This window comes from Acetobacter pomorum (assembly GCF_002738225.1).
In the GTDB taxonomy this organism is placed as follows: domain Bacteria; phylum Pseudomonadota; class Alphaproteobacteria; order Acetobacterales; family Acetobacteraceae; genus Acetobacter; species Acetobacter pomorum.
On record NZ_PEBQ01000184.1, the window covers coordinates 1 to 57671 of the forward strand.

The 57671-nt window shown below is 45.3% G+C and carries 57 protein-coding genes and 1 tRNA gene (1 of these 58 running past the window's edge); 21 read left to right on the forward strand and 37 right to left on the reverse strand.

All coding sequences use genetic code 11. The features are described 5' to 3' along the window. The 10 genes from CSR02_RS14495 to CSR02_RS14540 form a co-directional block, all read right to left on the reverse strand. Positions 1–788: autotransporter-associated beta strand repeat-containing protein (locus CSR02_RS14495; RefSeq protein ID WP_167384160.1), on the reverse strand; the 788-nt coding region annotated here is incomplete at its 3' end. A gap of 472 nt (positions 789–1260) precedes the next feature. Next, positions 1261–1956: a glycosyltransferase family protein gene (locus tag CSR02_RS14500; RefSeq protein WP_099542133.1), complete on the reverse strand. Its 696-nt coding sequence runs from the start codon at positions 1954–1956 to the stop codon at positions 1261–1263. Then, a complete protein-coding gene (locus tag CSR02_RS14505; RefSeq protein WP_099542197.1) occupies positions 1953–2666 on the reverse strand; it encodes an HAD family hydrolase in 714 nt (237 codons plus the stop codon). The genes CSR02_RS14500 and CSR02_RS14505 overlap by 4 nt, the downstream gene beginning before the upstream one ends. Positions 2667–2714: 48 nt before the next feature. Continuing rightward, the gene (locus tag CSR02_RS14510) at positions 2715–3428 is read right to left on the reverse strand and encodes a PI-PLC domain-containing protein (RefSeq protein WP_099542134.1); all 714 of its coding nucleotides are present in this window, start codon (positions 3426–3428) and stop codon (positions 2715–2717) included. Beyond that, positions 3428–4201 carry a glycosyltransferase family 2 protein gene (locus CSR02_RS14515; RefSeq protein ID WP_099542135.1) on the reverse strand — a complete coding sequence of 258 codons (774 nt, stop codon included), beginning with the start codon at positions 4199–4201 and terminating at the stop codon, positions 3428–3430. The genes CSR02_RS14510 and CSR02_RS14515 overlap by 1 nt, the downstream gene beginning before the upstream one ends. Positions 4202–4281: 80 nt before the next feature. Further along, a complete protein-coding gene (locus tag CSR02_RS14520) occupies positions 4282–4716 on the reverse strand; it encodes a hypothetical protein (protein ID WP_099542136.1) in 435 nt (144 codons plus the stop codon). A gap of 175 nt (positions 4717–4891) precedes the next feature. Further along, positions 4892–5497: a hypothetical protein gene (locus CSR02_RS14525; RefSeq protein WP_124296575.1), complete on the reverse strand. Its 606-nt coding sequence runs from the start codon at positions 5495–5497 to the stop codon at positions 4892–4894. 8 nt (positions 5498–5505) lie between these two features. Further along, positions 5506–6000, reverse strand: a complete 495-nt coding sequence (locus CSR02_RS14530; RefSeq protein ID WP_124296576.1) for a LolA-like protein — start codon at positions 5998–6000, stop codon at positions 5506–5508. Between the two features lie 266 nt (positions 6001–6266). Further along, positions 6267–6761 (reverse strand): hypothetical protein, encoded by a 495-nt coding sequence (locus CSR02_RS14535; protein ID WP_143225614.1) that lies wholly within the window; start codon positions 6759–6761, stop codon positions 6267–6269. Between the two features lie 35 nt (positions 6762–6796). After that, complete coding sequence (locus CSR02_RS14540) at positions 6797–7720, reverse strand: hypothetical protein (protein WP_099542140.1); 924 nt, start codon at positions 7718–7720, stop codon at positions 6797–6799. A gap of 141 nt (positions 7721–7861) precedes the next feature. Here CSR02_RS14540 and CSR02_RS14545 point away from each other — a divergent pair. Next, a tRNA-Thr gene (locus CSR02_RS14545) sits at positions 7862–7936 on the forward strand. Between the two features lie 148 nt (positions 7937–8084). Beyond that, positions 8085–8483, forward strand: coding sequence for a hypothetical protein (locus CSR02_RS14550; RefSeq protein WP_143225615.1), 399 nt, complete (start codon positions 8085–8087; stop codon positions 8481–8483). A gap of 89 nt (positions 8484–8572) precedes the next feature. Here the strand turns inward: CSR02_RS14550 and CSR02_RS14555 are convergent, their stop codons facing one another. From CSR02_RS14555 to CSR02_RS14565, 3 genes are all read right to left on the reverse strand, one after another. After that, entirely contained in the window at positions 8573–8908 is a 336-nt protein-coding gene (locus tag CSR02_RS14555) for a helix-turn-helix domain-containing protein (RefSeq protein WP_099542142.1), read from the reverse strand. 178 nt (positions 8909–9086) lie between these two features. After that, complete coding sequence (locus tag CSR02_RS14560) at positions 9087–9974, reverse strand: hypothetical protein (protein ID WP_099542143.1); 888 nt, start codon at positions 9972–9974, stop codon at positions 9087–9089. A 56-nt stretch (positions 9975–10030) separates the two neighbouring features. After that, positions 10031–12529 (reverse strand): hypothetical protein, encoded by a 2499-nt coding sequence (locus CSR02_RS14565; RefSeq protein WP_099542144.1) that lies wholly within the window; start codon positions 12527–12529, stop codon positions 10031–10033. 222 nt (positions 12530–12751) lie between these two features. Here CSR02_RS14565 and CSR02_RS14570 point away from each other — a divergent pair, with 222 nt between their 5' ends. The 10 genes from CSR02_RS14570 to CSR02_RS14620 all read left to right on the forward strand — a co-directional run bounded on the left by CSR02_RS14570 (position 12752) and on the right by CSR02_RS14620 (position 23825). Then, entirely contained in the window at positions 12752–13447 is a 696-nt protein-coding gene (locus CSR02_RS14570) for a DotI/IcmL/TraM family protein (protein WP_099542145.1), read from the forward strand. 301 nt (positions 13448–13748) lie between these two features. Further along, positions 13749–15110 carry a DotH/IcmK family type IV secretion protein gene (locus CSR02_RS14575; RefSeq protein ID WP_099542146.1) on the forward strand — a complete coding sequence of 454 codons (1362 nt, stop codon included), beginning with the start codon at positions 13749–13751 and terminating at the stop codon, positions 15108–15110. A 10-nt stretch (positions 15111–15120) separates the two neighbouring features. Then, positions 15121–16506, forward strand: a complete 1386-nt coding sequence (locus CSR02_RS14580) for a DotG/IcmE/VirB10 family protein (protein ID WP_099542147.1) — start codon at positions 15121–15123, stop codon at positions 16504–16506. A 1-nt stretch (position 16507) separates the two neighbouring features. Further along, entirely contained in the window at positions 16508–17797 is a 1290-nt protein-coding gene (locus CSR02_RS14585; protein WP_143225616.1) for a hypothetical protein, read from the forward strand. An 82-nt stretch (positions 17798–17879) separates the two neighbouring features. After that, the gene (locus tag CSR02_RS14590) at positions 17880–18662 is read left to right on the forward strand and encodes an HNH endonuclease (RefSeq protein WP_099542149.1); all 783 of its coding nucleotides are present in this window, start codon (positions 17880–17882) and stop codon (positions 18660–18662) included. Between the two features lie 87 nt (positions 18663–18749). Next, positions 18750–20162: a hypothetical protein gene (locus tag CSR02_RS14595; RefSeq protein ID WP_143225617.1), complete on the forward strand. Its 1413-nt coding sequence runs from the start codon at positions 18750–18752 to the stop codon at positions 20160–20162. Between the two features lie 161 nt (positions 20163–20323). Further along, entirely contained in the window at positions 20324–21355 is a 1032-nt protein-coding gene (locus CSR02_RS14600) for a hypothetical protein (protein ID WP_099542151.1), read from the forward strand. An 88-nt stretch (positions 21356–21443) separates the two neighbouring features. Further along, positions 21444–22178 carry a hypothetical protein gene (locus CSR02_RS14605; protein ID WP_143225618.1) on the forward strand — a complete coding sequence of 245 codons (735 nt, stop codon included), beginning with the start codon at positions 21444–21446 and terminating at the stop codon, positions 22176–22178. A 710-nt stretch (positions 22179–22888) separates the two neighbouring features. Further along, entirely contained in the window at positions 22889–23401 is a 513-nt protein-coding gene (locus CSR02_RS14615; RefSeq protein ID WP_143225619.1) for a hypothetical protein, read from the forward strand. A 133-nt stretch (positions 23402–23534) separates the two neighbouring features. Then, the gene (locus CSR02_RS14620; RefSeq protein ID WP_099542155.1) at positions 23535–23825 is read left to right on the forward strand and encodes an HU family DNA-binding protein; all 291 of its coding nucleotides are present in this window, start codon (positions 23535–23537) and stop codon (positions 23823–23825) included. Positions 23826–23915: 90 nt separating this feature from the next. Here CSR02_RS14620 and CSR02_RS14625 read toward each other — a convergent pair whose 3' ends face one another. From CSR02_RS14625 to CSR02_RS14665, 9 genes are all read right to left on the reverse strand, one after another. Beyond that, complete coding sequence (locus tag CSR02_RS14625) at positions 23916–24323, reverse strand: flagellar biosynthesis regulator FlaF (protein ID WP_099542156.1); 408 nt, start codon at positions 24321–24323, stop codon at positions 23916–23918. Between the two features lie 75 nt (positions 24324–24398). Beyond that, a complete protein-coding gene (locus tag CSR02_RS14630; protein ID WP_099542157.1) occupies positions 24399–25148 on the reverse strand; it encodes a flagellar hook assembly protein FlgD in 750 nt (249 codons plus the stop codon). Between the two features lie 48 nt (positions 25149–25196). Next, positions 25197–27404, reverse strand: a complete 2208-nt coding sequence (locus CSR02_RS14635; RefSeq protein WP_099542158.1) for a flagellar hook-length control protein FliK — start codon at positions 27402–27404, stop codon at positions 25197–25199. A gap of 39 nt (positions 27405–27443) precedes the next feature. Then, entirely contained in the window at positions 27444–28313 is an 870-nt protein-coding gene (gene motA / locus CSR02_RS14640) for a flagellar motor stator protein MotA (RefSeq protein ID WP_099542159.1), read from the reverse strand. Next, a complete protein-coding gene (locus CSR02_RS14645) occupies positions 28313–29437 on the reverse strand; it encodes a flagellar motor protein MotB (RefSeq protein WP_099542160.1) in 1125 nt (374 codons plus the stop codon). The genes motA and CSR02_RS14645 overlap by 1 nt, the downstream gene beginning before the upstream one ends. A 78-nt stretch (positions 29438–29515) precedes the next feature. Further along, positions 29516–30331, reverse strand: coding sequence for a hypothetical protein (locus CSR02_RS14650; RefSeq protein ID WP_244177035.1), 816 nt, complete (start codon positions 30329–30331; stop codon positions 29516–29518). Between the two features lie 206 nt (positions 30332–30537). Further along, positions 30538–31005 (reverse strand): flagellar FliJ family protein, encoded by a 468-nt coding sequence (locus CSR02_RS14655; protein ID WP_099542161.1) that lies wholly within the window; start codon positions 31003–31005, stop codon positions 30538–30540. Next, positions 30998–32326 (reverse strand): flagellar protein export ATPase FliI, encoded by a 1329-nt coding sequence (fliI, locus tag CSR02_RS14660; protein WP_099542199.1) that lies wholly within the window; start codon positions 32324–32326, stop codon positions 30998–31000. The genes CSR02_RS14655 and fliI overlap by 8 nt, the downstream gene beginning before the upstream one ends. 273 nt (positions 32327–32599) lie before the next feature. Continuing rightward, entirely contained in the window at positions 32600–33448 is an 849-nt protein-coding gene (locus CSR02_RS14665; protein WP_099542162.1) for a DUF1217 domain-containing protein, read from the reverse strand. A 171-nt stretch (positions 33449–33619) separates the two neighbouring features. Between CSR02_RS14665 and CSR02_RS14670 the strand changes: the two genes are divergently transcribed. Together CSR02_RS14670 and CSR02_RS14675 are read left to right on the forward strand one after the other, a co-directional pair. Then, positions 33620–34345 carry a glycosyltransferase family 25 protein gene (locus CSR02_RS14670; protein ID WP_099542163.1) on the forward strand — a complete coding sequence of 242 codons (726 nt, stop codon included), beginning with the start codon at positions 33620–33622 and terminating at the stop codon, positions 34343–34345. Between the two features lie 18 nt (positions 34346–34363). Beyond that, complete coding sequence (locus tag CSR02_RS14675; protein ID WP_143225620.1) at positions 34364–34825, forward strand: hypothetical protein; 462 nt, start codon at positions 34364–34366, stop codon at positions 34823–34825. A 139-nt stretch (positions 34826–34964) separates the two neighbouring features. Here the strand turns inward: CSR02_RS14675 and CSR02_RS14680 are convergent, their stop codons facing one another. The 3 genes from CSR02_RS14680 to CSR02_RS14690 are packed head-to-tail and all read right to left on the reverse strand — an operon-like array spanning position 34965 to position 36941. Next, positions 34965–35471, reverse strand: a complete 507-nt coding sequence (locus CSR02_RS14680; RefSeq protein WP_099542165.1) for a hypothetical protein — start codon at positions 35469–35471, stop codon at positions 34965–34967. A 2-nt stretch (positions 35472–35473) separates the two neighbouring features. Then, positions 35474–35809 (reverse strand): rod-binding protein, encoded by a 336-nt coding sequence (locus CSR02_RS14685; RefSeq protein ID WP_099542166.1) that lies wholly within the window; start codon positions 35807–35809, stop codon positions 35474–35476. Between the two features lie 40 nt (positions 35810–35849). Next, a complete protein-coding gene (locus tag CSR02_RS14690) occupies positions 35850–36941 on the reverse strand; it encodes a flagellar basal body P-ring protein FlgI (RefSeq protein ID WP_236661167.1) in 1092 nt (363 codons plus the stop codon). A 319-nt stretch (positions 36942–37260) separates the two neighbouring features. On the opposite strand from CSR02_RS14690, the gene CSR02_RS14695 reads away from it, so the two are divergent. After that, a complete protein-coding gene (locus CSR02_RS14695) occupies positions 37261–38109 on the forward strand; it encodes a lytic transglycosylase domain-containing protein (protein WP_167384162.1) in 849 nt (282 codons plus the stop codon). Positions 38110–38248: 139 nt separating this feature from the next. Here CSR02_RS14695 and CSR02_RS14700 read toward each other — a convergent pair whose 3' ends face one another. After that, on the reverse strand, positions 38249–39883 hold the full coding sequence (locus tag CSR02_RS14700) for a tetratricopeptide repeat protein (protein WP_183172624.1): 1635 nt from the start codon (positions 39881–39883) through the stop codon (positions 38249–38251). A gap of 299 nt (positions 39884–40182) precedes the next feature. Between CSR02_RS14700 and flhA the strand changes: the two genes are divergently transcribed. Together flhA and CSR02_RS14710 are read left to right on the forward strand one after the other, a co-directional pair. Continuing rightward, positions 40183–42378 (forward strand): flagellar biosynthesis protein FlhA, encoded by a 2196-nt coding sequence (flhA, locus tag CSR02_RS14705; protein ID WP_306417309.1) that lies wholly within the window; start codon positions 40183–40185, stop codon positions 42376–42378. Between the two features lie 74 nt (positions 42379–42452). Further along, entirely contained in the window at positions 42453–43388 is a 936-nt protein-coding gene (locus CSR02_RS14710; RefSeq protein WP_143225622.1) for a P-loop NTPase family protein, read from the forward strand. A gap of 109 nt (positions 43389–43497) precedes the next feature. Here CSR02_RS14710 and fliP read toward each other — a convergent pair whose 3' ends face one another. The 11 genes from fliP to flgG form a co-directional block, all read right to left on the reverse strand. Beyond that, entirely contained in the window at positions 43498–44286 is a 789-nt protein-coding gene (gene fliP, locus CSR02_RS14715; RefSeq protein WP_099542171.1) for a flagellar type III secretion system pore protein FliP, read from the reverse strand. A gap of 53 nt (positions 44287–44339) precedes the next feature. Continuing rightward, the gene (locus CSR02_RS14720) at positions 44340–44813 is read right to left on the reverse strand and encodes a hypothetical protein (RefSeq protein WP_099542172.1); all 474 of its coding nucleotides are present in this window, start codon (positions 44811–44813) and stop codon (positions 44340–44342) included. Further along, positions 44813–45202, reverse strand: a complete 390-nt coding sequence (fliN, locus tag CSR02_RS14725) for a flagellar motor switch protein FliN (RefSeq protein WP_099542173.1) — start codon at positions 45200–45202, stop codon at positions 44813–44815. The genes CSR02_RS14720 and fliN overlap by 1 nt, the downstream gene beginning before the upstream one ends. Positions 45203–45236: 34 nt before the next feature. Next, positions 45237–45950, reverse strand: a complete 714-nt coding sequence (locus CSR02_RS14730; protein ID WP_099542174.1) for a FliH/SctL family protein — start codon at positions 45948–45950, stop codon at positions 45237–45239. Positions 45951–45952: 2 nt separating this feature from the next. Then, positions 45953–47074, reverse strand: coding sequence for a flagellar motor switch protein FliG (locus tag CSR02_RS14735; RefSeq protein ID WP_244177037.1), 1122 nt, complete (start codon positions 47072–47074; stop codon positions 45953–45955). A gap of 11 nt (positions 47075–47085) precedes the next feature. Beyond that, the gene (fliF, locus tag CSR02_RS14740) at positions 47086–48720 is read right to left on the reverse strand and encodes a flagellar basal-body MS-ring/collar protein FliF (protein ID WP_099542175.1); all 1635 of its coding nucleotides are present in this window, start codon (positions 48718–48720) and stop codon (positions 47086–47088) included. Between the two features lie 593 nt (positions 48721–49313). After that, positions 49314–49859 (reverse strand): MotE family protein, encoded by a 546-nt coding sequence (locus tag CSR02_RS16395; protein ID WP_143225623.1) that lies wholly within the window; start codon positions 49857–49859, stop codon positions 49314–49316. A gap of 284 nt (positions 49860–50143) precedes the next feature. Further along, positions 50144–50695: a bactofilin family protein gene (locus tag CSR02_RS14750; RefSeq protein ID WP_099542177.1), complete on the reverse strand. Its 552-nt coding sequence runs from the start codon at positions 50693–50695 to the stop codon at positions 50144–50146. 200 nt (positions 50696–50895) lie between these two features. After that, on the reverse strand, positions 50896–51627 hold the full coding sequence (gene flgH / locus CSR02_RS14755) for a flagellar basal body L-ring protein FlgH (RefSeq protein WP_099542178.1): 732 nt from the start codon (positions 51625–51627) through the stop codon (positions 50896–50898). A gap of 1 nt (position 51628) precedes the next feature. After that, positions 51629–52723 carry a flagellar basal body P-ring formation chaperone FlgA gene (gene flgA / locus CSR02_RS14760; RefSeq protein ID WP_143225624.1) on the reverse strand — a complete coding sequence of 365 codons (1095 nt, stop codon included), beginning with the start codon at positions 52721–52723 and terminating at the stop codon, positions 51629–51631. Between the two features lie 12 nt (positions 52724–52735). Continuing rightward, positions 52736–53524, reverse strand: coding sequence for a flagellar basal-body rod protein FlgG (gene flgG / locus CSR02_RS14765; RefSeq protein WP_099542180.1), 789 nt, complete (start codon positions 53522–53524; stop codon positions 52736–52738). A gap of 260 nt (positions 53525–53784) precedes the next feature. Between flgG and flgF the strand changes: the two genes are divergently transcribed. The 4 genes from flgF to CSR02_RS14785 all read left to right on the forward strand — a co-directional run. Further along, positions 53785–54609: a flagellar basal-body rod protein FlgF gene (gene flgF, locus CSR02_RS14770; RefSeq protein ID WP_244177039.1), complete on the forward strand. Its 825-nt coding sequence runs from the start codon at positions 53785–53787 to the stop codon at positions 54607–54609. A gap of 159 nt (positions 54610–54768) precedes the next feature. Then, entirely contained in the window at positions 54769–56328 is a 1560-nt protein-coding gene (gene flgK, locus CSR02_RS14775) for a flagellar hook-associated protein FlgK (protein ID WP_099542181.1), read from the forward strand. 25 nt (positions 56329–56353) lie between these two features. Continuing rightward, positions 56354–57439, forward strand: coding sequence for a flagellin (locus CSR02_RS14780; RefSeq protein WP_099542182.1), 1086 nt, complete (start codon positions 56354–56356; stop codon positions 57437–57439). Between the two features lie 186 nt (positions 57440–57625). Further along, positions 57626–57671 carry the start of a flagellar basal body-associated FliL family protein gene (locus CSR02_RS14785; RefSeq protein WP_099542183.1) on the forward strand. Its footprint extends 500 nt past the window's final position, so only the first 46 of its 546 coding nucleotides appear in the window; its start codon is at positions 57626–57628; its stop codon lies off the right edge, out of view.

Sequence of the window (57671 nt, forward strand, 5' to 3'; positions counted from 1 at the left end):
CCTCCGACCTTAATCAGATCGTTCTGAGCACCGCCTTCTGTGCCGGCCTGGCCAAGGTCAAAGTCCGTGGTCGAGCCACTTTCCAGAGTCAAACCACCATCAATCGTCAGTGTACCGACCTGGCCGGCATCCCCGGCCGCAAGCGTCGCACCTCCAGCAATATCAACACTACCACCTATCGTGCCAGTACCGCCCAAGGCCGCGCTACTTTCAACACTAACCTGACCGGTAGATGCGCTGCTATCTCCATCTATTTGTAACTCACCACCTGCAACCTCCGTTGTTCCTGTGTAACTATCCTTCCCGTATAACGTGAGGCTGCCTGAGCCAGTTTTGGTAATATTCCCTGATGTTGATCCATTAGAGATTTCTGAATAGATGTAGCCATAATTTTCTGAATCAAATAAAACTGATCCAGATACTTTAATATTACCATCATCTATTCTGCTGTCATCGAATGCTAAAGTTGAGCCATCAAGCATATCTAAATTAGTTATATCAAACCCTGGCATACCTCCATCAACCTCTTGACGACCAGGCGGGGTCACATTGAGGATCAATGTGCCTCGGTTCTCAATATCATCTAATGTAACACCAAAGGCCTTACCGGTAATCGTCAATTCAGCAGATGGGTCAATAATAGTCTCGCCACTGCTAACATCATAAACTGGCTCACTTTCATCCCCAGTAACCTCAACTGTAGAAGACTCAGCTTGAGAGAATGGGCACAGGAATGCCCCTACTGATGTCAACACAGTGAACAGTTCCAAGTGGCGACGAAAGCTCATATTCTCAACCAAGCTCCAGTTGTAAGGAATACCGCAATAAATAACGGTAGTGGTGGTATGAAATTTATGGCTTAGCCTTATTATTGAAATATGCTCAAAAAAGCTTTCTCAATGATTAACGTATACCCATTACAATTAGAAAAATCCATCTCATAAGGCCATGTAATAAACTAAAATTCAGCCCTCTATAAAATCCTTTTTTATCAGGGTATTACATTAGAAATGGGACGTGATAGGATTTTCTTGACACGTCAATTCAAGGCCAATTTGACAGTCAATGATCAATTAGGCCTTGCCAAATAATGCCATTTTCTGCGGTGAAGAACAAATGCGGATAGTGCGTTGTTAAATTCAACGCCTACTGTACGGTTCCCCAGATGCACTCTATGGTGCTGATCTAGAGCGAATAATCATCAATTAGTTTTTGATTACAAACAAGATGGCAGTCAAATTAAATCAGGGAAAAATTTCATCATCTTGAAGATACAGAATATGCCGGGCTCAAACCATCGAAAGATGGACCACGCATATTAGCTTGAGCTCTTACACCTAACACACCATCCATAGACAAGATAATTTCATTAAAAGCTGCGCCAATTTTAAATTCGCCGAATTCAGAGGCCCCTTTTCGCACTATCTGCTTGATGTGACAAATAGCTTCCTCTCCCGAATTGAACCAATACACGCCTGCTACAAAATATTTACTAATAATCTTTGACGAAACCTCACCAACAATACACTTTCCATTAGAAAAATATAATCTTTCTTTATCTGTATACATCTCATTTGAGATACTGGAATATATAATGCCCCCTTTTATTTTAAGACCTTGATCCTCTTCATGATGGGGTCGGGATGCGGCTTTTCTAAATACCTTCAGCGCCTCAATAATACTGCATTCTTCAAAGTCTTCTGCATCTACAATCAACAACTCTCCAGGGTTTTGGAGAATCCAGTCATTCATAAGTAAAGTGGCACAAGCGGTTCCCGCCGTAACCGATCTTGAATGGACATGATCAATGCTGCAGTTTGTATCTAGTATTTCATAGTCTGATTCACCTGAAGTAATGCACACTATCCTGCCATTCTCATTCAATGGTAAGAGTGAGATTATTATTGACAAGGTTGCTTCAAGATCCGGCTTTAGAGCTAGTATTATAATATTCATTGGAATTTCTGACATCCATTATTGAGATTGATTATTTTATTTCCATTTCTAAGGACATTATATTTTTGGCGTCCCCCTTGATCAATGGATGTGATCTTCTCCAGCACGTTCGGCCAGCTTACATCGCTAGGATCATTTACCGCCATGACATGAGCACCTGAAGCAAGTGCCGCCTTAATCCCATTCTCGTTATCTTCGATAATGAGGGTATTTTGAGGATGAACCCCCAACATCCTCATCGCCAGCATATATATATCTGGTGCGGGTTTAGGATTGCTCACATCTTCATTGGATAACATAACATCGAGAAACCCAGACAATCCTGCGAGGTTCATCATAGTTTCTACCGTATTGCGGATAGAGTTTGATGCTACAGCCATTTTGTATCCTGAGGCATGCAGCTTAGCCAGCAAGTACTCTTGCTTGAATACGGGTCTACATTTTGTATAAACAATTTCAGCAGTATATCGCTGCTTCATTTCAGCAATAAAAGGATAAAGACCTCTTGGAACTAATGAGGCAATTCCTTCGTCCTCACTGAGTATCTCCAGCTTTCTTTTCGTAGGAAGACCATCGTATCGCGCCAAATGATCAGCCATACTAATTTTTACGCCGAATAATCCAAGAGCCCTGTTCATTGCTTGATAATGCCAATCTCTGGCATCTATGAGCACACCGTCCATATCAAACACAACTGCCTCAATCGACATGCTCTGCCTCATCAACACCTGAATGCGTCTTTGCCCAAAATTAGGAAACTATCTCATAAATTGACGGCATTTCTCCGGCCAATCTGTGCAGATCATCAATCGTGAATGTCGAAACAATCCACTATCATAAATAGATCGCCAAACAGATTCTACTTTTTCAGCCGAGTGACCATGCAGTTCAGGCGAGACAACGCAGACATACTTCCCATATGCCAGATGCTCTTTGATGTCCTTATTGTCATACCATACTGGCCAACTAAATGAATCAAGCCACACCCCATGAGCCTGATCGTATAACACAGGGAACTTTTCTATATCGCTATGCCGGGTAAATACCGGGATATTTAATTTAATATACGAAACCATTTCAGGCACTGACATATCGAATGCGAACCATGGGAATTTTCCAATATCAATGTTCTCCAGCGCCTTAATAATCATGGAGCCGATACCATCACTTTTAATATTTATTGCCAATGGAATTTTCAAATTAGGTTTTTTTGCCCATTCCGCCTGATCACCTATTAAGGCATGAGAAATTGCCTTTCTCAGCACCCACTCAACATCAACGGGAGAAGATGCATGCTTCATTTTGACACCATAATCAGATGGTGATGGATCATGCGAGATAACGACATCACCTTGATGATCACGCACATCTGTTTCTAAACCATATCCATGACTAAAGGCACGCGAGATCGCAGCCAAAGAGTTTTTATCTTCTAAGGATTTCCACATGCCTCGGTGGGCCAATATCATCATTAGATTACACCCCTTACGAGGCCATTTTGGGATAATTTTTTCTGAATCTCTAGATGATTTTGAAAGCAAGCAAGATCTTCTGGTATTCCCAGGCCGAACATTCCATGCCCTTCCATGCCTATATTATAGGTTCCTACCATTTTACCTTCTGAAATGAGATAATTATAAACAGGCGCAACGTAAAATTCACCATTTGACTTATCATCTAGTGAAATCATCATATCGGCGCAGGAGACAAAATCTTTTCCTGACTTGAAATTGTACACTCCAACTGTCGCTTGATGTGAAATAACCTGCTTTTCGGCTACACGTTTAACCAAATCCTTCTCATCTAGAGCAACATAAGACCATTTAGGGTCACATGCTATCATCGTCATAATAAGCCCATCTACATGCTCAGATGCACAAAGGTAATCGTCTACATCAAAGTCGATGTATTGATCACTGTTAACGATCATAAGAGGGTTATTAGAATCAATCACCTCTCGCGCTTTTAGGACAGTGCAAGCAGCTCCTTCTGTGATGCCGTCTATGAAAACCACCTCACATCCAGGTGCCCACTCTTTTAACTTTCGATTTAGATCGTAAACTGTGTCATGCTCACGCTGGCATACGAAAATAAATCTATGAGATGAAGTGGGGCGCATATTGTCGATGACCAGCTTGATCATCGGAACCCCTTCAAAGACAGGGATCAGTGGCTTGGGGATTGTGTAACCGGCTTTTTGAAAGCGGCTGCCTCTCCCCGCCATGGGCACAACAATATTGAGCATATTATCCTAGCCTTGAATGTTTATCACCCTCAAGGCTAAGGATCACGATAAAAAGGTTCAAATAGATAATTCGTATTTCCCTAAAGACCTATGAGTTCCCTCATTCTATTAAGGTGGTCCTTGCGCAATTTTTTCAAGCTATCTAGATATTTATCCTGCAATCTATTTATTTTTCGCTCCATTTGATCTACCTCCTTCCTCTCTAATGAGGCGAGAATGACAGACGGGAAGCCAATTTCTCTAGGATTTATTGTAGATGATCTATTGGGCTTCAGAATAACATGTGTCTTGGTTATCTCAATCACACGCCTGACAATAAATTTCTGCAGAATTAGGCTTTCGAATAAAACGTAACCTCCGATGGCCAGACCTTTTGGTTTAGGAGGAGGCGGTGGTGATGTTTTTCTAGGTTTGGACACCTTTCCAGCCATGGCTAATTTTGCCAGAATTTCCATATCATCAATCTTTACGCAATGTTCGGCCTTAGCCTTAGCGCCAGTCTCAATCTCTGACATCACTAATAATCCTATTAAACATCATGATTTTTGTTGTGTCGTGAACTTAAAGGAGAACTACGATATCAGATGTCCTGTTCCGTGAATATTAAAAGTGGCGAAAGTTAAACACACACTTCATCTCATTAAATTTTATTATTCATATCGGTTCACATAGATCATCTGATTTGCAATCTCACAGTCTATACCTTCTATCGCGACCACTAACGATATTAAGACCTGTTGGAGCCAGATAAAGCATTGTACCCTCAGGATTGGACCAAATCCTGGCTTTCAGATCGAGTACATCTTGATAAGGGCATCCTGCTTTATTGATGACATAAGCATTTGTCTTGATATCAACGTCTCCATCCATGGATGATGGTATTCTGCCAATTTTAACGCCAAGAGCGATCTGATTTTCTCTTTCCAAAATAACCTTAGGACACTTGTAAATGGATCCACGCGGAGGCAGGTTCTCGGTGATTAAATCAGAAGGAGACGGTATTCTTACCCCAATATTTTCTTCTTCAGCCCTCAAAAGATAAACGGCAGCACCGTTGATAATGGCATCCAGTTTGTTTTGACGGCCTTCTCCTGGCGACACCTTTACCGTCATAACTTTTATAGGATATTTCAAGGGTTGTTTGCCATCCCCATTTTGATTTTCTCCAATCATGTCTTTCTGGTTGTAACCGCCGTTATAGTATTGAGGCGCTGCCCCCACTACCTTATCCATCGCCACAGCTTGCCCGACTAAAAGCATGGCGCTGGCGAGCCCCAATCCTATATTTTTTTTCAACCCATATCTCACTGCGAAGACCTCATATCTTCATCTAATGTGCGCCCAGGCTCTTCATCTGGAAGAGCAGATGCACCACCTATGGCTTTAGGGCTGTGTGCTGCCTCGAACTCTTTGTTGCGGACTTCGTTATACTCTCTTGTCCATTGTGGCCCCGGGGTAATGGTGATTTCAGTCATGAGGGCGCTGGAGCCACTAATCGTCTGCTCTGACCCTGGAGACCACATAAATGATCCACTACCTTTCCCTGTTTGAACATCAATGGATATCCGTCCGCTGGCATTCCATGATTGTGGCGAGAATGGCGTTCCTTTATCTGGCTGCACCTCATAAGGGGCCATTGTAACGACCCAGTCTACAAAAGGCCTGTCATGCTCATAGTGATAAAGTGATTGCATGACTGCACCGTGGCATACTGCCTCATGCACCAAAGGGTTATCCCCCTTCCTGTCCAGCGCACCTGTAACTGTAAGCCCATGGCCAACAGGGAATGCTGCGGTCATAATACGATGCTTGCCTGAAAGAAGGCCTCCTTCTAAGGCGTAAACATCCATTTTCGCCACAAAGGACAGCTCTCCATCCCACTGCTGGGGATCACTATGCCCATCACAAAGTTCTTGGAGGACTGCCCCGTCATTTTTAAGAACAGGGATAGCCCCAGATGCCATATGTACGGTTTTCTGAACTGGAGGAGTATGGCAGGCGCCTAATATGGCCAATGATGAAACGACAGGAAGATACCGCAAAGGCCTTAGAAATCGAGAGACCATCATCCTTCATCTTCCTCATCTTCTTCTATTTCGGCTTTAACCCAATCCACGAACTCGTTGAAATTGCGTGTTTGAGTTTCCCCATCGCTCAGCGTGATAAAGACATCCCGGCCATCTTCAGGAGGAAGCTTGCAGTATGCGACCACTTCATTGGATGAGGGGGTGAGAAGCAGAGAGATATTGTCCCCTTTTTTATAAATAGATGCTTCCTCAATAACAGCCATCAGAGCATCTTCCCTTTCAGGCTTTGTAATTGGGTCAATTTCTTTGTCTTTGTTAAGAACAGCCACATGCACAAGCAACCCATCGACAGCCACACCCACTGCGAGACCAACCAAATACATCTCTTCTGAGAGACCAGTACGAGTTGTAGGATCCCTTTGCATTTGGAGTATACAGATAGCTTCCTTTGGGACCATTGCGACTTCTTCGGGCCTTAAGGGGGCTGATGAAGCAATACGCTCCCTTAAATCGTCACTCAATATCTCAATCATAATCTCTCTATCCTTACGGTTAATGCTGAAGATATTCACCTCCAGACTAAACCCGGCTTAAAAAACCTGCGCTCATAAGCGAAACTAGGACTGCTCGATTGTATGGCTGACAGCGGAGGGAATAAAAAAATATCCTTCCCTTCACACTCTTGAGCAATCGATGGTTCAGGTGTTCGAACCTTCTCATTGACACCCGACCTTATTTTCCTTGTGTTTTTGGAGTACATGCCCAGGACAACCCCCAAAAAAAATGGGAGTTCTGTCAGCATAATGGCCTCTTGCTCTGCGCCTGGAACACCATCAGACCCGTAGATATCAAAAGCTTTGTCATGTGTAATTTTGATTGCGCCACAGATAAAATTCGTCACGTCACCATAAGCGGCAATCTGCACACCTGAGATATCTAGATGCTCCTTGAGCTTAATCAGATCCAGATGCACTGCTCTCGTAGATATAAATCCAGATTTTATATCTCCCCATGCGAAAAGCATAATCCCCACATTCACATTTGATGGATCTATAAAGGTGAGCACAGATACCCATTCATCACCTTTATCTTTTGCATCTGTCGGATTGGGGGAGCCGCCATCAGAAGATAAATGATAAGGTTTATCTTTGTCATCTTGAGAATATTTTGACTTTCTGGGCCGAATTGGCAAAACCATAATTTTAGGGTGTGATCTAAAATAGCCTTCAAAAAATTTGAAGTAATTGGGGTTTAGAAGGCTTTCTGGATTGCGTGCACAGGTATCATTCACAAGACTGGTATAAGAATCAGTTAGAACATAGCGATCCGAGACTGTAAGCCCCCAAAGGAATGCGATGTGGAGTCCGCTTTGAGCGATTGACCCATCTTCAGATAAGGTGAGCAGCCTCTTAAAGGCATTTTCAGAGAGAAGGGAGCTTTGTGCGATCTCTCGATCTATAGTGCTCGTACCGACCTTCTCACTTGATGTCATAACTTTCTACCATTCGGCGGATATAATGAATTCTCACAAGGCTATTCTAGTCTTGCCCCCCTTAAATAGGCAAGGCCACTTTGCTGCAAATGGTCAAAATAGCCTTGTATTAATTTCTAAGGCCATATAAATGAATTTTATGCCGTTGTAGCTCAGTGGTAGAACAACCGCCTTGTAAGCGGTAGGTCGGGGGTTCAAATCCCTCCTGCGGCACCAAATAAAATGACAAATACATATATAATCTCGATTGGAAAATTTGTTTTCACCTACACTGAAAACACTTGTCTCTAGCTTGTTATGATTATAACCGAAACATTGCAGTTAAAATAAAACATTTTCCATTAGCATATCGAAGGGAATGCTGATGACATCCTCTACTTTATCAGCATTTCACGTAACACCTGCCGAAAACCTGCCAAGCATTATGAGGAATGGTTTAGAGCCCAGGATAGGCCCTAGATCAGAAGATCTGGGAGAAAAGTATAAAGCGATTTACCTTTTCCCTAATGTTGAGGCCATGGAAAATGCCTTAGCGAACTGGATGGCCGAAGCTTTTGATGATGATGAAACCCTCGCTGTAATTCATGTCTCCCTCCCTTCTGGCACTTTTCAGCACAACACTGGATATGAAATTGAAGTCACTGCACGGATCCCACCAGATAGGATAGAGATCATATGTGAAAATGACGGCTTATTGGACAGGGAGATGCTGAAAAAATATGATATCGAAAATGGAAACTGTCTTTTCACTAATTCACCTTAATTTATGTTGAACTTCTGTCAACGACAGCCTTTCCACCCAACAAGTGAGCAGAAAGGAAAGAAGATGTCTTTTGTCTTTATTCAATCGCCTTAAAAAAGACGATTCTTTTTTCTCGCATCACGCCGAGGTGCCCTATCTGGGACCCTGCCCAAAACCTCAACTTGAAGTCCTCGATCATTTTGGATGTCAGCAGCAAGTGGCAGGTTTTCTACTATCCCCAACGCATGCATGACAGCCGCATAGAGCCCGATACCGACATTCACGTCGCCTCCCTCTATTCGTCCCAAAGTGCCTCTTGTGGTATTCGCCTGATCGGCGATCTCTTGCTGCGAGATGCCTCGGAGAAGGCGAGCTGCTCGAATATTTTCACCAAGCGCTTTCACCGCACCAATAACAGCGACTGAGGGTGGTTGTGGAGCTGGCATACTGCAAATACCTTATGTCTTAAAGATTGAACGTTTAATGCGAGTAAATGTATCACCTCTGATGCATTAGTGTCCATAAAGGAAATCCACTTTATGCTCATATCGGCATAAAGCGGACGCACAAGGCCTGATAATATCCCCAAAACAATATCGGTTTTCGTCTTTTCAGTAGCCAGTGTTAGGGGGCAAGTGAGCGAATGAAACTCCTGATTTCACACTCTTCTCTCGGCACCCTTTTTACGCTGAATATCGTCTTGAATGAGGGCCAACCGATATGAGGGGATACAAGCATGCCATTTTTTTTGGGGGCATAGATCACTCCCCATCCCGATCGGATTTTTTCAATCAACTTGGGGGTGATGGACAGATCATGGCAGTAATCACACAAAGTGATGGGTGGTACAGGCATCATTTCCTTGCCACCATCCACAGTTAAATTGGCCACGATGGTAGGTGGTATCACCTCTTCTGTCTCAAAACCTGCAGGCCTTGATCGAGGGAAGAAATTCCGAAATATGGTCGCCATTTTCTTAAATATGTCTTTCCTATAGAATTGCCCCTCAGCTTGCCCTCCAAAATAAAATTGAGAAATTTCAAGATCATCTAGAAAGCCAACACTTTGCAATCTGCTCAACAAATCCCTGTTGAAAAGATGCCAATTAGATGTCGGATCCGACAAGACAGTCTGACAACCGATATGATGTTGGGCCGTATAATCTTCCAGACCTGACTTAATCAGAAGCTCATTGGAGGATAATAAGCAAATCGTAGAAAAATCGATCCCCAACTTCTCGGCCAGCAGATAATTTGCATAGTGCGCCTGAAAGATACCACTATGACCGTCACCCGTATCAACCCTATAACCTTCATCGGCGTTTAAAATAACACCTTCTAATCCCTCAATAGCCATTTTGAATAAAGCAAGATCGTCATCATTGTTCACACCTTTAGATAGGTGCATAACGACAACCGAGTTGGGGCAGAATTTCAGGATGTTTAAAGCCTGATCGCGAATGATATCTGGGCGCTCATGAACTGGGATCGAAAAAAGAATTCTGTTGGCCATGATTTACACCTTACGAACGCTTAAGGATATTGAACACTTTCCGGTTAAGGCAGAAACTACATGTGAGAAGGATGTTTGGTGCCTTTATTCTTTCCTGCCGATACCACTGCCTCAGACTTTGGCTGCTTAATTTGATTAGGCAGAATGACAGGAGTATCCTGTTCAGTCGAAGTAGAGTTATAAGCGTCCAAGTTATCTGTATCGATCCCTAGACCTTCCAAATCCCCGTACACACCATTACTCGGCATATACATTTTCACATCATCAAATTTTGCCATTCTAGCCCCCCCTTGTGCAGGTTTGCTTGATGACTGAAGGCTGTCCACTTCTGCTGCTGGAACCATTCCCTTAGGGAGTTGAGGGGTAGAGGCTATTCTATCAACAGGATGGATATCGTCTTTGGGCGCAGTTTTATCCATCTGCGACTGGATTTTGTTGGCCTCTGCCTCACCATCTTCCCAAATTTTTTCTATTGAAGCGCCTGTACCATTAACGATCGGGGGAGGCGCCTGTAATTTTGAAGGTATATCCTGTTTTTGGAGATGGGTGGCATTCGGGATATCAGCGTCTTTAATATGACTGCCGATGTTAGAGACAGGAGGATTAGCGGCAAGCTCCTGGTTCCAGTTCCCTCCCTTAGCCCCCTCAAATTCCTCGTGAGGGTCTACTACTGGCAGATCATCGTATTCATCAGTGATAGTTTTTAGAGGAATTGAAGATACCGGTAACGACTGATGCTGGCCCCAGAAAGTCTTTGTTATTACAGCAAGTCCGCAGACGCCTATACAGATAAGAAGTATTTTTTTTTGTGATCTAGGCTGGTGAGGTGACGACTTTTTATGCTTTTTCTTCTTCAGCCCATATGAATTGAGCCATGAGGGAGGAATGATTTCTCCAACCAAACCTCCATTTCGCTGCTTACCTCCGCCACCTTTATGCGAAGAGGATTTCTTGGCTTTCTGGTGATTGGGGGTTAGCACCCTCTCTTTGATGGATATCTCCGCTTCGCCAATTACATCTTCATCATCCTCAATCTCCCTTACTCTTATGGTGCGTGTTCCTGACATTTTCGGCTTTTCAGCGATATCAGCATTTACTTTTAATTTTCTTTTCTTTGTAGTCTGAACTGCTTGCGCATGTCCGCATTCTCGAACCGACAATGCCCTCTGTCCAGTGCTGGAGGTGCCTGGATGAGGTTTGAAGCTTTGACTTGTATTTAACCCCTTCAACTGGGCGGCTTGGGCTGCCTTAGTGCCTTGATCGGGTGACGCTTTGGGATTCTCAATGAGATCATTGTCTTGCCCTGTCCCCTTTAAAGGCGCACCAGCCCCCCTTTGCGGCGATGGCACAGTAGGAGGTATCTCTATGCCTTCTTTAGAAATGGGAGGCTGCGCAGGCCCCCCTCCAATTACAACCGAAGCTTCTGTCTCGCTTTGAACCCCTTGAACATTGGAAGGGGTAGATTGCTTCTGCATGGATGAATGCCGCACGGCTCCCTTTGCCTGTTGACCTTCAGGATTGGAGACGGGTCGGACAATGACTTTATCGTCTTGAACTTTTATATTGGCGGGAGCCTCTGTAGATTTTTTAGGGTCAAAGTAAACATTTATCCCCCCACTCCTTGCTACGAGCCTCATGGGATAGATTTTGGGCCTCCCATTGGGCAGTTTCGGTGCCCCACTGAGTGGACTTTGAGGGTCACGAACAGATGAATGGGCTGGCTCTTTTTTAGGTGACGCCCCAACGAGTTTAATCGTGGCTTTGCCGGGTGTTATTCTAGTGATTGGTGACGATGGAGATAGTGGCTTTGTTAGGCTACCCGCCTGTCGAGAGATAGTGGATGTGGCGCCAGTAGAAAGTTGATCGCCCTCCGGCTCAGGATGCTCCCCTTTTGTTAAGATTTTCGTAGGCGCAGGGCTTTCTGCGCTAGAATGAACTACTGCTGGTGAACTTGCACCTGATACAGCGTTAGAAGAATTCAAATCACCCGTGTCCCCCAATCCTTCAGTCCGACTTTTTATGGCACTTAAGAGACTGTCAGGCGCCACCTCCAATGCGGCATCCTTAGGGGTTGATGAAATTTCATGCTTAACAGCCACCGGCACTTGGGCCTGTGATGGCACTTGCTCGTTAAGATCAATAACCTTAACGCGGTTATTGAGTTTCATGTTTCCAGAGCGAGCTGCCTCTACTGCGCTCCGTACGCTTGATGATGCATCTTCAGGAAGAAATCGCATTATCTCATCAAGGCCAGAAAAGTCATCGCCACTTATTGCTGGCTTTCCCATCGGTTGTGCAGAAGATACGGCAGTCGGAGGGGGCTGAATAACCCGAACACCTGCAGCATCAGTTTTGTCTAAATTCTTCCCATAAGACTCATTGGCAAGCATTCTCTCTACATCCTGAAGAGAGAGATCATGGCCCATAAAATACTGATCTTTTTCTGTCATGATATGCTGCACATCATTTGATAATGGAAAGGGAGAAATATCCGTGGTCGCCATATCAGTTGCTCTATCTTCCACGGAAAGCCTATCCTTTCGCGTATCAGTCATACCACTATCCCTGCCGACAATCGGGGTAAACTTCAGAAGGCCTTAATTAGCCTTCATGGAATTTATACCATGGATAACCATAACGATCAGAATAAGGCCAGTCCAATTTGTTTAATTATGGACTTATCTATATCCATTCGTTTTACTTTCTGAGAAATTGAAAACCGCACTGTTTGCGGTAGTCCACATATTAACATCAAGCTGTGAGTAAGGGTTAGCTTAATGTCTGAAAGTAAGAAAACAAAGCAGGCACGAGGCAAACGTCCTAAATCCACATCGAAAGCAGCAGAATGGGCGCGCTCAACTCTGGCTACGATTATGTCCAGAAATTATGGAGACACGACAGCCCTTATCAATGTAACGCGCATTGCGGTGGCTGAAGCCGGGGTAATTCTCGCCCTCATTGGTGCTCTGGTCTACACATCTACCAGGCCCCCTGTCATGCACTATTTCGCCACAGATCCACGAGGGAAAATTACGCCTCTAGTCCCATTGGACCAACCAATCATGACTAAGGATGCCCTCTATCAATGGGTGACATCTGCCGTGATCTCGCTTTACACAAAAGATTACGTGCATTGGAGAGACCAACTAAATAGCGACCAAGAAAACTTTTCCTTAGCTGGATGGAAGTCGTTCAGAAAGGACTACGAAAAGCACTTTATCGAACCAGTTATTGAAAATAATTACATTACTTCTGCCGTCCCCACTAAGGCTGTAGTGCTTGTTGACCGTGGGGTGCGCGATGGGCGTTATGCTTACAATTTACAGCTTGGAATCACGGTAACATTCGCATCAGGAATCCACGAACGCAGTTCGTCTCAAAATTACATTGTCAGTGTCCTCGTAGTGAGAGAGAGCGACACGGAGAATGAAAATGGAAGAGGTCTGGCTATAGCGCAGATTGTTACGCAGTAATCTTGTCCCCCCCCCCTCCGAAACAGATTTTGGTCTCACAAATAGACAAGGCCATTTTCATAGCAAAAGTCCTTAATATTCATTTTTAATCTGAGGTTCGGGATTTTTTTCTCGAAACCTTATCAGTCAGACCATAACATTGCCTTGAATGGTTAAATTCCTGGCATATGGAATTGGATTGGATGCGATTACAGATTGATATCTATCCAGGGGATTATTTTAGAAGGGCACAGCCTTCCACAAAGGACAGTTGTGCAAAAATAATCTATATCTTGGACTCAGTCGCAGGATCTGTGTCTATATGACAAGCCTCTATAATAACGTTCAATGTGTGTTGAACAAATATCTTCGTCAGCGCCACACAGTGAGCAGGCTTATAGCAGTGGGTCTTATGCTGCCTTTGTCCTTGCATGCAGAAGATCTTCCTGATGGCTTTCTACCGGCCTCACCGGTTTCTCCAGTATCTGCAAGAGTGGCGACATCACCATCTCCTACACCTTCAGATGCTGACAAAGATAGCGCCATTCACCCTGAAGATCCTACGCCCTCCCCACCAGTTCTAACGCCTTCCGAACCTTTGGAAGGCAAAGAACAAAATATGGTTTCGAACAGCACAAGGCGACCAACACCTCATATGAATCCTTTAGGCCCCCCCCCTGTTCCCAGCCGAATGTCGGGGGGTGGCCGAGGAGGTGACGCGGAAACCGATGGAGATGCGCCGGGCGTAGGGAGAATAGGCCATGCCGGACTGCCTCCCGCTGTTGATGGCAGTACGGAGAACGCTTACGGAGCATCATCACCACAGAAAATGTACGCAAATCCACCATCAGACTATGGCAATAATGGCCCGAAAGGCACTCCAGATGAGGAAGCTTTTGAAAAGACAATAAAGCAACTCGCCCCTATGAATGCCGATCAAATTAGAAAAGAGCGTTCACATATGGATACGGTGGAGAGGGTCCAATCAGAACCAGCCAATGGTGTAATCCCTATCCCTCACTCTGGAACTATATCTCTGAGCCTTAAACCCGGAGAAGCATCACCAAGAATTGGTCTGGCTTCTGGAAATGCGACTGTCTTAACGTTCTATGACCAAACAGGCGCACCTTGGCCGATCACCTCAGTTACGTCTGGGAATTCTGATGCTTTTACTTCTTCGAAGGCAGGGCAAGTTGGGAAAACCAACATGGCGGTGATCGCCCCCAAGGCTAATTATGGATACGGAAACCTAGTAGTCACTCTCGAAGGACTGCCCGTTCCTGTAATATTTTCAGTCATTTGCGGAAGCGGCGTTGTTGATTACAGAAAAGATATTCGGATTAGAGGCAGAGGACCGAACGCTCAGGAAAATATAACAGAGGGCTCATCCCTGCAGCCAACCAATGATAAAACGATGAATGATTTTGTCGATGACTTGCCACCTAAAGGTGCTGTCAGCATTAAAACAAATAATCCAGAAGTCGAGGCCTGGCGCTACAAGCACGGGATTTATGTCCGCTCTCGCCTCCAAATGGTCGATCCAGATTGGATTGATGATCAAAAAAGTCCTGAAGGCGACCGTGTCTATGAAATTGATGAGAACACCCTGCAGGGATCTCCCATTCTGGAATTCCTAATAGACGGCAGAAGTGTCTACGTCGATCTAGATATCAATATGCAATAGGGCAAATCTCATGACGGAAGAAAATGAAGAAAAAAAGTCATTTGCCCAGCGCTTTATGCAGGACAAAGTCGGTATTAAAATAACGGCTATAGGCATTGCTTTCGGGGCTGTTGTGCTTGGATATAGCCATTTCGAGAGTGGTCATGTCCATAATGAACAGGTCAAATCTGATGAGGAATCCAGCACAAGACAAGTAGCCAGTATCAAGGAAAGCGGGCGGCGTAAATCTATGACGCCTGAGGACGCCAGGCTTTCTCATGAGCAAACAAGATTAGAAGTAAAAAATGCAATGATTAATGGTGGAAGTGAAACGCCACCTGTTCTCCCACCTATCGATACGGCACAGGCCCTACCCGCGCATTTGCCCTCGGATAAAGATGAAACGCCCTCTCTAGATCCGAGAAAAGCCAAACTTCCCGAAATGCCTATGCCAGATGAGTCTCCTGGCGTTCCGATGCAGAAGAAGAATTTGGCTTCGAATGCCAATGTCCAGGTCAAACACCAACTCGATCCTGACCTGCTCAAGGCGTACGAGCATCAAGCATCCCTCCTACAAAAATCCAAATTCCCTTCCATCACCACAGTTTCATTTGAGGATCACCATTCAGACGGATCATCTGGAAGCAAAGGAGGCATCTCAGGTAAAGAAGGGACGACTGCATCTTCTGGAAGAGGAGTAGGAGATGGGCATTATCTCGACTTGAATGGCCGTTGGCATGATGAACAAGGAAGCGATCCTTGGGCAGCTGGCCACTCAAAATCTCTCGCCGATAACCCATCTAACGGTAACGGCCAAACAGATAAAACTAATAGCGACAATTCCACTGAATTCGAACTGCCAGCCCCTGGGACGATGGTTTATGCTGTACTCCTCGGCGCTGTGAACAGTGATACGCCAGGTGTCGTTATCGGAGAAATTAGACAAGGGGCATTTAACGGATCAAGAATTCTTGGCTCCTTCGATTTTACTCGTGAAGGGGTCATGATCAAATTCAAAACCATGACCGTTCCCTACACTAATGAAAATGGCGTCAAAAAAGCTAAGCCGATATCAATCAATGCCGTAGCTCTAAATGAAAAAGATCTCAGCCCTGCTATGGCAACAAGCATAGATCGTCACATGCTTGAAACCTTCGCCGTCTCTTTTGCTTCTGGCTTCCTACAAGGACTGGGTCAGGCGGCAGAAAGTTCTGGCTCAACGGCAACATATGGGGTTGGTGGCACAACACTCTCAAACGCCAAACTTAGCACAACCGACCAGTTGCTTTATGGGTTTGGGCAAGGCGCAAATCAGCTTTCCAGCCAGTTCCAAAGTAAATATGGCAACCTGCGGGACACGATTAAAGTCAAGTCACAGACACCATTCGCCCTACTTTTCCTTGGTGGAGATCAATAAAATGAGCAAGAACCCTAAGAACAGAGGCTTTAATGAAGATCTGCCGGGTGACGAAGAAGAGCTGAACCAGGGGTCACAAGATCGCCACCATGATGATATGGGGCCTGATGATGTGGAAGATGAGGTTACAAGGCGACGTCGTCGCTCCAACAAATCGAGCAGAGATGACGACGATAATGAATATGAGGATGGCGAAGACGATAACGACAAAAAAAATAAGAAAATAGTCTATATTGCTGTTGCTGCAGCAATCCTTGCATCTGGTTTGTGGTGGTCAGGATACGCAGCCAAAGGGTATCATATGATAATGGGTGGAGAAGATCCGGCTCCGACAGTAGCCCATAAATCGTCCCGGCCACATCTCGCCTCTCGCACCCAACACAAACAACCCATACCAGATCAAGATCAGGCAGCTTTTGGCGATGGTGATACTCCTGCGGAGGCTAATCCTCAGTTAGAGCAATCTGATAGTCAGGAAAGCATTCCCGCACCGCGGGGAAGACGTCGAACCACTTCCTCTGCTCGCGACTCTGTTCCAAATAACACCGTGGACACAATTGACGTTGCTGGCGCGAGCCCTTTGGATATTCCCTTATCTCAACGGGCTCAAGAAATGCCAGGCTCGGAAGCCCCTGAGGCTTTCCCCACAAATACCAGACGAGTTCATCCTCACATCACCTCTGCCGGAGGGTTAGGAAGCGCGCAAGGTCCGTCTGAGCCCGATCAAATCCCCGCCAAGATTGCTTCCGCACAGCAGCCCAGCAATCAGGAGGTAATGAACAAACTCAATACCGTTTTGGAACATTTGGATGACCTGAATAAAAAAATCGCATCCTTGGAAGAGAAGTCCAGAAATGCAGCCAACAATGACGGGATTTCCAGTGTAAATGGCAAATTGGACGTGATAAATGGCCGCCTAAATGATGAGCAAGCCAGCATCGCCTCACTGAAAGATGCTATCCTTCAGCCTAAAAAAGCCTCCAACTTACACAAATCAGATGACGATACAGCATCAGATGATGACACTCCAGTCATAACCACTCCCCATAAAAGCAAGAAGCATGATGCACAAACCAAGAAAATGGCCTTGCATGCACTTCGCGGATATCTTTTGATAGGTGTGTCGGAAGGGGACAACCCGTCATCTGTATTTATTCGGACCCCCGGTGGCACAGTTATGAAAAATTTGAACGATGACCTTGGGTCAGATGCAGGTGTTATCAAACAGATCAAGATGTCAGGCAAGTCATGGGAAGTTATTACGACAAAAGGCATCATACCTGCAGGTTGATTATGCCTTGATCACAGAATTCGGAAAGTCTGGTGTGTAATACTAAAAGCACCAGACTTTAGACAACTGGACAAGGTGATTTATGGCTAAGCGCAAAACTGATCAGCCACTTTTGCCACTAATCCTTTCTGTAAAAGCGGCAAATTGGCGCATGAATGACCAAGATCAGGATCATGCAGATATAGAATTTCAGAAAATAAGAGAAAAGGCTTTGCAAAGAGACGGGTACCGGTGCCGTTTTTGTAATTTCTTCTCAAGAAAATTCCAGGAAGTTCATCATAAAGATGATGATCACCACAATAACACGCTGGAGAACCTTGTTACCGCCTGTTTCATGTGCCATTCAGTGCAGCATATTGGCCTTTCAGGCCACATGAAGGAAAGCGTTCTTATTTGGCTTCCTGAAATTTCTCAAGCCGCACTTAATCATTTGATCCGCTCTTGCATTGTGGCTCGTTTCACCTGCACAGAATCTCCACTTTCTCCTCCGGGAACTCCCCCAAACAGAAAGATCGCACCCTACGCAGATGGAGGAGAAATACTGAGTGCTGCAGAAAGTGTGATGGCTGCCCTACAGGATAGATCTGCTGAAGCTGCCAAACTGATAGGAACTTCAGACCCTAAAGAGCTAGGTAGCATTTTACAGGACATCGCGATCCAGAGACCGGATATTTATGAGACACGTGGTGAGATCCTTAACGGTATTCGTCTTATGAATCTTGGAAAGAAAATGTCCAATGATAAAGATGTATTGGTAGAGCACGTTAGAGCATGGATAGATCCCAAGACTAATGGACCTTACTCTAGTGGATTAAAAGCTGATTCCTGGTCAGAGATTATGAGAGATGTCCTTGGCATCTCATAGTGACCCTTTCTTTGAAGATTTTATTTTGTCATAATATAATATCTATGAATGGTGAGAATTGTTATGGTCGGGTCATCCCCAGTAAGATTGCATAATCAGGAAGATCTGCGTTTTGGCGCTGTCCTTTTCGATGACATCGAAAGCCCTTCTTCAGGCTGGATGTCTATAGAAGGAACACAGGTCAAACGTATTGATGACATCCACCAGATGCCAAGTGATGTTATTTTTTGGACAAACATAGCTTATGGCCCATTTTTTAGTGGCGCAGGAAGAACCAGAAGCAATCTAAGGCACGCGGAATATCTGGTGTGTAAGCCCACGGAAATTCTGGGAGAGTGGGGATACCCTGAAAACACCCCTCAGACTTTTACTCCTGTACTCATGTCAGTGATGTTTTCTAGGATCGCTCGACTAACTTTTGGTATAGCTTCGAAATGCAATCCCCAGCTTCGTATGAGTGAATTTTTCACCAATACGACATTGCAAGGTGATGTTGGAATATTCCTGCCTGAAGCTGAATTTCCAGAAGACGAAGCTGTTGAAACATGCACCGCCAATAAAGGGTTCGTAAGATTTACAGTGACTAATGGTGTGCGTGGCCCGAAAGGCGGAGCAATGATAAAACTGCGGCCTCCGCGGCTTTCATACGCTCGCAAACTATTAAACGGGATGACGCCTGTCGGTCCATTTGAATTCATCAATCCACAAGAGGCTAGTGGTGGTCGGCGGAATTTGGCCGCTTGGCTCTGTAGTCAACCGCGCCCATTTGTTGCTGAAATAGCGGTAGATGATGGCGATCCCGATTCAGCAAGCATGTACGGATATGGAAATACCACTGATCGAAAGAAGGTAATGCGAACCTGGGTAGCCGCACCCGAACTAAAAGCCCTCTTGACGATCTATAAAAAGATTTCTGTTAGAAGCGTTTGGATGGGGAAAGATTACAAAAAACTTTCAGATACTCTTCCTGACCCAATTATGAAATTTCTAAATGCCAAAATAAGCTTCGGATCTTGGTCTGCTGGAGTGGTCGCTGAAACAATTTGGCGGGCGGCATGTGCTGGCGATATCCGGCGGAAAATGCCTGGAGAACCGCGAGCAAACACAAGTTGGCGGGGAGCATGGCTCTTCGCTGAAGACAAAGTAGAGGGATATCAGGCGGCGAAAAGCCTCTATGATTTTGGGCATGTGGTCACGATGTATGGGCCTGGTTGGCTGAATAGTGTTGTCGCGTCCGAAAATGTCGAAGACCTCATCAGAGATGGCCTAACATGTGGCCTTATACCGCCTATGGTAGACGTACCAGACAATATGATGAGAAAAGATGAATCCTTTGTATGGGGCGGGAATGAGGATGCATTGACCCTTGTAGATTGCATACTCAAGAAACGTCAGCAACTGGCATGGAATACTGATGAAGTGCGAGTTCTTCCCCCTGGAAAGGAAAGGAATGATCTTAAGCAAAAAATAATGGATGGTCTAAATAAGGGGCTACTTTAATTTTTACCCATCTAATTTTGAATGGAGTAAGGCTGAAGTTAGCCTCATTCAGCCCCTCCTCTCCCTTGCATCGCTATATGATAAAATCCTCCGCAAAGACGTTTTAATCGATACATCACAGTGTCTTTCTATAATTGTGATGTGATTGCGGAGATCATGATATGACTGTTTCACAATCCCAAGCCGATCATGTTGCTGAATCGCCGACTTCGGCCGCGATCAATGAAGAAGTAAATCCGCAAACCATCACAACGCCAGAAGCAGAAACTGCAGAAACTCAAATCGCCCCTAACGCCCCATCGCCGGCGGGTAATTCTGCAGAAAGAGTATCCGATGAGCGGGCTCGTCAGCAGATTGAACAACGTCTCCAGCAGCGTATCAATTTGATGCGCACAATGATGCTGCAAGCAACCGCACCAGAAATATCTGGGCAGACGCCTGGCATGCCCACTCCTCCCGGATCCCTAGTTAATATTCAGATGCTTAATTTTCGTCTGCCGCAATTTCGTGGGCTGGGATTAAAACGCAAACTTGCAGAACGTCGTGTCGAACGAGCTCTCGAAAACTATACGATGATGCTTTCATCGATGGATCGCATTGCATATGCAGCCAATGAATATAATAGGACGGTCTCCGAAAAATACCCTGAATATGCAGGACAACTCAAGCATTATGCCGAAGAGTATAATGTGACAGAGGATCGCATTGCCCAGATGCTAAAGGATCCGAGCGTGGATCAGGCACAGTTTGTCTCTTCAGATGGGACGATGACCCTTTCTGAAGAGATGCACCGTGTGGCGAATGACCGTGAACTCGATGGCATGCGCAAGGACATGAAAGTTGATATTGAAAGACTTGCGACTAACATGAATGATTTTACCGCATGGTCAGAACACATAAAAAACAAGCCGTCCTCTCCTGAACAGGAGGCATGCCTTACTGGCATTATGGATACGATCAATCGAGATATTCGAGAACCTATCGCCGCTATGGACACGCTTAATGCTGAAGATCCAGAAGAACCCGGCATGATAGAAAATATGCGGGACAGAATGCGGAATATGTTTACCAAGCTATTGCAGACTGTTGGCAAATTCATTGGATTTAAACCCAAAAATCCGCATTCAGGGCCTGAAGTCGCCGAAGCGCCTACTGTTGCAGAAGAGGCTCCCGCCCCCACACCCGGCGGTTAAATACCGCCAGCAGTCCATTACCTTGTTCCCAACGGGAACAAGGGGACAAATGTGGAAAGAAGTAAAATGCACAGGCAAGGAAAAGAACATGATTGTCGGATCCGTAACAACAACCATGCCCAACAAGTTGCTCCATATCTCTTATACCGGGCTTTCAAATTGGGATTTCGCACGAATGCTTGATATCCCAGATCCGGTGGTAATAACAAAAAGAGAACTCTCATCCTTGACGGAGGGTGTCTTTCATTTCAAATGCCCCAAAGAAACTGACTACCGTCGGATGATGACAAATTTGGCGAATGTAATCAGAAATGGATCTACACCTGTAGCATCGGCATCAGGTATAGCGACTGACACCAAAAACGGCAAAACGAGATTTGACAATGAATCTCTAACTTTTAGTGGTTGGGTGGATTGTAAGATCATCCCAAAGGCAATGGTGGGAACACCAGGGAAGATTGAACAAGCTCAAATGGAAATTATTGCTCTAAATGAAACAATTAATGCGACAATAGGAAGGGTTGATCACCCAACGAATTGGTTAGAGATCAGCAACGATGGGAATTTACCCAGTGTGGCTATAGTCCTTTCTGATGAAAACAATCGTCTAGTTCGTAAGATCTCCACTGATATTAAGCTCAACACAACCCAACTCCGTAACGGTAGAATGGATTATCCACAAGGGCTTATTAAGTTGGAAGATCTAGCCCCTGCATTGAGGGAAGCAGGAAAAAGTCTGCATGATGGATTCGAAAAGCGTCAGCAAATGCGGGAAGAAATGGAAATAAAAAAAATATGGGAACAAGATGCACCTTCACCATAAGAATTCGAGATCCTAAACAAGCCATCAAAACATAACAGACTACTAAATGATAAAGCCTTTTGTAGTTGAACAAGGCCTTCTGGCCTTGTTCCCATTTCATAATTTTACGGTTATACAATTTGAGTGTTAAATTTACGTCTTTAGAAGAGATATCATGCAAAGTCACCAACATGAGATTCCTATGCCTCAATCCATACGGATAGCGGCAACTTTATTGAACCATGTAAAACGATCTTCCTGGGCAGACAGTAAAAGACTTGTTTTTTTCTGAGCGCAGAGCTTAAGCAGGTTGAAAAAAAATCCGCGATGAATTGCACATTTCCTCAGAATTCATGTGCCTTCATTCATTGCTTAATGCCGTACAATTCTGCATTTCAGATCAAATAAGCAGATTGGAATTCGCTAGGGGGGCACAAATTAGGCTTAATGACCTAACCCTGATGCACGAAATTAAGGGGTCTATTAATGTTCTCGTTGATATGACATCACGTCTACTCATCGAGAAGATGTAGGTGTTCCCATTTAATGGATAACCCACCCTCCTCCTAATCTCTTAACAGGCACCGAGAAGAAAGGGTAAGGCGGCAGTACGATGCAGAATGGGCCGAATTTTTAGGGATATGATGAATATAAATAGGACGTTCTTGTATTGTTCCATACCCGTAAAACAAGCACCATGATATAATCATTTCATCATAAGGATTGCGAACTTGAAGAATTTGATCATGACCAGCTTCTTATATAATGGAATAACTATCCCTGAACACATGAGACATCTTCCAATTATGGAAAATGGCATGCCCCTCCCTACATTTGCTTCCGAAGCAAAGACGATTTTACCCCTCAATCAACACACGGCCAGCGCCATACTAAGCGCGATGGCAAACCGTCGTTGTTATATTTGTGGAGATAAGTTGCCTGACATTGTGTCCTTTATAGGCGGCCCAGATGAAGCAATGTCCAAGCTATATCTGTCTCCACCTGTTCACCCCGAATGCGCTGACTTCATCATGCAGGCTTGTCCTGATATCTCAGATGCATTAGCCCCCGGTAACCCAGGCTTCTTTGCCGTGAGCACAACTGCTAACTATGAATATGATGCTGAGAAGGGTGTGTTCTTAATTTCTGATGCAGAAGAAGTTTGGTGGAGCAAAGGGCAAAGGGTTCCAGGAGATGTAATGGACATACTCCATGAGCTCACACAAACCCTAAGAGCGATCTGATACGGAAATTGCACCTAATTAAACATTTCCCTTGCTCCTATGGATGGTTATGTCTTGACAATTATCAATTGGCCTTGATTATGAAATTGTCTCTTATAGAGATTTAACAATTTCCAAAAGGTTTCTGATTCTTATGAATACAAAAGAACTTTGCCAGACCGTCGCTAAAAAACTTTCCTGCTCCGAACAGGAGGCAAAAGCGGCGGTAGAGGCAACTTTCGATGCTATCCGTGAAACCCTTGCTCAGGCGAGTGACGAGGGCGAAGTGTCTGTGCACGGATTTGGGAAATTTTCCGTAAAACCCACTAAAGAGCGCGTGGGCCGCAATCCACGCACAGGAGAAGATATTATCATCCCTCCTGGAGCGAAGGTTCAGTTTACTGCCGCAAAAGCTCTAAAGGATGCAGTCTCTCCTGAAAAATAACGGCACTAGAGCCAACCGAGAGACGCTACGCATCTAATCTGCTGATATCTCCGAATGGAAGGCTATCGGGCCTTCCATTCAAAAATGCACCTACATTATACAATCACCACCAGACTCAATTTCCTCATGAACTTCAGGTGCTTTGTAGGATAGCCCATCAAGCACATTTTGAGCACAGATTATTAAGGGTTTAATTGAAAGATCCTTATTCAGTATTGCTCGAATTCCATAACGCTGAGCCTGATCTGCCATCCTTACAAATAACAGCCTATCTTCATTAGGAATCCGCCCTGCATCAACCGCATTCGCTTTTTGTAGGAGACCCCACAATCTTTGACTTTTCAGGATAGCATTATTTCTAGCCTGTACAGAACTGGAGTGCTCTACGGCTTGGAGCTCCGCCAAAAGTTTGCTGAAGCACAGAGCATCCATTTCTCTATCACTCATTGCCTGAGACGCTGCGCTTTTGTAGGCATTCATACCGCGATTAGGATTCATCGATTATTTACTTTCTGCAAAGTAATAAATGTGTCCCGGACATTCTTACCGGGACAAAGGCAACTCATAACTTTCTTAGGATGAAGCTGAGATCGATGAAACGGAAGATAGCGGGACTTCAGCTTCCCCCATTTCTGCTTCCATGTCTGTTGACCCTTTTGTTATGCCGGTAATGGTGCCATTTACCGCGAAACTGACATCAGAAGTGACACCTGACGAGTTCATTGTTTTAACTGCTACACTATATGCACCATCAGAAAGTTGATTACCGCTATTGTCTGTGCCATCCCAGGACCATGTATTTGATCCATTCGAGGCTGATACCAAGTCATCCTTAACAACCTGACCAGCAGAATTAGCTACAGATATAGCTACAACCTCACCCGATGTTCCTGTAAAGGTCAATGAAGCCTTACCTGACTGTAGAGGAAGGGTTGAGGAGGAAACAGACGCCTTTTCACCTACCAAAGATTTGTCAGAGGTGAGCTGCCCCTCTTCATTCAAGGAAATCAATGATTCAAGGTTTTGATTGGTCTGCACCTGTTGTTCAACACCCGCGAATGTCGCCAGTTCCGATGTCATTTCATTTGTATCCATCGGACTACTTGGATCCTGATTTTTTAATTGAGTTGTAAGAAGGGTCAAAAAATTTGATTCATTGGTAGCTAGGGAAGCAAAAGCACCTGCGGAGGCAGTTGATGCTGTGCTAGTTCCAGTGCTGCCGGCAGTTGAAATTGATGTGGCACCAGTTTTGGCAGCGCTTTCAGAAGCCTGAAGAAGTGAGGCAAGTTGCGATGTGGATGAAGTTGTCGCTGTTGTGGACACGTTAAAGCCTCCGCTTGCAAAAAAACAAATTAACCATATGCATAAAGATCAGGCAGTTATGTTAACTCTTCCAGATCTATGACTCACCGCGATGTCTGCATCTTCACCTGATAAAACAGCAGGCGAACCAAACAACCTACTGGACACACTTAAATTATCGCGTGAAGGCCATTCCCCTCTATTTTTTTCTTGATCTTGGGACGAAGCCCCTTCCCCTCCACTACTTCCCCTCCGTCCGAAGCTTTCGCTGCCGGCATCATTGGGGGAAGCCTCCTCGTTTAGATGGGAGTTCTCACTTGATGAAACCACTTCGACTTTCATGTCAGCAATATCAAGACCCGCCAAACTTAGTGAGTCCAACAATTCTGAATGATGTCTTTTCAGCGCCTCAGTTGCTTCATGACTATCAGCCTGGAGTGTAACTGATGATACGTCTCCGTTCGTTTTTTTCTCCACTCTAATTTTTACAGGAGAAAAATCATTTGATTCAATAATCATAGATAGTGAAGATCGCGTTCCAAAGGAATTTTCAGTCACTGAAACAGAATTGCCTGAAATATCGTATAAACCATTATCTATATCATCATCACCGTTACCTAAATCTAGGCTTCCACGCACAGAAGAAGCATCTTTACTAGTTGACCACTCTGGGCCAGCATTAGCGATCTCTTTGATGAAGCCAGAAGAAATAGTAGACTCAGCTAAGTGGTGCTGGCTATCAGACAGTTCAACCTCCGCCAGATCATCCTTCCTATCAGAAGGATCATTCGAATACCCACCTTCTCCACCCTGTGAATCATTTGATAATGTAGATCCAGAAATGTCAGAGGAACCTTCGGGTGTACCCGCTTGTAAGGTGGAACCATCTGAGATCTTCCCCCCATATTGAGGCGAATAATCGTCAAGCTTATCAGTGTCGGTTTTAGCCTTAGCTAATATCGATTGGTGGATATCTGAAGTGCCTTGCCCCGCAAGATCAATTCCTGATGCTGAGCCGTTTGTAGCCAGAGATCCTGAATAATCCGACAGCACCTCATCACTTGCATCACTGATCTCACCACCAACATCGGAGGAGAATATATGTCCTATGCTCCACAAACCATTAGCCACCGCATGTATTGTCGGCTGGACTGAGACATCTTTGATTGTGATACTTCGGTCTTGACTTAGCTTGTCCACGGAAGAAGTGAATGAGGCACTTTTTGCTGTTAAATAGCTAGGTTCGAGACCATCTGTTGAATTAAGGTGTGAGCTTATAACAGTTTGGACTTTATCCACATTATCATTTTGGACTTGTTTTGTCGGCGTCCCAGTCGCAGTATTCAGAGGATTTGCAACTAAATTTGTTCCGCTGCTGATATCGACATGTGAAATATTTCCCCATTGCATTGATGTATTATCAATACTATCTGTTGCGGATTGTGGAATTGACTTAGATTCTTCAGAAATTGTTGAAGTAATATCATCACTACTTTCATCATTATTTTTCTTATCTATTGCGGCTTCTAACGTTCCCTCGCTTTTCCCAGACGGATTTATTGATTGTTCTATTAGAGAGGTATCGTCAGTACCAGATGAAGAATTAGATATTAAGGTAAGATCACTACCGAAGGCAAAGGAGGATGATTGCCTAGAACGGGACGAATTACCCAGGATTGCCAATTCCTCGCCATCTGAATCCGTAATAGAATTTTGGCTGCCACCTTCATCCTGACTAAGCGCGCAAGATTGGGGAGCCTGCTCCCCTTGGCAAGTAACGACGATCGTATTGGCCAGGGAAGCAAGCAATTCTGGTGTTATCGATTGAGAAGGTATCTGCTTATCATCTTTCGGGGCATCACTTGCATCTGTGGAAGATGTAGAAGAATTGTCTGACCCTGAATTGGCACCCTCCATAGGAATGTCATCTGGATGCGTTTTTTTTGACAAGACTTTCGCAGAAGTAGGCTCTGCCCCTTTCAAAGCGCTGATTTTTTTTAAGCTATCGCTCTGAATAAACTCACCCTGATCACTAGCGGCACCAGTGTCTTCTGATAGATTGTCCTCTTGTCCACTTTGCCCGCCCGATGTCGTCTCAGCATTCTTTCCAACTTCGGCCGAAGTTATGGGAGATCCATTATCGATGAGAAGGTCTGAGAAAGAGCCCGACTGTTCCCCGGATTGCAAAGAAGTCTGCTTCTTAGAAGAGATCCTTGAGGGCTTGGACACAGCAGAAGAAAGGTCGGATTTACCAATAATTATGGAATTAGACACCATTGCTCATCGACCTTTCAATGCAGATACCATTCTCTGTGGTTAATTCTTGATCTCAGAGAGCATGGAATCTAGCTCCGAAAACTCAGGCATAATGTCTTCAGGTATGTCTTTACGGCCAATTTCTGCACACACTTCAGGGGACTGACCCTGAACGAATGCCACCAAGACAGTTTTAACGATATCTTGGTATCTGGCGTCTTTCTTCACAAGCTCCTGCATCTTAGCAGAGAGAGGGGCGAAGATACCGTAAGCCATAAGAACGCCCAGGAATGTGCCCACCATAGCGCCTGCAATCATCTCACCCAGCACCGCTGGAGGCTTGCTGATTGAGGCCATAGTTTTAATTACCCCAAGCACTGCAGCCACAATACCTAGAGCTGGAAGAGCATCTGCGAGGCTCTGTAAGCAATGAGCTATATGGAGATCCTCGGAAAGATTTTTTTTGAGTTCACGTTCCATAGCAGCATCAAGAAGATAGGCGTCATCTCTTTCCACCCCCATACCGATAAGTCGCAGATAGTCGCAGATGAAATCCCTTGTACGAACATCATTCAGCACAGTAGGAACTGATTTAAAAATCTCACTGTCTTCAGGATTTTCGTAGTGCTGCTCTAGTTCTGTAGAGTCTTTAGACCTGCTAAGCTTCATCAACCTGAAAAGAAGGTTTAGCAATTGCATATAGTCTTCTTTTCCGTAACGCGCACCTTTCAATACAAGCTTGATATACGATGGGACTTGCTTGAGTGAGTCCTTTGTGTTGGCCATCACAAAAATGCCGAGGCCTGACCCTAAAATCGTCAGCAACTCAAATGGCATTGAGGCTATGAGCGGTGCCAGTGCCCCACCCGAAGCCGCAAATGAGCCAAAAACGCAGAGAAGAGCAAAAATCAATCCACCTACGAATAGCATTAGTTTTGTTTCTCCGCCTTAATATCGCGCCCATCATGCTGTGCGGACATTGGTGCTAGTTTGTCGCGTTGTAACAAAGAAGAAGAAATCGGATTTCTCCGATGCAAAATGATCACTATGCGGCGGTTTTCTGGGGCATCTGGATGCGAGGGATCCGCCAGATTGCGATCAGCCAGTCCTGAAACACTTTCGATATTTTTGTCAGGATAGCCCGACTTCACCAATATCTCTCGGGCTTTATCAGCCCTCATTTCAGATAATGTCCAATTAGAAAGCCCAAAAGCATTACCTTTCCGCACGTGATAGGCGATGCCATCAGTTTCACCGAGTATAGAGACCTTTTCAGGTAGAGGAGACAGCCATTTTCCTATCGCTGCAAGCATTAGTGATGCTGTCTTGTTAGGGGCAACGCTTCCAGTATCGAACATTGCCTGATGATCTGTGTCGGTCAATTCTATCCTTATTTCATCTGACCCGACCTCAAATCTAAGGTTCTTCTCAGCATTTTGGATATTGGGTTTTTTTTGGATATCAGACTTAATTCCTTCTATAGCGGCATCAATAGATTTTTGCTCTTGAATTGAAGCAGCACTTTCAGAGCCACTTGAAAGACGATCTTGGGAAGAAGATCCGACTTTGCTTCCCAATTTGGCAGCACCTGTCTGTGGGCCACCAATCGGAATTATTGACGGAGATCCAGGTTGCAAAATGGAAGTTAGGCCACTGTCTATATCGTCTGAAGTAGTTGTACCAGTAGATGGGGCACTTTGTTCCGTGGAAGATCCATCATTCGTTTTGCCGTTTCCATTTCCAGAAGAATTAGCTTCAACATCAGAGTTCTTTGCAAGCTTAATTGAAGAAGGTGACGTTAAAGGAGAGGCTTCAAGCAATGAATCTGTAGTTGCAGTGAAAGCGGATTTGTCCGCCATAGGGTTGAAAAACTGAGCAATCCCCTTTTTTTGTTCTTCGGAAGTCGCGTTAATCAGCCACATAAGCAGAAAGAAGGCCATCATGGCTGTCATGAAATCAGCATAAGCGATTTTCCATGCGCCCCCGTGATGGCCTTCTCCTCCGCTATCTTCTTTTTTGACTATAATAATTGGCCTTTGATTATCGTTCGGCATATGGCTTAAGCTTCTTCCAATACAAATCTTTTTATTTTAGGCAGCAGACAGGCCAAGAGCTGTTTACGAGGGAGGATTTTAACTTTTGACTGTCCGCCGATTATGGTTAATGCCAAGACGCACAAATGGATTGCCAAAGAATTTGGCTCGCCCCGTATGAGAAAGATTGATGGACATATCCAACCACACTTCACCCCCGATTTGGCGCCATCTTCTGCAAAAAGTAAAATCTTCGCTTAGATAGGTTCCATCATCAGGATCAATGCTCCCATCAAAAAGGGCATAATTTCGCATCCCAGACTGGTCTTCAGCACAGTTGATCCTTTTATATTCTGTTTCAGGATATGCTTTGATCATCGCCTCTACTGCCTTGCGACTGATCATCATAAATCCAGTTCCAACAAATGGAACTTGAATCAAAGGACCCTTTTCCCAAGAGTCATGGATTTCCTTTGTCTCTCCAACGTAACGCAAGGATGCGGTGCATTGGGCTTCCCCGGCCAGAATATTATTTTTGGTTCCATTATCCCAAAATCTTTCCCGAATAGGATATGTCCCAGCGATCACATCTTTGCCGGATTTAAGCAACCTTTCCGGGGCGTTATGATCAAAGCCTATGTCTGCGTCCACGAACAGAATATGAGAACAATTGGACCGATAATAAAAATTCGCTAACAGAGTGTTGCGAGCACGCGGAATCAAAGCGTCATCACCCAACGTCATCAGCGTAATCGGCACTTTGCTTGCTGAACATCCGATAACAGAAGTCATAAATTCAGTCGTGACCATTCCACCATAACAAGGTGTGGCCAAAAAAATCGTTTCTTTGATTTTTCCCTGAATATCTTCTTCAGAAGTTCCGGCTGTAGTTGTGTGGCTGACATTGTTTTTCATGACATTCCTGGCAGACAATGATGCCGCATTATACCTTGAGGCCAACCATTCAGGGCCTTGGCTTTAATACGAACCTACTTAATCGATACCGACCGGATTTATCATTCTCAAGGATGATCTTAATCTAAAGGTTTTATCGCAATACACTTTCTATGCAGCCAGGACATCTGTTTTGGAAATCTTCTAAAATGGTTAAATGTTAACGACTAAACAATATTACGTCTTTTCTTCAAGAATTGAGTTCGTGATATATCGTCAATCTCAGCTTGCTGCTTCCTTTCTTGGGCTATCTTTATTTCTTGCAATTCACTTTCTATAAGCGATTTAACAGCCTCGTGTGAGGCGTTCACTCTTATTAACTCTGAACGCCTAGCCTCTGTGTTTTCTTTTGCTACTTTCAGATCATCCTGAAGTTTTTCTAATATGTCTTTCGCCTTTGGAAGCCATTCTCGATATGAAGCCTCTAATGCCTGGATGCCACTCGATGCTTCGCCTGCGGGATTGTCATATACAAAGCTTGCGTTTTCAGTAATATCCTTCTCCTTCTTAGCGATCTCAAGCTGAATATTTTTTTCCACCTGAAGGCTTTGTGCTACTTGAATTCTAGCCTTGTCCACCTCAGCCAAACGCAACTTCTCAAGAACACGTAAAGACCGTATTCGATCGCTACTCATTCATATTGCCCATTATTGGAGACATTACCGTTTGCAAGTCTAGAAAGGACTCTTCCAAACCTACCTTCTCTTTCTTAGACTGTCGAAGCATGTCCTCTATCGCAGGGGCAATTTGGATAGCCGCGTCAGCAACAGGATCAGATCCTTCCTGATAACCACCAAGCCTGACCATGTCTTTGACTTCACCCCATGCAGATAGAAGCTTCCTTGACTCTCTTGTGAGAAGGTTTTCTTCATCTGAATTGCATCCAGGTACTGATCGGGAAAGTGATTTCAGAACATTGATAGCAGGATACCTTCCAGATTCCGCTATCTTTCGCTCCATTACAACATGACCATCGAGAATGCCCCGCACAGAATCTGCTACCGGCTCATTTTGGTCATCGCCTTCAACAAGGACTGAAAACAAAGCTGTTATTTGGCCTGCCGTCCCATCTTCCATCATTGGACCAGGCCCTGCTCTTTCCAGCAATCTTGGCAGTTCTGCAAATACACTAGGAGGATAGCCCCTTGTGGCTGGCGGTTCTCCTGCTGATAGGCCTATTTCTCTCAATGCCTGACAAAATCTTGTCACGCTATCCATCAGCAACAAGACTGACTTACCTTCATCACGAAATGCCTCTGCCACAGTTAAAGCAGCATAGGCAGCTTCTCGCCGCATGAGAGGAGATGTGTCGGAGGTTGCCACTACAACAACTGACTTGCTTAATCCCTCCGCTCCAAGATCATCCTCAATAAACTCTCGAACCTCTCTCCCTCTCTCCCCCACAAGAGAAATGACAGCGACATCACAAGAGGTGTTGCGGGCCAACATGCCCATCAAGGTGGATTTTCCAACGCCAGAACCTGCAAATAAACCAAGCCTCTGCCCTTTACGACATGTCGTAAAAAGGTTCATGGCCTTAACCCCAAGATCAATTCTGGAGCCCAATCTTGCCCTTGTGGCCGCCAATGGAGGTTGGGCGTGTAATTTGCGTGTCCGCCCTCCAGGAGCCAGATCACCTTTACCGTCTATAGGTGTGCCGGAAGGATCTACCACCCTGCCTATCCAGGAGTTATTAACCTGGAGAGCCCCTCCAGACATTAGTCTTCTTTGTTCTGCATCATAAACTGGGAAACTGACAGAGCAGCCGGCACCAACCCCTTCTAAGGATCCGAAAGGCATAACAGTCGCTAGTTCGCCTTGAAACGCCACGATCTCGGCCTGAAGATCGCGACCATCCAACGAGCGAATAGTAACTCTGTCACCGATACCCGTGATGTTAAGCATTCCGCTGACTGAAGCTGTTAGACCTGACACGCTAACAACTTTTCCTGTCATCTTGGCAAATGGGGTGCTGGAGAGAGATGGATTTATGATGCCAGATAGAAATCTGATTTCTGTGTTGATCTGAGAAATCAGAGAAGAATTTTCGGAAGCTTCAGACTTAACGAATTTAGCAAAATCATCGGGGCTAAATGACTGAACAGTGTCCCCCGGAGGGGTAATAATGTCACTAGAGGCCATTTGCACCCTATCTCAGCGGTTAAAGAAGATAGGTGCGTAAGGGGGTATTAAGCCCATCACACTCATATTCCGCACCTATCATCACCATTAGAACAACTCTGAAACCATCTCGCTTTCAGATGAATCAGTGCTGCTGTCGCCGAATAACGACAATATGTTGTTATCGTCATTTCCGCCAAAAAGATCAATCATCGTATTATCTGAAGTGTCGTTATCGAGATAAGAAGGATTAACTTGAATTAGAGCGAGATATTGTTCGGCATATTTTTGAATTCCTGATGGAGATGAGAACTTTGTCATATCGACTTTTTTCGACAAAATCCTAGTTTGCTGATCATAATCCAAAGCCCCAAACTGATCCGGGTCATAGCCACTGACTACCTCAGCCACCTTTAACAGTGTCGGATCCGACATAAGTTGGGAAATCGTTTTTATGCCACCGGCTTCCATAGTTCTGGTGAAATAGAGAGCATTCCCAACCCCGTTGTCCTGCAAATCATCGCTACTTTCATACCGAGACATCTCAAATGACGAAACTGTGGAAGCTATCATTGTTGATGTAAAGGGACTGGCAGCAGCAGTACCGTGGCCACTTCCCATCGCCTGAAAAGCATCAGCAAATTTCGCCCATGTAGCATTGCTAGATGTTTTTGCCAGAGCTGTAGATGAGGTTGGATCTTGAGTGAGTAGATCCTTTTCAAGGGCTTTTTCATTGCTTAATGAGCTGAGATTGTATGCCCCCAAAACTACTTCATTGGAAGAATAGTCGCCCATCAACTGGTCAGACGTTGTGATTGTTGCGGCTTTCTTCTCAAACTCTGACACCTCACGTGCCGTAGTCGCATCTGTCTTGGCGTAATTAGCGGCTGTAGTGCTTTCGTCCTTTTCCGCCGTAAGATATTGGGTCACAGGCGATAGACCAGATATCAAAGACATTGCCTTTTTTCCTCGACTGCATGGTGAGATTGACCTGAGCACAAGCCACGCCATCATAAATGGCCTTGGACATTCCTAAAATCAGTCCATACCCTAAAAAGGTAACAAAACAATTACGCCTTCTAAGGCTTATTTGAAGACTTAGTGGCTACCGACAGAGGCAAGCTATTGATGCAAAAACATTACATAAGCCTTCTTCGCACTCCTGAACGACGGGAAAGATTCCTTCGGGTAAATGCTCATGTCAATGGATTGCTACATAGCCCTGGCATCGATGGAAAAACCCTCGACCTTGATGAAATCCGCCAAAAAGGCTTTTTGGGTGATGGTTGCGAGTTCACAATGGGCGCGGTCGGATCCGGCCTTGCTCATGTTTCCCTGTGGGGAACGATCGCCAAAAGCGGTGAGCCCGGTCATATATTCGAAGATGATGTGTTCCTCTGCAAAAATTTTGAGGAGGAAAGTCAAAGGATTATCTCTTCCCTTCCGAAAGACTGGGATATCATTCTTTGGGGGAATAATTCTGATACAAGTCTTCAATTTGAGATGATTCCTGGCATCGGCGATTGCATAGCTCACTTCTCTGAAGAACAGGTGCGGCAGGGCATTGATACGTTTCGCGATATTGATGTGAAATCTCAAGCATTTCGCCTGAAAGAAACTTTTGGGATATGTGGATACGCTGTCTCCCCAAAGGGTGCGCGCAATCTAATCGAGAGATGCCTGCCCTTTACAACCACTCTACACCCACATTCATGCCTAAATAACCGCCTTATCAAGACTGGCAGTGTCGATGTGATAATGAATAAGCACTATCGGCATATGAAAGCGTTCACGTCCTTCCCGCCCCTGTGCCTGACTGACAATATCAAGTCACGTAGCCTTAACGCGGACTGATAAGAAGGAAAAATGGCTATGGCTATCAAATCCTTACTAGGCAGAATATCAGTTGTATCTTTTGCCTTGACACTAGCCGGTTGCGGGCAGCCGGCCAAGGTCTATTTGGATAAAGGTCGCTCACTGTCACAAGCCGGGTTTGTCGCACATTATGCAGACACTACAGCTCGGTATTCGATGATGAATCTCCTCCCTCCTGGGCAGATTACTTACCGCCCGGCACCTGAGGGTGGGAATATCTATCTTTATGCTGACCCCATTGGCTGTGGCTGTGTGTATATGGGAGATCAAAATGCGTACGATACATTAAAGGCGCAGGATAAAACCATCAGTAAAAATCATTCCCAGCAGGATCCATCACTGACAGAAATGATCTTTGAAAACCGGAGGGACACCACAGCATGGGATTGGAGCTCCTGGACACCAGCAGCAGATCCTGGCTCCAACCAACCCAAACACATGATAGGAAGCTACTGGTAACAGCGTTCTATATCGACTTATCCCCTGTCAGCCTGACAGGGGAGTGATACATGACCATCCAATTAAAAGATAATCGGATCCGAATGCCTTTTGCTCGGCCGACAACAAGGATCTCTCAATACCAAATTAGAGAAAATGGCTAAACTTTAGGTCTAAGAGATATCGCCAATCGAGATTTATCAAAATCTCTCCCTCCCTTGGCATTATACCCTACGGAAGCATCTTGGGTGGCACTCTGGATAATTAGCTCCAGAACTATATTCTGGGATCTAATGCATTGACTTAGAAGCCCCCTGTTGACCTCCGCCGTTTCATCAAATTCTTTGATTGCTTCCTTCAAAACCTGGGATGGAGCTTCCGCGGAAGACACTGATCTTTGCTTGTATGCTTTCAAACATTCAGACAAACCCTGAAAAGCAGCAACCTTCTTTTCTACGTCGGCTTTATATCCAACAAAGTTATTGGCATTAAGCAGATCATTTTCATGCAGGATTATTTTTGTCGCATTCTTAAACGCATACACCAATTCGTCCTCAGGAAAGTATTCTATCCCATCTCCTTTATCGTTATCTTTTTTTCCAGTTATCGCAGATATTTTTCTTTTGCCACTCTTGATGAAACCACTAATTGATAACCTCCTGTTCATACCTACCCCTTTCCACCATGCTTTTGACGATCAGACTGCATTTCAATCATTTTTTTGTAGACCTGATGGGCAATGCCAACGCCGCCAGCATTGGAGATTTGCTTCCCAAGCTCCAACACCTGAAGGGATCGAAATTGCTTTTCAGCATTCCCCCCACCAAAAGGCCCTTTTGAGTTGTCTATTGTATCGAACATCGGCTGGAGCATTTCTCCGATTGCCACGGACTCAAAATCCTTAGAAGATTTTTGTATCTTCTGTTCAACTTGCGGGGAAATTGTTTCTGGACTTGCCCTGTTAACTGAAGAGATATGACTGACACCACTTTGAATGGGGGACATACTTAAAAACCTACTAAACCTTTAGATGTGATCGTCTGAATCACCGAACTTCAAGATCTGCCTGAAGTGCTCCGTCAGCCTTGATGGCTTGCAACACACTGATCATATCACGAGGCCCCATCCCCAAGGCATTCATACCTGCGACAAGACTAGCCAATGTTGGGCCTTCCTTAAGTATACCCAACTTGTGCCCGTTATCTGTTGTCGCATTGATCTGCGTACGAGGCGCCACTGCAGTTTGACCTCCGCCCATCGGGTTTGGTTGCACTACTTGTGGGGTTTCAGTGACTTGTATGGTCAGGTTACCCTGAGCTATAGCCACTGTCGTTATACGAACATTGTCACCCATCACAATCGTGCCTGCAGCCTCATCGACAATCACTTTGGCCATGGTGTCAGGCTCAATGGTTAAATCACCAATTTCATATAGCGTCTGCGCTGCATTCCTTCCGGCAAGGTTAACCGCTACCGTCCTTGGATCATCTACCTTTGCGGCACCTTTTCCCAGATGACGGTTAATCACTGCGGCTATTCTGGTGGCAGTAGTGAAGTTCGGGTTCTTCAGCGCCAGATGAATAACGCCAGAAGATCCAAGAAGCACTGGAACCTCTCTTTCTACCACTGCCCCATTGGCGATATGCCCACTTGTTGGCACATTTCTTGTTACTGCAGCGGCTGCCCCGCGCGCGGAGAAGGCATTCGTGACAAGGGAACCCTGAGCAACTGCATAAACCTCTCCATCTGCAGCCTGGAGAGGCGTAACTATCAATGTGCCGCCTGTCAGGCTTTGTGCATCACCTACGGCTGAAACAGTTACGTCAATACGACTTCCCCCATGGGAAAAAGGTGGAAGTGTAGCGGTGACCATAACTGCGGCGGCATTGTGAGTCTGAAGCTGTATCGCCTTATCACGAATATTTACACCGAGGCGGTTCAACATCCCTATAAGAGTTTCTCGGGTAAATAAGGTATTTGTCAGACGGTCGCCGGTACCATTCAGCCCTACTACAAGACCGTAACCGACCAATTGGTTATCTCTGACGCCTTCATAGTCAACTATGTCTTTTATACGCACAGGAGACGCAAAAGAGCGTTCAACACCGAACACTAAATTCAACATCACTGCTGCCATAAAAATTGATAGCATTCGCCTCAAAAACTGAGTGGAATAACGTAGGAATGACAGACTTTCGCGATGGAACATTAAGAAACCCTGATTGAGATACGCCTGGAGACCATAGGAACAAAACGGTTAAGGCTTTAACAAGTCTGATGATCTGGATAAGGCCAAAAATTTGTATTGAAAAATCCTTGGCATCAACCCTTAAAGGATATGAACCCACAAGGTACAGTTCAACATCAAAGCGAAATACTTTGGAACGAAGCGTTCGATCTAATATATCCTAGCTATGATTTGCCATCGTTTTCATAGACGTCCTACTGACTTTCAGTTGAAAGTCTTTGCATTTGGGTTTTTATCCTTGTTTGGGGCATTTGCCCCTCACACACTGCTGGCAAAATCACCTGAAGCGATGCGATGCATTGCCGCTACAAGCCAGACTGAAAGGTCTTTACATATCCCAGATGGGTTTCTTTCCGCCATGAGTAGGGTGGAAACCAGTAAGCCTGACCCAGATGGAACACTCGCACCTTGGCCATGGACTGTAAATGCCGGAGGTGTAGGGTACCACTATGCATCCCGTGAAGAAGCTATTGAAGCTGTTTACTCATTTAAGGCCCGCGGCATCAATTCGATTGATGTAGGGTGCATGCAAGTTAATATCATGCATCATCCTGATGCTTTTTCATCACTGGAGAATGCTTTCGATCCACTGCCAAACAGTCTTTATGCTGGGCGCTTTCTAATCCAAATGTATAGCAAAATGGGTAGTTGGCCCAAGGCTGCTGCTGCATATCACTCCCAGACGCCTGGGGTTGGGGAACCTTACCAATGGAAAGTGCTCGAAGAATGGTCAAAGCCGCAGAACGAAAGAGCGAATACGGATGGCAAACCGCATCCATTCCATGAATTAAGGACTAATTTAGCATCAATTCACCCCACAACTAAACCTCGGCCCATCTTTGTGTCCAAGGTAGAAAAAGATGGCAATTTGGACGAAGAACAAACTCGCAATAACCCGACACCTCACCCGGTTAAGATGTTCCGCCCTTTTAAGGGGAATCAGAAGTTCTCGGAAATTAACAGCCCAAAGCATTTTGATGGGTTACAAAAAGGGCGAACACTGGCTGCATACCGTGCCATGCCGGTAAGGATTACTACAACATTCCCAGTTAACTAGCCTGTCGCTCAACCTTAAAGCCGGCGCCACAAGCCTCCCACTAACGGCCGCTTGCCTTAACTCGCACAGCACATCTTGTCAGTCTCCCCACCCTAAAGGACGGGGGGGGGGGACATAAAGCGCTGTTGCAATGACAGAGCTAAAAAACTGGATGCTCAGAATTTTGGAAAATAACATGAAGAGCCTTCCCGACCTCCGCCAATACAGGCAGGAAAGAATTCTCCTGCGCACGGAAAACTCTCATTGTTGGATACCACACAGATCTGTCACCCTTATCTCCCCACCTCCAGCAAGCATCCCAGCGACTAACCATCCAGATAGGGCGACCGAGTGCTCCAGCCAAATGAGCTGTGGAAGTGTCAACAGATATGATTAGATCCAGGTTCAGCATGATAGCTGCCGTATCTTCCATATTCTCGACTTCATTCATAATATCGATGATCGGCACCCCATGCCATTCCTTAAGCTCGGACCTTCTGCGCCCAAACTGCAAATTGTAAATTTCGCATTTGCGAAGATCAGGACAATGAGCTGAGACCGCGCCCATCATATCCAACAGGGTAGTAGAACGCCTCTGATCCGCAGCAACGTCAGCAGCCTTAGTGCGCTTATCACCAGCCCAAACAATCCCGATACGGGCCAAAGGAGATGCAGAGTCAGAAGACCCACAAATATCCTTCACCTCCTCCCTCATAATTTGGGAAAAGCGATTGTCTTCTACACCGCTAGGGAGCAAATAAGGAGTAGAATGAGGGATATTTTTCTCTGACTTGACCCCACAAACAAATGGAAGGTCAGGGATAGGGCATGAAAAATCAAATTCAGATCTTTGCGCTGACGCCATTGAAGCGACATCAGATATCAACATGCAATCTGTTTGTTGGTAATTGATTGATATAAGGTCAAGCAACTGGATAGGAAGTGCGATTGTTAACTTTGCCCCTTTACTGAGCAACCAAGGGACAAAACGAATAAACTGGATTGTGTCACCTAACCCCTGCTCTTGATAGAGTAGAATGCGCTTTCCTTCCAGATCGACCTGATCAGAGAGACGAGGAAGATCCAAGAACCAAAAGTTTCGGTCATTTACCAAAGGTGCGCGGCGTACATATTTCTTAAACCCTTCCTCAAGTCGCCCTGCCTTGAGCAATGAGACACTGTGCCCGAATGATACAACCGGGTTTGTGGGGTCAAGTTCTAAAGCCTTCTCATAATATGGGAGCGCTTCTTCTGAACGATTCATTCTCTCCAATGCGCAGCCCATATTATTGTAAAGTGGCAGTGAAACGAGAGCGTCAGATGAAGAAAAGCACGCATCTAGAACTGTGAAGGCTTCCTTCGGATATCCGGCCTCAAGTAGAGCCATCGAGATATGTTCTAAAGCAGCCACACGCAATGCAGGACACTCTTTAATAATGGCCTGGAAGATGTCCATTGCTTCCTTTTTGCGCCCCATTGCCATAAGCGCATCCGCAAGGAAAATGTGCATTTCTGATTTAGAACGAGCAAGTTCTGCCGTGCCATCTGGAGTCAGATGGATAGCTTTTTTAATAAGAGTGGCGACAATATCATGACGATTAGTATATTTAGCCAGAAGCCCTGAAGCGGAAAGAATAAGAGGGACTTCTTGAGAAGCCTGACCTACCTGCAAAGCCATCTGAATAGCTTTATGCCCCTCTCCAGCGGCAAAAAGATGTTCGCATGCGATCGTGAATTCAACGGCTGTAATCTTAACTGCCTGTTGCTCTGCTTCTGCATTTGGTTCCAACGCCACTTTTCCCATTCCTTAATTTATAGTCCACAATTTAAGGCCAAATCCGATCTACAGCCTCATAATCCCTCCGAGTTAATACAAAGGATAAGGACTGAGGCTTAAAGACTTAAAGGCCAAATATTTTTGGCCTTATTTTCCACCGCTGACAGTGCCCTTATCCTTGAAGGTTATCATCAGTTCCTATAGAAATTTTCTAGATTTAAAGTCTTATGGCCTCTATTTATCCATTAAACCAATGGGTGGCGCCTGCCTCATTGGTTCTTAGAAGTCATAAACTTTGCCAATGCTAGGGGTACGCTTTGAGCGACACAAATAATTCCGCTCCAGAAAAAGATGTCTCTTTCGGCAAAGCGGCAGGCATTAAATCTGCAATATTAAATCGTGCAAGAAACTTCTCGATGCTGGGAAATGTGGTCAAGAGCGGAGGTTGGAAAACCTTCGACCTTCACAGAATATTCCCAGGGACCGACATTCTTCTCGCCGGGAGTGTATTGCTTATTATCGCAGCGATGTTCATCCCGTTGCCGATCTTCCTTTTAGACATCGGGCTGGCCATCTCAATCACATTATCAGTGCTCATCCTTATGGTCGCACTTTTTCTCGAAAAGCCACTCGATTTTACGTCTTTCCCCTCCCTTCTCCTTCTGACTACAACATTCCGGCTTTCTCTTGAAATATCGACGACCAAGGCCATTCTTTCACGAGGTAATGAAGGCCCTTACGCAGCAGGTCACGTTGTTGCTGCCTTTGGCGGCCTTTTGATGGGAAATGACGTCATTATCGGAGGGATCGTTTTTTGTATCCTTATGGTAGTGAACTTCATGGTTATTACCAAAGGATCCGGGAGAATTGCAGAAGTAGCAGCCAGATTCACCCTAGACGCAATGCCTGGCAAGCAAATGGCCATTGATCAGGACATAGCCTCAGGCGCCCTAAATGAAAGACAGGCCAGAGCCAAAAGAAAAGAACTAGAAGCCGTCAGTAACTTCTTTGGTGCTATGGATGGTGCTGCAAAATTTGTGCGCAATGATGCTATAGCGAGCATCATCATTATCGCCATAAACATTATCGGCGGCCTGGCCATTGGTGTAATCAGGTACAGCATGCCTATCGCAGATGCGGCAAAGACATTCACAACATTAACCATCGGGGACGGACTGGTATCTCAGATCCCTGCCCTTCTAGTCTCACTCGCTGCCGGTATTGTTGTTACCAAAGGAAGTACGGATGAGAAAACCGATGTTACCTTGTTCAAGCAACTTGGTGGCACACCAAAACCCTTAGCAATTGCGTCATTTCTAGCTGGCATATTCGCCTTTATGCCCGGCATGCCTATGGTGCCTTTTCTCATTATTTCAGGCTTAACGGCAGCAGGCGCTTGGGCCAGACACAAGGCTCCACAAGTTGACAGTGATGGTGACATCACTGAAGTAACTCCACCAGTTCCTTCAGTGCCTCCAATCACAGATCTGCTTAAAATAGACCTCATCCAGCTTGAAATAGGTTTCGGTCTATTAACTTTGGCAAACGGCGATGACTCTCCTCTTACAACCCAGATTAAAGCTCTGAGGCGTCGTATCGCCCTAGAGCTTGGCTTCATACTGCCCTCTGTTAGAATTAAAGATGACATGGCTTTAGATAACGACACGTATTCTATTAAGATCAAGGAAATCGAAATTGGCTCAGGTCAGGTGAAACCCGGAAGATTACTCGCAATTTTACCTATGGGTACAAATATTCGGGTTACTGTTCCTGGCGAACCTGCTAAAGAACCTACATTCAATTTGCCTGCGCGTTGGATTGAGCCAAGCGCTAAAGCAAAGGCTATCGCTGAAAAATGCACCGTAGTCGAGCCAAGCACTGTTATTATAACTCATCTTTCTGAATCCCTCCGCTCACATATGGGGGAACTTCTGACCTACCCTGAAACTCAAGCTTTGCTGGATAACTTGCCCCGTTCAGAGCAAAAGCTAGTAAATGACATCATTCCATCCCAGGTTTCACTGATCACAGTGCAACGTGTGCTTCAAGCACTCCTCCAAGAAAACGTTTCAATACGTGATTTGCCAAGCATACTCGAAAGCATTCAGGAAGGTGTCGCTCAAAACCTAAAAGGCATAATGGCCCTTACTGGTTATGTGCGCCGCAAACTCTCACGCCAAATCAGCAGCAACCTTACGACACCATCAGGCTATATCCCTATCATTACCATTTCCAGAAAATGGGAAACTGATCTGATGAACAATACAACAGGTGCAGGCGATGAAAGGGTTATTGCCATGCCACCCAAGATGCTGAACCAGTTTATCACATCGTTAAAAGAAGCCTTGCACCAAGCGTCACAAAGGGAAGAAAATCCTGTTTTGATAACCATATCAACCAATAGGGATATTGTCAGACAGGTGGTCGAAAGAATTAGCCCCTCGACACCTGTTATATCTCAGGCCGAGCTCTATCCTCGATGCGTCACCAAAACCATCGCGACAGTTGCCTAACATCTAGCCCGATGATAACAGTTAAATATTATTCATTAGGTTTATATGCATATTCCTAAAAGAGGTTTTTAAGAATGTCTGAATCCGTGACTTACAGCGAAATAACGCATAATGGCGGTACAGACATATCTATATCCCAGAAAAATCTGATCGCTCCATCACTTGAAACGAGTGACAGGGATCCGAAATGTCAGCATCCGTCAGAACTTGATAAAGAGGAAGAAACTAGGGTTGATAGTCAGACTGGAACAAGAGGGGGTTTAGAAGTTCCCTCTTCAGGCCAACAGGATAGTCTCCCATTACCAAGCCTTATGATTGAAGATGTTCTGAAATGGCACTCAATCCCAACTCCTATTATCGAAAGCCTTGCAGGATCTGACCTCACTACTGGTATTGATCGTGTTTTAAACTTCGGAGATCTGCCGCTGAATGATGGCCGTCCTCTTGCATTTTGTGGCGCATCAGGCTCAGGCAAAACCCTGTCTCTCTCGAAGTTAATAGCAAACAATATATGCGCGACATCCACCAACACATTGGTCTTAGCTTGTGATAGGACACCGGGTAGCTATGCCAAGATTTCATCATCTTTGAACGGGACGTCTGCTGAAATAGTTGATGCCTGCTATCCAGGGGCAGTAATTGAACCTTACCTATATAATCCGGCTGGCCGACAAATCCTGATCGATCTCCCAGGTGTTTGCATCTATGCCAAAAAGCAAATGTCTGAGGTGATGGATATAGTCGACAGAACAAAGGCTCACCTTGTTCTAGTCATTCCCGCTGGGATGGATCCTGAAGAAGCCGCTGACATCTCGGCCGCGTTCATCGAAAGGGGTGCCTCTCATATGATCGCCAGCCGTCTTGAACAATCAGGCAGGATAGGAAGTGTTATCACAGCCGGCGCTTGTGGTCTGACTCTTACTTATGGGAGTTATTCATCAAGCCTAAATAAGGGGTTTTCCCTTCTTTCTCCCGGCATACTCGCAAGAAGACTTCTTAACCTCCCTTAATGCATATTGAATGCAGTTAAAAAGGGGCATGACCCAGCACATTAGTTAGAGAATTGCTTTAGGAGCGAACTATTCCTAGGCGCCCCATAAAAAGGGGGGGGGGAGAATATCAGCCCCCGAAACTTCTCACCAAACCTCCCGCGACCATTTGCCAACCATCTACCAGCACGAAAAATATCAATTTAAATGGCAGTGATATTGTGGCCGGTGGCAACATCATCATCCCCAAACTCATCAAGACACTTGAGGTCACGAGATCGATCACCAGAAATGGCAGGTAGAGCAAAAAACCAATCTGAAATCCCCTACTTAACTCCCCAACCATAAAAGCCGGGATGAGCACGCGCCATGGGGTCTGATTGACAACTGTAGTTGGTTGGATGTTGGCCAAATGAAAGAATGTCGTGAGATCTGTTGGTCTGGCATTTTTTACCATAAATTCTCGAAATGGTTCTGCGGCCGCTTGCAGACCTTCCATTTCTTCAACCCGACCGTCCATTAAAGGGACAATACCTCTTTCCCATGATTGCTCAAGCGTAGGCTGCATCACAAAAAGTGTAAGGAACATGGCCAGGCCAATAAGCACCATGTTAGGCGGAGCACCCTGAGCTCCTACAGCACTTCTCAATATGGAAAGACTTACAATAATTCTTGTAAATGCAGTCACCATAACCAAAAGGCTCGGCGCAAGGGATAGGACGGTTATAAGTGCCGTAAGTTGAACAAGCCTGCTCGTGGTGCCAGCTTCACCAATACCTCCGCCTTTACCAAGATCAATATTGATCGATTGGGCGAAGCAATCAGTAGGAAACAAGAAAACGCCACAAAATACTGCTGCGCTTATTAAGACAATTGTCGAGAAGGCGATCCTATTAAGATGCGCCTTATTTTTGTTCATTGTCACCAATTCGATCACTTGTCTTCATCTCACATTTATACATCCGCCATCACCTAATGGAGATGTAGACCATTATGCCCATTTGAATCATTAGAATCTGTCTTGGCAGCCTCTGAAGGGCGATCAGCATAGATAAACCCAATACAAATATCAGTAGGTCCACCTAGCAAAATTAAAGATGTTCCTAGCTTCCCTTCACTTCCGCTTACTTCAACAGATACAATTTTTCTTTTAGGATCAATCGGTAGAACGCTGATGATCTCCAATTTCTGATCCTTGAACGATCTCACAGCTTTTGCCCTCAAAGAGGAAAAATGTTGAATCGCCTTCGTTACAAGGAGAAGGAGACAGACCACCAGTAAGAGTGAAAAGATAGCCCACCCGCCCCCCGGAATACCCATCTCACCAGTTGATCCTTGGGGATGATCAGTAACTACAGGAAATATTATCTGCTTTGATGACCCAATCGCGTCAGGAGAACCTCCGAGATGAAAAGGAGTGACATCTTGGATCTGCGATGAAGACATCAATTATTCCCAGTCATAATTTCTGTCATATTCACTGCGATATGATCTTCATCGACAATGAGTATTTCACCACGAGCAATAAGGCGATCATTGGCATAAATGTCTGTTGACTCGCCAAGCCTTTTATTGAGCTTGACAATTGCCCCTCTACCCAACTTGAGTAGATCCTTGACGGGCATGCTGACATTACCCACTACGGCCGTGATTTTGACTGGAACATCTAAAATGGCCTGTCGCTGATCGATGGCAGAGACATTTATGACTTCTTTATCCCCCCCAATCCCAGAGTCATTGGGTTCGACATCGGTATTACCCACATCAGAGGCAAAATCTTCCAAATTGATGCCACTTGCAGCATTTCCAGGGGCGGAATTTTCAGGACCAGACATGTCAAAACTCACTTCTAGTGATGGGGTTGGTTAACTAGGATGAAAGTGGAAGTTTGAGGTTATTTAAAACACCCAAGATTTTTTTTCTCACTGACTCAAGCCAAATCGCTCTATCCAACAATATCGAATTTGCATCAGTTTTTACGGTCAATTGTCCTGTAGACAAGCCTTTTTGCTCCACAACCTCCAAATCTGGAATATCGGCCAATTTATCCTTCAAAACAAAGCTATCTCCAGGCGAACATTCAACAATGATCCTTCCTTGTATTTCTTTAGCCAGTTCACGAATATCTGTGGTTAAATCTTTTTGAAGGGCCTTGCACAACTCAACACTTTGCGGGTCTACCAAGTCTCTGATCACTGCAGACAAGACCGTAAGAAAGACTTTAGAAGAGTCTAAAAGACTAGCATTCCGACGATCATTTTCACTGGCTAAAGCGGAAATAACGGTATGGATAGACTGAGCCATTTCGGCGCGAAGATTATTTGTTGTGTATTCTATTCCTGCCTTGCGACCAGCTTCAAAAGCTGAACTTTTAATGCTTTCCAGCTCCTCAGGTGCCAGCCTTATTGAATGATCAACTACTGGTTCTTCTGTAAGAGTAAGCCCTTCCTGATCATCAACAATAGCTTCACCTTTACCCTCGCCATGAGGAGATGAATTCGCATTGCCCATGGAGAAGTCAGGCAATGCTTCACCAAACATTCTCCGCCTTTTATCTATCATATTCCCTTGAATCACTTCCATGATTACTCAATCAATTCATCATCTGACGAATTTGGAGAAATATCTATTTCACCATCGTTAGACAGATCTTTGATGATTGAAATGATATAGATCTGTGCGCTCTCAGCATCCTTCATTCTCACTGGGCCAAGATTAGCGATTTCATCATCTAGAATCCCGCCCGCCCTCTTAGACATACAATCAAGGAATATTTTCTTAATATCCTTACTTGAACCTTTAAGAGCAAGAGGAAGTTTCGCCTTTGCCTCAGGATCTTTATTGATCGCGTTCATAACGCGCATCATATCCTCATGCATAAGTCTTTTAATATCGTCAAAGGTGAACTTCAGTTTGTTCACCTTCTCCATATCATCATGATTTCTTTGGCCCAGAATTTCAGTGAGTGTCGTTTCAGTCTTCCTATCGAAATTATTGAAAACCTCCGCGACAAAGGCGTAACTATCCCTCTTTGTCGAACGCCCAAAGGTAGAGACAAGATCTCTACGGAGGGTATTTTCTAAGCTTTCTAGAACATCCCGACTGACACTAGACATATGTAGGATGCGCATAATCACATCCATGGCGAAATCTTCGGAGAACTGCGTCAGCACTCTAGATACATAGACTGGCGGAAGGTAGCTAAGAATAACTGCCACAGTTTGAGGTTGCTCATTACGCAGATAATTGGCCAATGCCGTTTCCGGCATATTCGCCATTTTCTCCCATACGCTTCTGCCGGATGGCCCACGTATGTCCTCCATAATCTTTTCAACAAGATCTGAAGGGACACCTACCCGCTTAAGGTATTCTTCTGTGGTCTCATATGTTCCAACGATACCGTCTGACACTTCAAAATTACGACTAAAGTCCGCAAGCACTGCCTCAACAAGGTCGGCTTTCACCATACCCAGTTGTGACATGGCCACTGATATATCTCTAATCTCATCTTCATGTAGGGATTTGAAGATTGCTGCAGACTTCTCCTGCCCAACAGCCAGCATCAATATGGCTGCCTTTTGTTTGCCTGTAATGCTGTTAAGCAGCGCCTGAGCCTGTTCAGTTATAACTGGCGGGGCTGGGAGGCTAGAAGAGTTGTCATCTACTCCAGGACCACTGGCTTGAGGCATTGAAGCTTCATCAGTCATTGTCAGTGTCCTTATTTTTGGAGGCTAGAGTTTGATTTCTGTTTGTCAGGCGTCGCAAGCCATGATCGAACAATCATCACAGTTTCTTCGGGATGTTCACCGACAAGATTGCCTACCCTATCCAGGGCCTCTCGTCTCATCATCCCATCCATGCCAGCAATCCCGACCTTATCCTCATGTCCTCCACCGTGAAGAGCTGATGACACAAGAGCAGCCCCTTCTGAAGCTATCTCAGAGATAAGACCACGCCTTGCCTCTCCGTCAGCTTCCCCCTCTTTCCCTTTCCGAATTATAGGGAGGATGATCATTAGGGCGGCCCCTGCCACCAACCCGAGAGGAATGATCCACTTAGCGAGGTAAATCAACGTGTCGCGTGTAAAGATGCCGCTGCTTTCAGTTGGGAATTCGATCCCACCATCATTCCTGAAGGGCATAGAAACGACACTAACTTCATCACCCCGGTTCTTTTCGTATCCAATGGCAGCCTGAGCCAACGTGGTTAGCCGCTTAATTTGCGCATCATCTAAAGGCTTCCAGACTGATTTACCGTCCTTATCCTTTTCAATGGTACCATCTGCCATCACAGCCAGGCTTATCCGAGCCACACGTGGTCTAGTCTGGCTTACAACCCGCGTTCTTTTGCCAATTTCATAATTATCAGTTTCTTCAGATTTATCATCGGAAGAACCAACCTTGTTATTTTGGCCGGCATTAGCATTTGGCAGGTTATTGGAAACGGAAGTATTCGGGTTGGCTTCGGTATTTACGCTTTTAGCTGATGTAGTCTTTTGAGAACGCAGGACCTGCTGATCTGGGTCATAAGTCTCTTCTGTTTCTCTTACATCATCAGCATTCATACTTACTGCCGCACGCACTCGCACATGTCCACTCCCAAGGGTAGGAGTGAGCATATCCTCGACGGCCTGAGCAAGCCTTTGCTCTTCTGCATGTCTGAGTTTTTCGAGAGATGACTCCTTTCCTGCCAAGCTATCTGGATCACCCGGCTTGGCCAGTACGTCACCTCTTGTGTCAACGATGGAAATATTGCCCGGCTGCAATCCTGGCACTGCCGCAGAAACCAGATTCTGTATCGCTTGGATAGCTTCAGGCGAAACTGTGCCTACTCGACCGACATCAAGGATTACACTGGCCTGTGATGGGCTTGTTTGTGTTGAAAATAGATCTCTGTGAGGAAGAACCAAATGCACACGCACATTGCGAATTCCATGAAGAAGTTTGATAGACCTCTCCAGCTCCCCCTCCATAGCCCTGGTCTCGTTAATACCCTGTTCAAATTGCGTGCTTGTGAGAGTGCCACTTTTATCAAAGAGTTCGTAACCAACAGCACCCCCGCTTGGCAGGCCGTCCTTCGCCAATAGGAGCCTGGCCTCGGCAACCTTATCTTTTGATACATAGATGCTATGACCATCAGGGCCAGAAGTGCTAGGAATATGAGCCTTGGTTAAGGCGTCAACCATTTCAGCAGCTTCAGAAAGCTCTACATCTCCATAGAGAAGAGAGTTTTTATCTGAGCCACCCCAAAATGCTAGAACACCAATAGATGTCAGCAATAGAGCAGCGACAACGCCCAGAGCGGCCAGCTTTGTGCGTCCCAGACCTTTCAGTCCATCTAGTAACTTCTGCATCCAGCGACTATCTACCTACAATCCTGATTTCGGGACTACGCCAATAAGCCCGTAAATTGGGCGCTATGACGCTATGATGTGGCCAATTGTTACCATCTTATTCCATGATAATGGTGCAATTCACCTAATGAAGAACAAATTACAACCCTATCAGTTTGGGCTCTTTGTTTTGAAAGCATCCCACTCAAAATAAAGAGTCACACGAACGGCCACTTCGGCCTGATTTTATGGCGGAGGATATTGAGTAGTCGGAGGGATCCTATCGATAGGCATATTTAGTCGTTGAGCATTTTGATCCTGCGTAAGCCCACGCGGCCCCTCATAGGTTTCACGCGCCATATTTGGGGTAAGATCTGGCCTTTCCCAACAATCAACACCGTTCCAACTTTGTGTGCAGTAAGGTTGTGGTGGTGGTGTCCTCTCAACAGGTGCGCACCAGTCCTCGCCCTCGGCAACGAACCCCGCGTTACACTCCCTACCTGTCAACTTATGCCCGATGTAATCAGGCGAACAGCCAGTCAAAATGCCCATTAAAGACACAGACAATAAAATTGAGAAATTAAAGCGCCGCATGCACTATCGACCTTTTACATTCATTGTCTAGATGGAAGGAGCGGAGAAGCTGGAGAGGACATCTCCCCTTCTGCGGAAGGAGATGAGGAGTATCTTACCATTTGATGGCTAGGGTTTGATCGGTGACCCATTGAAGTGGATATTACAGGCTCTGATTTATGAGAATGAAAAGAACGCACCCCAATCATGTATTGGGAAACAATGTTCACCCTATCTGGAGACATGTGTGCCATGATAGCTGATAACTTCCTCGTATTCATAGCGCCTGCCATGGCTACGAGGATATGAGTTTCCATAACATCAAAAACTGAGGCTGCATCACGAGGAGGCATATTCTCATAAATACCCACCAATCTAGCGACTGCTTCTGGGCTTATAGATTTAGCGGCCTTCTGTTCGCGGTTATAAACTTCCTCTGTCGCACTGACATTCTTCAGTCTAGCCTCAACAGCTTTTTTTGCGGATTCCAGGATGCGTTTTTGCTCTGTCACATCCCCATTTGGATCTCCATTCCCATAATCAAGGCTGGCATCTGAGGGAACTGGGGATGCTGAATCTGACTTCACATCAAGCTGCGAAGCAGAAGATGACGCATTAGAAGGGGGCAGGAAGTCTGCAGTTTGGGTTCGGGCTGATGTAATCGCAACAGTTGAGCACAAGGCAGACAGAGACGTGATTATTATGGAACGCCTTAAAGCGGGGCAATTTAATCGCATGATTTCCCGCAAAAAAAACATTCCGCACCTGCGCTCTGCAGCAATTTATTAGAAATAACAGAAAACAAAATTCTGCTTCTGCATTGGCTCCTTCCGCGACAGTTAAATCGCGGCCGGAACCAATGGATTATTTATTAATCGTCACCAAGAGGAATGGAGAGTTCAGGTGAGTCTCCGAGATCCCCTCCAGAAGAAGATACTGGTTCGTTAGGCTTTTCTTCTTCTGAGGAAGGTGAAGATTCAACAACCTTATTCTCAGCTGTCGGGATTGGTTTATCCTGAACTTTCGATGACATAGGCGAAGGAGTTCTTCGTCCAATCATAATCTGAACATCACCTTCGAGGTGCGCTTCCTCAGAAATGGCGCAACCAGTTGCATTTGCCATTATCAGCTTGGCATCTGTGAGACGGGCTTGCTTCGTGATAACAACGCGGCCAGCATTAGCCATAACTGATTTTGCTTCACCTTGGATGATGATTGTATCAGCATCAATCTTAGACTTTACAAGTTCCCCCTGACAGCCAAGGACAAAAGTAGTCGCAGAAATTTCAGCCTGATCAACCTGACCATTGATAATAAGAGTGCCGGGAACACTTCCCCGCAACTCCCTTATACTCAAACCATGCGGAATTACGCATTCCGGGGACTGTTCCTGACCTTTATCTGCGGCCTGATTTTCGCTCATAAATTCATCCAATCCGATTCATGCGCTTTTTGGCCAAAAAAGAAATATTGGCCATATGCCAGCACATACATGATATGACTTTAGCTTTTTCATTCACAAGGATTATTAAGTCAAGGCTATTTGCAATTTTAATCCTCGCCACAAACTAACCTTCCTTGAAAAGGCCTTGTACATATCACATGCCTCAACTTAATAATAAACTAGAAAGGTAAGACGTTATCCAAAACTTCTTGACCATATCGAGGCTCTTGCAAATGGGACAACTGACCCCTTCCACCATATGAAATTCGAGCCTCGGCGATACGATCATGTGTGACGACATTATCTTCAGAAATATCTTGCGGTCGCACAACACCGCTAACCATTATCTGGCGCAGCTCTCCATTGATCCGCACCTCCTGTCTAGCGACGACAACAAAGTTCCCATTAGGGAGAACCTGCGTGATTGTTCCGCCAAGAGTAAGTGTTACAGCATCAATACGTCGAATAGTGCCAGAGGCCGCATTGGCACTAGAACTGCTTGTATTTAGCGCATCTGCACTCGTTATATGGGAAATGCCTTTCCCCTTAAATCCAAGCAAACTTGGTATCCCAAAATCTTCTGACCCACTTCCTGATGCACTTGTATCATTAGTAACATCAGCGTTGTCAGCAACTTCGACTTTTATGGTCAATAGGTCACCCACCTGAGAAGCTCTTTGATCTTTAAAGAATGCCCGACTGCCCGGCCTCCATAGGCTCCCGACTTCAGTTGGCGGCGCCTGTGTAGGCGGCATAGGCATCGTCACAGGTCTATAGTCTGGAGCCAAAGTCGGATCAGATGTCTTTGTCATCCTAGGAGGGTGGCCCATCTCACTTAAATTAGAAACACCACTACATGAGGTTAAACTCAATAGGGTCAGAGCAATCCCGATTTTCAGCTTAACCCGCATCTTAATTACCCTCACCACTATCCATTATCACTTGGGAAGCCCTAAGCTTTTTAGCCTCACTAGAGTCCAGCCCGACAGCGGTAGATGTTGAATCGACAGAAATCTCGCCGTTTCCGTTTACTCGGCCCAGAAGGATCATCTTTGTTCCCATATTTATCGCATGGACCAACTGGCCTTTTCCGCCATCAGCCAAGGCCTTACCTGTCGTAGTGATGCGTATGCCCGGAGAGTTGTAAGAAATTATAACCGGATCGCCTCGATGTACAAGGATCGATCTTCTTAAATCACCCATTATTACGGGAGAACCTGAAGCGACTGGCTTTGAAAGCGACATACCAACCACATCATCTGGCGAAGACGGGCCTGAAAGACCTAGAGGCAACTGACCATCAAAAGTCGAATCAATATGAAAATCCGAATCAGTAAGGACATATCCTGCTGGAAGAGATCTATCATACACCATCACTGGTGAAATTTTCTTGATTTCCCCCTTTAGATTGATTGCGTCATCTTCACCATCACCTGTTTGATTGCTTCTAAAGGCTGTCGCGGAAAATTGTCCGGTTTTTTTGTCCCATTTCACATCACTCACAACAAAGGGAGACAGATCATCACTAGCCACGACAACAGGCTTTAGGCCTACGATATTAACAAGCAACGATCCTCTGGTTTCAGAAGAAGAAATTTCTTCCTTAACCAGGTTGGCAAAATAGTCTTTGCCTAGAACCTTCCCATCTCTTGTAAGAGTTAATGTTATAGAGGATGATTGGTCATCCCAATCGACACTATACTGATCTGCGATTGCTATAAGTTGGTAACCGCTGATTTGAATAGATTTTCCTGGTGATGGTGATGGCCCCAGCGCCCTATCATCAGACCTAGAGATACCATCAAAAATATCAGATAAATGTACTGTGTCTGAGTATATTTTACCTGATGATCTTAATGTTGCTGCATAAGATGCACATGATAAGCTTTCTGCAATTGAGGCCGACAAAATAAGTCCTAAAACAGCTTTTTTGAGAAAACTCATTTTACCCTTACAAAATAAAAAAGGCTCTTGCTGATACTGCCTTGACCAGTCAACTATGGTCAACACAGTCCACGATCATTTCAGATTGGTAAGAGTTTCCAACATTTCATCTGATGCTGTAATTGCTTTGCTGTTCATTTCATATGCCCGCTGCGCCGTAATAAGATCAGTGATTTCTGTAACAGCATTAACTGCCGACTCTTCAAGAAAACCTTGCCTAATCGTGCCGAAACCAGTGCTTTCTGGAGTACCTACGATTGGATCTCCTGATGAAGTCGTTTCTGTAAAAAGGTTCTGACCCATTGCGGCCAAGCCATTTTCGTTTTGAAACGTGGTAATCTGAATTTGCCCAGCAACCTGAGATGTCGTCTCCCCAGAAACTGTATATTGCACCTGACCAGTTTGGTCGATGGTGATATTTTCCGCATTGTTGGGGAGCGAGATATTCGGGGTCAGAGGATAACCGTCTGCAGTGACAATTGTTCCATCTTGTGAGAGCGAAAAAGAACCATCTCTTGTGTAGGCATATTCCCCTGACGGGAGCAGTATTCGGAAATACCCCCTCCCCTCGATTGCCAAATCCAGATCATTATTAGTCTGTTCAAGTGTTCCTTGCTCATTGATGCGATAGATAGCCGCAGTCCTCACCCCCAGGCCTATCTGGGCACCAGCAGGAACACGATATCCTGTATCGGAACTCATTGTGCCGACCCGGCGAATATTCTGATACATAAGATCTTGGAATTCAGTTCGTCTCCGCTTAAATCCTGTCGTGGTCATATTCGCTATATTGTGCGAAATCGTTTCGACATTATTTGTCTGCGCCTGCATACCAGTTGCGGCGATATCCAAAGATCTCATCATGAGAATTTAATCCCCCCCCGGATGAGCCGCCAATAAAGCCTATCATATGGCCCCATGCGACTAAACCATTAGTTGATATGCCCAAAAATCAGCGCCTCATCTATTTTTAAGCATGATGAACAAGACGAAAGAAAGGTTCTTATCAGGCAAGCACATCTTAGGCTAAGTGCTAAAAATACCTTTCGCAAGGCGTTTTTATTGTGCGTTAAGACCTATCGTGCCCTATATTTGGCCGAAGAAGGCCTTTCGGATCCTGCAATATGGCTTTTATTCCTGCCCTTTCGTCGTTCGCGAATGCTATACGGGGATCAATAAGGCGCGCTTTGGAGGCTGCTTTGGACAATACCAGTTATATCGCCCTCTCTCGGATAGACGCACTAACACGCGCATTGGATGTTACCTCCAACAATCTGGCAAACGCCAATACCGATGGCTTTAAGCTCTCTAGAGTTCAGTTCTCTGACTACCTATCGAAACAGAAAGATGCTCAAGGCACAGGGAGCGAAAAGGTAATCCATTACGCTCAGGATCGCGCCACTTACACAGACCCAATGCAAGGCACGCTTCGTCAGACTGGCAATCCCCTTGATTTGGCTCTTAACGGAGAGGGTTATTTTACTGTCAGAACGCCAAATGGCATCCGGTTGACAAGGAATGGTCAGTTCCATCGCAGTAATGACGGGACCATTGTTAATGGAGACGGAGATCCTGTTCTAGATGACCAGAATAGGAATATTGTTATTGATCCTCAAGACCAGATACTGCCGTTAGGCGTTTCCTCTGATGGCACAATATCAACGGAAAAAGGAGCCATAGCTTCCTTAAATGTTGTAGATGTTGACAATGAGAATACCCTTCAGGATGAGGGTAACCATCTCCTTAATCCGACCACGCAGACACATCAGGTAACGTCAAAGGAAGTTAGGCAGGGCATGCTTGAATCCAGCAACGTAAATGCGATTGCTGAGACCACCAACATGATCAGAATACAGCGCGCGTACGACCTTAATTTTCAACTCGTTCAAACAGAATCCACACGCCGATTGAATGCCATAGACAAGATTACCGCTGATGCATCTTCGTGACATTGAACACGTCTCAGACCTCCTTATTCGAGCCAAGTAATTTTCCTGTAACCATTATCGCTCAAAATCGGCAGAATGTATCGCCCATCAAATCTCTCACCCAACGACAGGGGCTAACCAACGCACCCCCTTAATTCTTCCCGCGCAAAGGAAATAGCAATGGATCTCGGCCTTTCTCTGTCCATAGCCACAAGTGGTCTTCACGGCATTGATTCCGAACTCGCTGTGACATCAGAAAATGTGTCAAATTCAGGCACTGCTGGTTACGTGAAAGAAACCGCCGTTGTGTCCTCTGTCGTAGCGGGGAAGGTGGGCACAGGTGTCTCTGTTGGGAACACCACCCTATCCCTCTCTGCCGGCCTTCAGAAAGCGCTGTATTCGCAGAATGCGAAGGTTTCTGCACTTACCACTATGGATAATTCACTCGCGAGCCTTTCTGCAGTGCAGGGCACCACAACTTCTGACTCGACAGACACAGACACAGATGACACTACTGGCACGCTTTCTGACAGCCTTCAGGGAGTAGCAAGTGCCATCACATCCCTCTCGGCAACCCCAACAAGTACGGCCGCCCTGTCTGGTGTTATATCTGACGCAGAGACGCTTACGTCACAGATCAACACTCTTTCGTCAGTGTACGACACTCAAAGACAAACAGCCGAAAATAACATCGCATCCAATGTGAGCGATGTGAACTCTAGCCTAACAACAATTGGCGAAATATCGAAAAAAATCATGCTTCTGACTGCTGCTGGGCAGGACACGGCAGATCTTCAAAACCAGCGCCTTGAAGCGATGGACACCCTCTCCCAAAAACTCGATGTCACCTTCAATACGTCAAGCAATGGTGATGTTACTGTCCACACGACTAATGGCACTCTTCTTCCAACCCGACCAGATCAAATCGGCCTTCCTGATTCAAACACAGAACTCCCCTCCTCCTCTTGGCCTCTTACTTATGCGGCCACGACCATATCTTCGAGCATGTATTACAAGGAGGGAGATACCTCCGGCGGCATCTCAGGCATCATGCTTAATGGACAAGATGTAACCTCCGACCTTTCCGGTGGTTCACTAGGCGCCAACATCACCCTGCGCGATAGAACATACCCGAAAATGCAGGCTCAGTTAGATTCCTTTTCTTACACATTGATCAACAGGTTTGATAACGCAGGTACGCCTCTATTTACCAATGGAACATCATCATCACTTTCTTCTGACACTACAAAAACCACCCCGAATGGCATTGTCGGTCTTTCGTCCGTGATTTCCGTGAACCAAGACTACGTCAAAAATCCTTCACTTCTCACGACAGACAGCAACGGCAATACTGGCGTTATAACCGGTCTCACCAATATTCTTGGAGAAGCATTCGGCACGGCTTCAGATGATACATCTGGATCATTATCTTCCCCCTCCTCAGGACTTGGCCCCTCAGGGGATCTCGCTACGGGCTATGCTGGGAATCAAGGGCTGAGCGAACTAGCTACGTCTCTAACAACCGACCAGGCAGCTACAATCTCAAATACCTCCGCCGACCTTTCAACTGAATCCACTGTGCAAACAACCCTCTCCACCAAAGTTTCATCAGTTTCTGGGGTGGATGTGAACAGTCAGATGTCAGAGATAGTGGCCTTACAGAGCGCGTATACTGCAAATGCAAAAATCGTGACTGCAGTTCAAAGCATGTTTAGCGAGCTACTAGACGCTGTGAACTAACACCCAACGGGCAAGGAAACGTATTATGAGCACATCAGTGGGCCTATATGGCGTATCTGGCGCTTCAACAATACTGTCAAAAGCAATAGCCGACATTACGGAAAGACAAACGCAGGTGAGCTGGGAGGCCTCTGAAGGAACAATTTCCGAGACTATTGCCGGCTTGGATGACAACACAGAGTCGGCACTTTCCCTTAGCCCAAGAATTTCCGAAATCAACTCTTTATCCAGCAATATTACGGTAGCTCAGTCCAGGCTCTCTCTTACCTCCTCCGCTTACAGCAGCATGGCGTCACTGGCACAGAACCTAGCCGCAGCAGCATTAAGCATGGAAAGCACAGAAGGCTCTTCAGGATCGACTGTAGACACCAATGCAACCACAGCCAGCGCCGATCTGAGCACACTAGGTGGAATACTTAACACCTCTGACGAAAATGGTTATATTTTTTCAGGGATAAACTCGACTGAAAAAACTGTAACAGATCCTGATGGTCTTGCCACGAGCAACCTTGCTACAAAAATAAATTCCATTGTTTCGGGTTTAACGTCTTCAAATGCTGAAACGGTATTGAGCGAAGCTACAGATGCCGCTGCCGACAACTCAGACAGCCTCACTGTGTTCAGTGCTAGTCTTTCTGTTCCGGCGGAGGACGCTGGGTCAATGGGAGTGTCAATCGTCACCGGCATAGATGGTCAAACAACTCAAATTGGAGCAGTAGCAACACAAGGATCGCAGAAAACGAGTGATTCTACAGGGTCCCCAATTAGAGATTTAATTAGAGATATGATGATTATGTCTTCGATGAAGGGCATGTCATCTTCAACGCCGGGCTTTACAGAAATTGCATCACAGTTACAGAAATCATTATCAAAAACTGCAAATAGCCTTATTGACGCAGGCACCAGCACTGGCGTTCTGCAAGATCAACTTACATCAAAACAAAGCAATCTTACTAACGTTCAAAATCTGCTTGAAAGCCAGATGGATACGATGGTCGGAGCGAATATGGCTGAGGCAGCAACACAGGCCTCAGACCTAAAAACGCAACTAGAGGCATCATTCACTCTAATATCGGATATGAAAGATATGACTTTAGCGAACTATATTTAACCTTACTCATCTAACTGATCAGATTGCGTTAAACCTTCAAGGCGGCTAGTAAGCCTTGAAGAGAAACATTCAGATGCAAGGCTTATTCCTTTGCAGACCTTAAACCTTGCATCTGAACATTCTCTTACCCTACTATGATCTAATCAAATTTAGAGACCTGAGCCGCGGATTATTTCATGATGGCTTATGGTTGAAATGTTCTTTTCGGAGCCATTAATGAGTGACACGTTGT

What these genes read in the sequence shown, in the direction of transcription:
- CSR02_RS14500 (WP_099542133.1), bottom strand. Translation starts at nt 1,956, where the DNA reads ATGAATATTATAATACTAGCTCTAAAGCCGGATCTTGAAGCAACCTTG.
- CSR02_RS14505 (WP_099542197.1), bottom strand. Translation starts at nt 2,666, where the DNA reads ATGTCGATTGAGGCAGTTGTGTTTGATATGGACGGTGTGCTCATAGAT.
- CSR02_RS14510 (WP_099542134.1), bottom strand. Translation starts at nt 3,428, where the DNA reads ATGATGATATTGGCCCACCGAGGCATGTGGAAATCCTTAGAAGATAAA.
- CSR02_RS14515 (WP_099542135.1), bottom strand. Translation starts at nt 4,201, where the DNA reads ATGCTCAATATTGTTGTGCCCATGGCGGGGAGAGGCAGCCGCTTTCAA.
- CSR02_RS14520 (WP_099542136.1), bottom strand. Translation starts at nt 4,716, where the DNA reads ATGTCAGAGATTGAGACTGGCGCTAAGGCTAAGGCCGAACATTGCGTA.
- CSR02_RS14530 (WP_124296576.1), bottom strand. Translation starts at nt 6,000, where the DNA reads ATGACCGCAGCATTCCCTGTTGGCCATGGGCTTACAGTTACAGGTGCG.
- CSR02_RS14535 (WP_143225614.1), bottom strand. Translation starts at nt 6,761, where the DNA reads ATGATTGAGATATTGAGTGACGATTTAAGGGAGCGTATTGCTTCATCA.
- CSR02_RS14540 (WP_099542140.1), bottom strand. Translation starts at nt 7,720, where the DNA reads ATGACATCAAGTGAGAAGGTCGGTACGAGCACTATAGATCGAGAGATC.
- CSR02_RS14550 (WP_143225615.1), top strand. Translation starts at nt 8,085, where the DNA reads ATGACATCCTCTACTTTATCAGCATTTCACGTAACACCTGCCGAAAAC.
- CSR02_RS14555 (WP_099542142.1), bottom strand. Translation starts at nt 8,908, where the DNA reads ATGCCAGCTCCACAACCACCCTCAGTCGCTGTTATTGGTGCGGTGAAA.
- CSR02_RS14560 (WP_099542143.1), bottom strand. Translation starts at nt 9,974, where the DNA reads ATGGCCAACAGAATTCTTTTTTCGATCCCAGTTCATGAGCGCCCAGAT.
- CSR02_RS14565 (WP_099542144.1), bottom strand. Translation starts at nt 12,529, where the DNA reads ATGACTGATACGCGAAAGGATAGGCTTTCCGTGGAAGATAGAGCAACT.
- CSR02_RS14570 (WP_099542145.1), top strand. Translation starts at nt 12,752, where the DNA reads ATGTCTGAAAGTAAGAAAACAAAGCAGGCACGAGGCAAACGTCCTAAA.
- CSR02_RS14575 (WP_099542146.1), top strand. Translation starts at nt 13,749, where the DNA reads ATGACAAGCCTCTATAATAACGTTCAATGTGTGTTGAACAAATATCTT.
- CSR02_RS14580 (WP_099542147.1), top strand. Translation starts at nt 15,121, where the DNA reads ATGACGGAAGAAAATGAAGAAAAAAAGTCATTTGCCCAGCGCTTTATG.
- CSR02_RS14585 (WP_143225616.1), top strand. Translation starts at nt 16,508, where the DNA reads ATGAGCAAGAACCCTAAGAACAGAGGCTTTAATGAAGATCTGCCGGGT.
- CSR02_RS14590 (WP_099542149.1), top strand. Translation starts at nt 17,880, where the DNA reads ATGGCTAAGCGCAAAACTGATCAGCCACTTTTGCCACTAATCCTTTCT.
- CSR02_RS14600 (WP_099542151.1), top strand. Translation starts at nt 20,324, where the DNA reads ATGACTGTTTCACAATCCCAAGCCGATCATGTTGCTGAATCGCCGACT.
- CSR02_RS14605 (WP_143225618.1), top strand. Translation starts at nt 21,444, where the DNA reads ATGATTGTCGGATCCGTAACAACAACCATGCCCAACAAGTTGCTCCAT.
- CSR02_RS14620 (WP_099542155.1), top strand. Translation starts at nt 23,535, where the DNA reads ATGAATACAAAAGAACTTTGCCAGACCGTCGCTAAAAAACTTTCCTGC.
- CSR02_RS14625 (WP_099542156.1), bottom strand. Translation starts at nt 24,323, where the DNA reads ATGAATCCTAATCGCGGTATGAATGCCTACAAAAGCGCAGCGTCTCAG.
- CSR02_RS14635 (WP_099542158.1), bottom strand. Translation starts at nt 27,404, where the DNA reads ATGGTGTCTAATTCCATAATTATTGGTAAATCCGACCTTTCTTCTGCT.
- motA (WP_099542159.1), bottom strand. Translation starts at nt 28,313, where the DNA reads ATGCTATTCGTAGGTGGATTGATTTTTGCTCTTCTCTGCGTTTTTGGC.
- CSR02_RS14645 (WP_099542160.1), bottom strand. Translation starts at nt 29,437, where the DNA reads ATGCCGAACGATAATCAAAGGCCAATTATTATAGTCAAAAAAGAAGAT.
- CSR02_RS14650 (WP_244177035.1), bottom strand. Translation starts at nt 30,331, where the DNA reads ATGAAAAACAATGTCAGCCACACAACTACAGCCGGAACTTCTGAAGAA.
- CSR02_RS14655 (WP_099542161.1), bottom strand. Translation starts at nt 31,005, where the DNA reads ATGAGTAGCGATCGAATACGGTCTTTACGTGTTCTTGAGAAGTTGCGT.
- fliI (WP_099542199.1), bottom strand. Translation starts at nt 32,326, where the DNA reads ATGACAGGAAAAGTTGTTAGCGTGTCAGGTCTAACAGCTTCAGTCAGC.
- CSR02_RS14665 (WP_099542162.1), bottom strand. Translation starts at nt 33,448, where the DNA reads ATGTCTTTGATATCTGGTCTATCGCCTGTGACCCAATATCTTACGGCG.
- CSR02_RS14670 (WP_099542163.1), top strand. Translation starts at nt 33,620, where the DNA reads ATGCAAAAACATTACATAAGCCTTCTTCGCACTCCTGAACGACGGGAA.
- CSR02_RS14675 (WP_143225620.1), top strand. Translation starts at nt 34,364, where the DNA reads ATGGCTATCAAATCCTTACTAGGCAGAATATCAGTTGTATCTTTTGCC.
- CSR02_RS14680 (WP_099542165.1), bottom strand. Translation starts at nt 35,471, where the DNA reads ATGAACAGGAGGTTATCAATTAGTGGTTTCATCAAGAGTGGCAAAAGA.
- CSR02_RS14685 (WP_099542166.1), bottom strand. Translation starts at nt 35,809, where the DNA reads ATGTCCCCCATTCAAAGTGGTGTCAGTCATATCTCTTCAGTTAACAGG.
- CSR02_RS14690 (WP_236661167.1), bottom strand. Translation starts at nt 36,941, where the DNA reads ATGGCAGCAGTGATGTTGAATTTAGTGTTCGGTGTTGAACGCTCTTTT.
- CSR02_RS14710 (WP_143225622.1), top strand. Translation starts at nt 42,453, where the DNA reads ATGTCTGAATCCGTGACTTACAGCGAAATAACGCATAATGGCGGTACA.
- fliP (WP_099542171.1), bottom strand. Translation starts at nt 44,286, where the DNA reads ATGAACAAAAATAAGGCGCATCTTAATAGGATCGCCTTCTCGACAATT.
- CSR02_RS14720 (WP_099542172.1), bottom strand. Translation starts at nt 44,813, where the DNA reads ATGTCTTCATCGCAGATCCAAGATGTCACTCCTTTTCATCTCGGAGGT.
- fliN (WP_099542173.1), bottom strand. Translation starts at nt 45,202, where the DNA reads ATGTCTGGTCCTGAAAATTCCGCCCCTGGAAATGCTGCAAGTGGCATC.
- CSR02_RS14730 (WP_099542174.1), bottom strand. Translation starts at nt 45,950, where the DNA reads ATGGAAGTGATTCAAGGGAATATGATAGATAAAAGGCGGAGAATGTTT.
- CSR02_RS14735 (WP_244177037.1), bottom strand. Translation starts at nt 47,074, where the DNA reads ATGACTGATGAAGCTTCAATGCCTCAAGCCAGTGGTCCTGGAGTAGAT.
- fliF (WP_099542175.1), bottom strand. Translation starts at nt 48,720, where the DNA reads ATGCAGAAGTTACTAGATGGACTGAAAGGTCTGGGACGCACAAAGCTG.
- CSR02_RS14750 (WP_099542177.1), bottom strand. Translation starts at nt 50,695, where the DNA reads ATGAGCGAAAATCAGGCCGCAGATAAAGGTCAGGAACAGTCCCCGGAA.
- flgH (WP_099542178.1), bottom strand. Translation starts at nt 51,627, where the DNA reads ATGCGGGTTAAGCTGAAAATCGGGATTGCTCTGACCCTATTGAGTTTA.
- flgG (WP_099542180.1), bottom strand. Translation starts at nt 53,524, where the DNA reads ATGATGAGATCTTTGGATATCGCCGCAACTGGTATGCAGGCGCAGACA.
- flgF (WP_244177039.1), top strand. Translation starts at nt 53,785, where the DNA reads ATGGCTTTTATTCCTGCCCTTTCGTCGTTCGCGAATGCTATACGGGGA.
- flgK (WP_099542181.1), top strand. Translation starts at nt 54,769, where the DNA reads ATGGATCTCGGCCTTTCTCTGTCCATAGCCACAAGTGGTCTTCACGGC.
- CSR02_RS14780 (WP_099542182.1), top strand. Translation starts at nt 56,354, where the DNA reads ATGAGCACATCAGTGGGCCTATATGGCGTATCTGGCGCTTCAACAATA.